32 protein-coding genes are annotated in these 40,625 nt (G+C 50.8%); 25 read left to right on the plus strand and 7 right to left on the minus strand.

Going from position 1 to position 40,625, the window contains the following annotated elements; genetic code table 11:
* The first annotated feature begins 269 nt into the window (after positions 1-269).
* The 6 genes from ACE5LO_RS24820 to ACE5LO_RS24845 all read left to right on the plus strand — a co-directional run bounded on the left by ACE5LO_RS24820 (position 270) and on the right by ACE5LO_RS24845 (position 11,710).
* Positions 270-1,430 (plus strand): response regulator, encoded by a 1,161-nt coding sequence (locus ACE5LO_RS24820; RefSeq protein WP_375522612.1) that lies wholly within the window; start codon positions 270-272, stop codon positions 1,428-1,430.
* Entirely contained in the window at positions 1,427-4,477 is a 3,051-nt protein-coding gene (locus tag ACE5LO_RS24825) for an ATP-binding protein (RefSeq protein WP_375522613.1), read from the plus strand. Before ACE5LO_RS24820 ends, ACE5LO_RS24825 begins: the two co-directional genes overlap by 4 nt.
* A gap of 463 nt (positions 4,478-4,940) precedes the next feature.
* Positions 4,941-6,731 (plus strand): InlB B-repeat-containing protein, encoded by a 1,791-nt coding sequence (locus ACE5LO_RS24830; RefSeq protein WP_375522614.1) that lies wholly within the window; start codon positions 4,941-4,943, stop codon positions 6,729-6,731.
* A gap of 4 nt (positions 6,732-6,735) precedes the next feature.
* Positions 6,736-7,131 (plus strand): cohesin domain-containing protein, encoded by a 396-nt coding sequence (locus ACE5LO_RS24835; RefSeq protein ID WP_375522615.1) that lies wholly within the window; start codon positions 6,736-6,738, stop codon positions 7,129-7,131.
* Positions 7,067-10,096 carry an S-layer homology domain-containing protein gene (locus ACE5LO_RS24840; protein ID WP_375522616.1) on the plus strand — a complete coding sequence of 1,010 codons (3,030 nt, stop codon included), beginning with the start codon at positions 7,067-7,069 and terminating at the stop codon, positions 10,094-10,096. The genes ACE5LO_RS24835 and ACE5LO_RS24840 overlap by 65 nt, the downstream gene beginning before the upstream one ends.
* A gap of 138 nt (positions 10,097-10,234) precedes the next feature.
* On the plus strand, positions 10,235-11,710 hold the full coding sequence (locus ACE5LO_RS24845; RefSeq protein WP_375522617.1) for a dockerin type I domain-containing protein: 1,476 nt from the start codon (positions 10,235-10,237) through the stop codon (positions 11,708-11,710).
* A gap of 221 nt (positions 11,711-11,931) precedes the next feature.
* Here the strand turns inward: ACE5LO_RS24845 and ACE5LO_RS24850 are convergent, their stop codons facing one another.
* On the minus strand, positions 11,932-12,501 hold the full coding sequence (locus ACE5LO_RS24850) for a TetR/AcrR family transcriptional regulator (protein ID WP_375522618.1): 570 nt from the start codon (positions 12,499-12,501) through the stop codon (positions 11,932-11,934).
* Between the two features lie 121 nt (positions 12,502-12,622).
* Between ACE5LO_RS24850 and ACE5LO_RS24855 the strand changes: the two genes are divergently transcribed.
* From ACE5LO_RS24855 to ACE5LO_RS24870, 4 genes are all read left to right on the plus strand, one after another.
* A complete protein-coding gene (locus tag ACE5LO_RS24855; protein ID WP_375522619.1) occupies positions 12,623-13,633 on the plus strand; it encodes an NADP-dependent oxidoreductase in 1,011 nt (336 codons plus the stop codon).
* Positions 13,634-13,773: 140 nt separating this feature from the next.
* Positions 13,774-14,073 carry a putative quinol monooxygenase gene (locus ACE5LO_RS24860; RefSeq protein WP_375522620.1) on the plus strand — a complete coding sequence of 100 codons (300 nt, stop codon included), beginning with the start codon at positions 13,774-13,776 and terminating at the stop codon, positions 14,071-14,073.
* 138 nt (positions 14,074-14,211) lie between these two features.
* Positions 14,212-14,502, plus strand: a complete 291-nt coding sequence (locus ACE5LO_RS24865; RefSeq protein ID WP_375522621.1) for a type II toxin-antitoxin system Phd/YefM family antitoxin — start codon at positions 14,212-14,214, stop codon at positions 14,500-14,502.
* The gene (locus ACE5LO_RS24870; protein ID WP_375522622.1) at positions 14,480-14,797 is read left to right on the plus strand and encodes a type II toxin-antitoxin system RelE/ParE family toxin; all 318 of its coding nucleotides are present in this window, start codon (positions 14,480-14,482) and stop codon (positions 14,795-14,797) included. Before ACE5LO_RS24865 ends, ACE5LO_RS24870 begins: the two co-directional genes overlap by 23 nt.
* A 174-nt stretch (positions 14,798-14,971) precedes the next feature.
* Here ACE5LO_RS24870 and ACE5LO_RS24875 read toward each other — a convergent pair whose 3' ends face one another.
* Both ACE5LO_RS24875 and ACE5LO_RS24880 read right to left on the minus strand, forming a co-directional pair.
* Entirely contained in the window at positions 14,972-15,370 is a 399-nt protein-coding gene (locus tag ACE5LO_RS24875) for a retropepsin-like aspartic protease (protein ID WP_375522623.1), read from the minus strand.
* A gap of 1 nt (position 15,371) precedes the next feature.
* Positions 15,372-15,614: a hypothetical protein gene (locus tag ACE5LO_RS24880; RefSeq protein WP_375522624.1), complete on the minus strand. Its 243-nt coding sequence runs from the start codon at positions 15,612-15,614 to the stop codon at positions 15,372-15,374.
* A gap of 289 nt (positions 15,615-15,903) precedes the next feature.
* Between ACE5LO_RS24880 and ACE5LO_RS24885 the strand changes: the two genes are divergently transcribed.
* From ACE5LO_RS24885 to ACE5LO_RS24905, 5 genes are all read left to right on the plus strand, one after another.
* Positions 15,904-16,479 (plus strand): Fic family protein, encoded by a 576-nt coding sequence (locus ACE5LO_RS24885; protein WP_375522625.1) that lies wholly within the window; start codon positions 15,904-15,906, stop codon positions 16,477-16,479.
* 474 nt (positions 16,480-16,953) lie between these two features.
* Positions 16,954-18,501, plus strand: coding sequence for a TIGR02677 family protein (locus tag ACE5LO_RS24890; RefSeq protein ID WP_375522626.1), 1,548 nt, complete (start codon positions 16,954-16,956; stop codon positions 18,499-18,501).
* Positions 18,502-19,695: a TIGR02678 family protein gene (locus ACE5LO_RS24895; protein WP_375522627.1), complete on the plus strand. Its 1,194-nt coding sequence runs from the start codon at positions 18,502-18,504 to the stop codon at positions 19,693-19,695.
* A gap of 53 nt (positions 19,696-19,748) precedes the next feature.
* Positions 19,749-23,966: a TIGR02680 family protein gene (locus ACE5LO_RS24900; protein WP_375522628.1), complete on the plus strand. Its 4,218-nt coding sequence runs from the start codon at positions 19,749-19,751 to the stop codon at positions 23,964-23,966.
* Positions 23,963-25,423: a TIGR02679 domain-containing protein gene (locus ACE5LO_RS24905; RefSeq protein WP_375522629.1), complete on the plus strand. Its 1,461-nt coding sequence runs from the start codon at positions 23,963-23,965 to the stop codon at positions 25,421-25,423. Before ACE5LO_RS24900 ends, ACE5LO_RS24905 begins: the two co-directional genes overlap by 4 nt.
* Before the next feature lie 277 nt (positions 25,424-25,700).
* On the opposite strand, the gene ACE5LO_RS24910 is transcribed toward ACE5LO_RS24905, so the two are convergent.
* Positions 25,701-26,687: a hypothetical protein gene (locus ACE5LO_RS24910; protein WP_375522630.1), complete on the minus strand. Its 987-nt coding sequence runs from the start codon at positions 26,685-26,687 to the stop codon at positions 25,701-25,703.
* Positions 26,684-27,178, minus strand: coding sequence for an RNA polymerase sigma factor (locus ACE5LO_RS24915; protein ID WP_375522631.1), 495 nt, complete (start codon positions 27,176-27,178; stop codon positions 26,684-26,686). The genes ACE5LO_RS24910 and ACE5LO_RS24915 overlap by 4 nt, the downstream gene beginning before the upstream one ends.
* A 173-nt stretch (positions 27,179-27,351) precedes the next feature.
* Between ACE5LO_RS24915 and ACE5LO_RS24920 the strand changes: the two genes are divergently transcribed.
* The 5 genes from ACE5LO_RS24920 to ACE5LO_RS24940 all read left to right on the plus strand — a co-directional run bounded on the left by ACE5LO_RS24920 (position 27,352) and on the right by ACE5LO_RS24940 (position 32,484).
* Entirely contained in the window at positions 27,352-27,723 is a 372-nt protein-coding gene (locus tag ACE5LO_RS24920; protein WP_375522632.1) for a DUF1304 domain-containing protein, read from the plus strand.
* Between the two features lie 326 nt (positions 27,724-28,049).
* Positions 28,050-28,733 (plus strand): response regulator transcription factor, encoded by a 684-nt coding sequence (locus tag ACE5LO_RS24925; RefSeq protein ID WP_375522633.1) that lies wholly within the window; start codon positions 28,050-28,052, stop codon positions 28,731-28,733.
* Positions 28,730-30,268 carry a sensor histidine kinase gene (locus tag ACE5LO_RS24930; RefSeq protein WP_375522634.1) on the plus strand — a complete coding sequence of 513 codons (1,539 nt, stop codon included), beginning with the start codon at positions 28,730-28,732 and terminating at the stop codon, positions 30,266-30,268. Before ACE5LO_RS24925 ends, ACE5LO_RS24930 begins: the two co-directional genes overlap by 4 nt.
* Before the next feature lie 249 nt (positions 30,269-30,517).
* Positions 30,518-31,735 (plus strand): WD40 repeat domain-containing protein, encoded by a 1,218-nt coding sequence (locus ACE5LO_RS24935; protein WP_375522635.1) that lies wholly within the window; start codon positions 30,518-30,520, stop codon positions 31,733-31,735.
* A 29-nt stretch (positions 31,736-31,764) separates the two neighbouring features.
* Positions 31,765-32,484, plus strand: a complete 720-nt coding sequence (locus tag ACE5LO_RS24940; protein WP_375522636.1) for a stalk domain-containing protein — start codon at positions 31,765-31,767, stop codon at positions 32,482-32,484.
* A gap of 157 nt (positions 32,485-32,641) precedes the next feature.
* Here the strand turns inward: ACE5LO_RS24940 and ACE5LO_RS24945 are convergent, their stop codons facing one another.
* The gene (locus ACE5LO_RS24945) at positions 32,642-34,009 is read right to left on the minus strand and encodes a hypothetical protein (protein ID WP_375522637.1); all 1,368 of its coding nucleotides are present in this window, start codon (positions 34,007-34,009) and stop codon (positions 32,642-32,644) included.
* Between the two features lie 124 nt (positions 34,010-34,133).
* Here ACE5LO_RS24945 and ACE5LO_RS24950 point away from each other — a divergent pair, with 124 nt between their 5' ends.
* Entirely contained in the window at positions 34,134-35,006 is an 873-nt protein-coding gene (locus tag ACE5LO_RS24950; protein ID WP_375522641.1) for a PhzF family protein, read from the plus strand.
* A 105-nt stretch (positions 35,007-35,111) separates the two neighbouring features.
* Here the strand turns inward: ACE5LO_RS24950 and sstT are convergent, their stop codons facing one another.
* Positions 35,112-36,341, minus strand: coding sequence for a serine/threonine transporter SstT (gene sstT / locus ACE5LO_RS24955; protein ID WP_375522638.1), 1,230 nt, complete (start codon positions 36,339-36,341; stop codon positions 35,112-35,114).
* Positions 36,342-36,718: 377 nt separating this feature from the next.
* On the opposite strand from sstT, the gene ACE5LO_RS24960 reads away from it, so the two are divergent.
* The 4 genes from ACE5LO_RS24960 (at position 36,719) to ACE5LO_RS24975 (ending at position 40,384) form a co-directional block, all read left to right on the plus strand.
* The gene (locus tag ACE5LO_RS24960) at positions 36,719-38,950 is read left to right on the plus strand and encodes a stalk domain-containing protein (RefSeq protein WP_375522639.1); all 2,232 of its coding nucleotides are present in this window, start codon (positions 36,719-36,721) and stop codon (positions 38,948-38,950) included.
* 144 nt (positions 38,951-39,094) lie between these two features.
* A complete protein-coding gene (locus ACE5LO_RS24965; RefSeq protein ID WP_375356898.1) occupies positions 39,095-39,514 on the plus strand; it encodes a hypothetical protein in 420 nt (139 codons plus the stop codon).
* A gap of 17 nt (positions 39,515-39,531) precedes the next feature.
* On the plus strand, positions 39,532-39,876 hold the full coding sequence (locus ACE5LO_RS24970; RefSeq protein ID WP_375356899.1) for a hypothetical protein: 345 nt from the start codon (positions 39,532-39,534) through the stop codon (positions 39,874-39,876).
* 274 nt (positions 39,877-40,150) lie between these two features.
* Positions 40,151-40,384, plus strand: coding sequence for a hypothetical protein (locus ACE5LO_RS24975; protein WP_375522640.1), 234 nt, complete (start codon positions 40,151-40,153; stop codon positions 40,382-40,384).
* Positions 40,385-40,625: the final 241 nt, after the last annotated feature.

Raw genomic sequence — 40,625 nt, forward strand, 5'->3', positions numbered from 1 at the left:
CCGCCGTATACCGAACGGTACGTACGGTGGTGTGGAAGGTCGGCTATCCAACTAATGGATAGCCTCCTATCCGATTTCTTCTCAAGGTTGTCGCTAGGTGCACAACTTGCAACAGCGGTTTGTAATGTTGATCCGGTTTGCGGGTTTCCATTTTTAATATGAAAAAATATATGCTGACACCCGATATAAGAACGTATACGGTACACGTGGAATCGGTAATTTTGCCGGAAATATGGTTTATTTATAAGGTGTTAAGGAGACAAGTCCAAATGATTCGTGTGATGCTTATTGATGATGAAGAAGATGCGCTGGATTTGTTGGAAATTTTGCTCGGACAGATAGGGAATGTGCAGGTTGTTGGAAGGCATATTAATCCGGCTCAGGCGATTGAAGCCTTGGGCCAATCTCCTGTCGATGCGGTGTTCCTGGATCATCAGATGCCGGGCATGAACGGAATGGATGCGGCGAGAGCAATCAGGCGTATGATTCCGCAAATGCCGATCATTTTTACAACAGCTTATGCGGAATACGCGGTTGAAGCGTTTGAAATTCAATCGATCGATTATCTGCTGAAGCCCTTTACGATGGACAGGTTGCAGAACGCGGTCGCCCGCATTCAACAATCTATATCCCACGCCGCATTTCAAGCTAGCCGGAACGAGAGCCCTTCACCTGCCATTCAATGTTTGGGAGGATTCCAAATTCAGCTCATGGGTAACGGGAACAGGGTATTGTCCTGGAAAACGAAGAAGGAAAAGGAGCTTTGCGCGTATCTGATTCATTATGCAGGAAAATCCTCGAGTACCGCGTCGATCCTGGAGGCGATCTGGCCGGGGTACGATCTGAACAAGGCGAAGACGTATTTGTACACATGCTTGTCCTATTTAAGGAGAAGCCTGACAGAAAATCATATTCCGATCCGTATACATAAGGCCGATCAGGGCTTCATGGCGGAATGGGACGGGATGACCATTGATGTGCATGAATTTGAGGAATTGATAGGCACATGGCTGGGCAGCACGTGGGGCAAAGAGAAGATGGACGTGCGGCAATACGACCATATGAACCTGATGTATAAAGGTGAATATATGGAGGCTTGTGACTTCAGATGGGCGGAAGCGAGGCAGATGGAGATCACAACGGGTTATATCCGTGCCCTTCGCCAATGGCACGCGCATTTTCGCCGACAGGGCCAGGCTGCGCTGGCAGTGGATAGTCTGCAGCGCATTCTGGCTATCCTTCCCGATTCAGAGCAGGATGGACGTGAGCTGATCCGGCTGCATCTGGAGGTGGGCCATCGCCATGAGGCGTATCGTATCGGCTTGCAACTGGAAGAAGCGGTGCGCCATCAGTTGGGGTCTGAGCTGGAGGAAGAGACGTCACGGCTAATCCAGCAAATGAAAGGCAAGACGCAGTGGCAAGCACCATGAGAAAAAAAGCTGCGGCGGCGCTTATCACGCTATCTATGTTAATTGCAACCTACGGGATTTTGCTTACTTATTTCTCCTTACATAAGAAGCAGGCGCCCATCGCGGTGAGCGGAGCGGTGGATCTGACTTCCTGGGAATTCGCAGAGGATGGCGTCATCCCGCTGGACGGTGAGTGGGAGCTGTATTCGGACAAGCTGTTAACCCATCGGGATGTCTCTGCTGACGCTGATGAAGAATTAAAACCTGTGATAATTCGGGTACCGGGATCATGGTCAAAGCTGATGCCTGTGAATGGCGCGGCGACCTATCGCTTGCGCATCAAAATCGACGATGCAGACGCAGCTGCGGTGTATGGGTTGAAAACGGCGTCTATCCCCATATCCAATCGTCTGATCGTCAATGGCCGAGAGGCCGGATCAAGTGGAAGCCCGGCTGAGAAGCAGCATTATACAGCCTTGAACAAGCCTTATGTCAGCTACTTTATGCTGCAGCCAGGCTGGAATGAGATTTTGCTTCAGGTGGCCAACTATGAGTTTCGCGCAAGCAGCGGAATCATCGAATCTATAATCTTAGGCCAAGCCGGGCAAATTGTCATGCTGCGTGATCGGGCAACGGCTCATGATTGGATCACGTTAACGGCCTTTCTGATTATGGGGTTGTACTTTATCGGATTATATTCACAGCGCAGAAATGATCGTTCGCTTGTCGTATTTGGCATGGTGTGCGTGTGTATCGCTTTATTCACAAGCGTTAGCGGCGAAAGAGTATTGTTCGAGGTGGTGGGTCAGCTGCCGTTCTGGCTGTATTTTCGTATCCAGGCGGTGTCGGCGGTTGGTGTTGGCTTTGGATTCTTCCTTTATGTCCATACCGCCTTCCGGCCCTACTGCTTCAAATGGCTCGTCCGAGGCAGCCTTATCTTCGGTGTCATGCTTGTTCTGCTGAATGTTGGGTTCCCGACCCAGCTCTCGACAGGATCGTTTCGCCCATTGACCACGTACTACGTCACTTTCTCGTTGCTGTACGCCACGTATGTATTTGTATTGGCGGCTCTCCATAAAGTCGCGGGCAGCCGGTATTTGGCCGTGGCGGCAATGGCCCTGAATGTAACGGCGCTTAAGCAGAATATGAACATCTACTTCGGAGTACCGATCTATGGACTTCCTCCGGTCGAGCCTTTTCTTGTGCTGCTGATGCTGGCCTTGCTGATGTCGCTGCGGTTCTCGAACGCTTTTCACAAAATCGAAGAGCTGTCCGGGCAACTGCTGCAAGCGGACAAATTGAAGGATGATTTTCTGGCGCGAACCTCGCATGAGTTCAAGACGCCGCTTCATGTCGTCATGAATATTTCACGATCCATGCTGAATGATGCTGCTCAGCCGCCAACTGCCGAGCAGCGGGAAAAGCTGCAGTTGATGACCGACATAACGAGGAGGCTTTCGCAGCTGGTATACGATATTCTGGACTTGTCCAAGCTGAGGCAGGGCGAGCTGCGGATCGCTCCGGCGCCGATCGATGTTCGTTCGGTGGCGGAGATGCAGGTACGCTTCTATTCCTACCTGGCTGCCGAACGCCATATTCAACTGGTGAACCTTGTCTCTGCGCATTTGCCTTCTGTGCTGGCGGATGAGAACCGGCTGAGTCAAGTCATCGGTAATTTGCTGGATAATGCGATCAAGCACACCGAGAACGGGAGTATCATCGTAACGGGGACTGAACGAGGCGGCAAGCTCGAAATTGCGGTGCAGGATTCAGGAAGAGGCATCGAACCGCAAGACCTTGCGCTTATCTTTGAACCGTTCAAATCACTTGGCGGGGCTCAGCGAAACGGCTTTGGATTAGGTCTGTCTATCGCCAGGCAATTGGTAGAGCTGCAACAGGGTACGCTTACGGCCTCTTCCATACCCGGGGTTGGCTCGACATTTACGATTACGCTGCCCGCCGTGGATCAGAGCAGTGAAGCGGCCTTGCCCCCGCCTAATACCGAGGTCTCGCCCAAGCCAATGGAATATTCCTTCGTTACACCTTATTATGCGAATCGCGACGGCAAGCACACCGTGCTCATCGCCGATGATCAATACGAGAATCTGAGGGTGTTGATTGACGCACTTCAAGTCCTCGACTATCGTGTGATCGCAGTCAGGAACGGGTACGAGGCGCTGGAGCAGATCCAGCAGGCGGGCAAGATTGATCTTGCCATTCTTGATCTGATGATGCCGGGCATGTCGGGTTATGAGGTGTGCCAGGAAATTCGCGAACGATACTCGCTGCTGGAGCTGCCCGTACTGATGGTGACGGCGGCTATTCAACCGCAGGACAAGGTGGCAGCCTTCCAGGCAGGGGCGAACGATTACTTGGCGAAGCCATTTGATCTTGAGGAGCTCAAGGCAAGAATCGGCAGCCTGCTGGCCATGAAGGAGTCACTCAGCCGGGCGGTCCATCTGGAGGTGGCGTTTCTGCAATCGCAGATCAAGCCGCATTTTCTGTTCAATGTGTTGAATAGTATCATAGCATCAAGCTACACGGATGTGGAACGTGCGCGGAATATGATTGTCGATCTGGCCGATTACCTGCGTGGCAGCTTTCGGTTCAGCAATACGGAGGCGAGAATCGCCTTCACAGAGGAGTTTCATCTTATCCAAACATATGTCAGTATTGAGCAAGCTCGCTTTAAAGATCGTATCCGTTTTGAATTCGACATCGCGGAGCCGGCATTTGACCTGCGAATTCCGCCGCTGCTGCTGCAGCCGCTGGTAGAGAATGCGATTCGGCACGGCATCGGAGACCGTCTTGAGGGCGGCACAGTCACTTTAACAGCTAATGAGTCGGAAGGGCAGTGGCGATTTGTCGTGGCCGACGACGGCGTTGGAATTGCGCCGGAGCGGTTGAAAACCCTGCTCGAACGAGCCGGGACAGATGAGCCGCGAGGGGTCGGTTTATTGAATATTAACAAGCGGTTGACCTATGAATATGGCGTCTCGCTGGAGCTGGAGAGCGAGCCGGGACATGGAACGAAGGTCACCGTCCGCATCCCTGATTCACCGCTCTAACAACGCCTGAGCTCTCTGACACTGAAGTCGCCCAGGTTTCCTTAATTCCCCTGACGTTCAAGCTGTTTAGTTGCTCTGGACTGCTTGCTCCTCTGGAATTGATCTGGTCATATGGAACGAATATGCTCCTTTGGAGATATTTTGAGTTAAATGGCATAAGTTATAGGGTATAACAGGCTCTCATCGCTGGATGATGGGGCCTGTTTTTTTTGTGTTTTATAAGAAAATTTCTGCTGAATAAGGGTGTTGTTCGTGTAACTTCGGTTTTATGCATCTTGGTAACAGCCTGCTGCTGTAGAGGTATGTCGTTTTTAAGGTTTTTTTAAGGTGTGATTTTTTATTCTAGGTTGTAGGACATGGGACTAAAGTATTAAGCGTTGTGAAAATTGCAGATTCGGAGGAGCGAGAGGAGATTGAATATGACTGATACTTCCATGGATCAACAGAAGGAAGGAAGAGAGGAATGAACAGAAGAGCAAACTTAAAAATTCTATTAGTTTGTGTACTGATGCTTGGCTATATGTCCGGATTCCAGACATGGAAGGCAGACCGCGCCTATGCAGCGTCTGGGAAATGGACGACGGTAGGCCGCGCAGGCTTCTCGGGCGGATATATGAATAACCCCAAGCTGGCGGTGGAGAATGGGACGCCCTATGTGACTTTTCAGGATTCAACCAACAACGGCAGATTAAATGTCATGAAGTACACGAATACGGATGGCTGGAAGTCACTTGACGACACCGGGCTCACACAGCAGATCGCCTACACTACCCCGATCCTGGTCCGTAACGGGGTGCCCTATATTGTCTATCCTGATTCGGCACATGATGGCAGGGCAACCGTCATGATGTATAGCGAGGGGAACGGGTGGACACCTGTCGGGAATCCGGATTCCTTACCGCCAATGGGCTATTCTCCTGCGCTCGCAATAGATCAGAACGGCACATTTTATATCGCTTTTACAAACAATTTCAAGGTGTTCGTTATGAAGCTTGATCAGGCTGATGGCAATTGGAAGTTCGTGGGCAGCACCATATACGCTGAAGACGGCGCTTCGGATATATTTTTGGAGGTGGATAATGGTATTCCCTATCTCGCCTATCAATTTAATTTTAACGGCTACAAGACTGTCGTCATGAAATATACGGAAACCACGAACTGGAAGCAATTAGGATCAGAGAATTTTAACAACAATGGCAATGACCTGCCTTCATTTGCAGTGTATAATGGCCAGCCTTACCTCGCTTACGGGGACAAAAATCATGGACTCAAGGCAACCGTCATTACATATCATGAGCCGGATGGCTGGGTCCCTGTAGGGAATGAGGGCTTTACACCCGGCTTTGCTCATTTCATATCACTGGCTTTTGATGAGGAGGGCACGCCTTTTGTGGCTTTCCGTGACAATGCCAATTCTGCAAAAGCTACTGTGATGAAATACAACAAGGATGGCGTATGGGAATGGGTGGGGGATGCGGGATTTTCAGAAGGGCTGATCAATGAAACCTCGCTTGCGATAGATCAGGGTACTCCTTACCTTGCTTATCAGGATAGTCTATACGGTCAAAAAATAACGGTGATGAAATTTGGCAAAGCCAGCAAGGTGTCCTACGACGGCAATGGCGCATCCGCTGGCAGCGCGCCCGTGGACAGTCATTGGTATGATGATCAGGCCAACGTGACGGTAGTAGGCAATACAGGGAACCTGGAGAGACCTGGCTATGCCTTTGCCGGCTGGAACACTGCTGCAGATGGCAGCGGGACGGATTATACGGGAGGAGACACCTTTACGATCGGGAATTCCAATATCACGCTGTATGCGAAGTGGACATCTTCGAACGTGGTGGTGAGCTATACGCCAGGTGAACACGGAAAGATTAGCGCAGCGAGCGAGACGGTTGCGATTGGCGGTCATCCGGCTGCGGTACCAAGCGTTACGCCGGACAGCGGCTACCGCTTCACGGGCTGGAGCAGCGATGGGGGCGTGACGCTGCTGAAGAGCGACAGGCTGACAACTACCGTCATTACCGAGCCGGTCACGTATACGGCGTATTTCGCCCGCATTGTCAAGGGAGATATTAACGGCGAAGGTGGCGTGACTTCAGCGGACGCGCTGCTGCTATTGAGCTATCTGAAGGATGGCAGCGGTGGGTTCGGACCGGCCGAACTGGAGGCGGCGGACATCAATGGCGATGGTGTTCTGGATCAAAATGATGTCAGGGCAATTTTAGCAATGGTCACGGGAAAGGGATGAAAGAATGTATAAATATGCGATGAAGAAGCAAGCAGCCGGCTGGAGAAGACTGATGTCGATATTGCTGGTGGTCAGTATGGTGTTGTCGATCAGTCCGGTTGTCCAAGCCGATACCTCACCTGTGGATTCAGTTGAGGTGACGGATGCGGGGGGTTATCCGGGAGATATGGCGAGTGTGGCGGTGTATGTCACACCTGATATCTTGATTTATCAATACAATATTTCACTCAGCTATGATGCACAGGTCCTGGAGCTGGTGTCAGCGGCGAAGGATTTAAATGTAACGGATCAGGATAGCTACACCGTAGATTACAGGCACTGCGGGAACTGTCCAGTTGAATGCGATCATTCCGTATTCATATGTATCCGAAAAAACCAAGGTAGCTACGCTCCACTTTAAAATCAAGGCCGGCGCACAGCCTGGAAATTCAACAGTGAGTCTCACCCGGCATGAGCTCTATGAGGAAGAGGAGCCTGCAGCCTCCTCCTACGGCATAGATGGCACCATTACCGTCAAGGCTCCGCAATATACCGTGACCTTCGACTCGCAAGGCGGAAGTGCGGTGGCCAGCGTCGGGGGCTTGACCAGCGGCACTGCAATTAGCGAGCCGGCTGCGCCGAAGAGGGCGGGCTACCGCTTCGCGGGCTGGTACATGGACCCGGAAGGGACTGCTGCATGGGATTTCTCTTCAACAGTGGTCACGGCGAATACGACGTTATATGCCAAATGGCTGCGGCATGCCGCAGTAATCAGCATTGGCAGCGTGCCAGGGGCTCCGGGAGCGACGGTACAGGTGCCGGTTACGGCAGCCAGCGCGACGGATGGTATCGGCTCCTACGGAATGCAGATTGATTTTGATCCCGCAGCGCTGGAAGTGACGGATATCGTGAATGAAGCGGGCGATTATTTCGACTCCAACTACAATAATACAGCAGGCTGGCTGAGGACGGCCTGGGCGGACAGTGACGGAGGAGATACGCCGATTGCGGCAGGAGACAAGCTGTTCACGGTGACCTTCCTCATCAAGAGTGGAGCGGCAACGGGAGACAAGGAGCTGACCGTACAGACGGCTGATCTGAATTATTTTTCTGTAACAGATCCGTCTGCGGTTGAGATGGACAAGACTCTTACGCCAGGGAAAGTTACAATCAGCCCGGGAGCAGTCGTCCACAGTGTCAGCGTAAGTCCTTCCAATATTAATGTGCAACCCGGGGGGAGCGAGCAGTTCACAGCTACGGTCGATGCATCAGGGGGCGCGGTTGAGACGGTGACCTGGTCCATCAGCGACACGAGCGGCAAGGTATCCATAGACAATACAGGCTATGTCACCGTGGCAACAGATGCGGCTCCGGGAGTGTATACCATTACAGCCATTTCAACGGCGGATACCAGCAAGCAAGGCACAGCAACATTCGTGGTCCTGCCGACGATTCCTGATCCAGGCGAGCCTGGTGTGCCTGATGCTCCTCAAGGGCTGACAGCAAACGGAGGAGACGGGCGGGTGGACTTGAACTGGAATACGGTAACGGGAGCGACCTATTACAACATCTATATGTCCACGAATGCCGGCTCCTTCAGTGACTCCCACGTTGCCAGTGTGACGGATTCGACCTATCGCGTGCAAGGTCTGACCAACGGTACGACCTACTACTTTATCGTGAAGGCGGGCAATTCATTAGGCTTGAGTGGCGCCTCGAAGCAAGCCGCCGCAACACCGGACACCGCAGCTTCTGCGACCGTTCCGGGAGCGCCCGTGAATGTGACAGCCGTTGCGGGGAATGGGCGGGCTACGGTCAGCTTCACAGCGCCAAGCGATAACGGCGGCAGCGCGATTACCGGATATGAGGTGACGGCTGAGCCGGGAGGCGCGGTAGCGGCGGGAACGTCCAGCCCAATCGTCGTGACGGGATTAAGCAACGGTACAAGCTACACCTTTACTGTGAAGGCGATTAATGAGGTAGGTGCCTCTGCTGCCTCTGCCGCATCCAACGCCGTTGTGCCAAGAGCCTCTTCCAGCGGTGGTAACAGCAGTGGCGGCAACAGCAGTGGCAGCAGTTCAGGCGGTGGCAGCGGTCTGCCTTCAGCCACAACGGCTACGACACCTCAGACCACCAGTGGTGTGAACATTCTGGTGAACGGCAAGGTTGAACAGGCGGGGACGTCTGCCACAAGTGAGCGAGGCAGCCAGAAGGTGATCACCATTTATGTGGACCAGCAAAAGCTGGAGGAGAAGCTGGCGGCTGAAGGTCAAGGCGCTGTGGTCACGATTCCGGTCAGCGGAGCATCCGATGTGGTCATTGGCGAATTGAACGGGCAAATGGTGAAAAGCATGGAGAGCAAGCAAGCGGTTGTGGAGCTCAAGACAGACCAAGCGACCTACAGGCTCCCAGCACAGCAAATTCAAATTGACGCGATCGCGGACAAGGTGGGCAAATCGGTCGCTCTGGAAGATATCAAGGTGCGCATCGAGATTGCTGCAGCGACAACGGATAAGCTCCAGGTGGTGGAGAGCGCTGCTGCGAACGGCTCGTTCACTCTTGCCGTGCCGCCGCTTGATTTTACGATCAGCGCCGTATACGGAGATACCACGGTTGAAGTGTCGAAGTTCAACGACTATGTAGAGCGCAGCATTGTGCTGCCGAGCGGAGTCGATCCGAACAAGATTACGACTGGTGTCGTGGTTGACCCGGCCGGAGCTGTTCGACATGTACCGACCAAGGTCGTGAAGCTTGGCGAGACCTACTACGCGCAAATCAACAGCCTGACGAACAGCACGTATGCCGTAGTATGGAATCCGGCAGCGTTCCAGGATGTGTCGGCTCATTGGTCGAAGGCGGCTGTGAACGACATGGGGTCGCGGATGGTCATTGAAGGAACGGGCCGCGGCCAGTTCAGCCCGGACCGCGATATCACTCGTGCGGAGTTCGCCGCCATTCTGGTGCGGGGATTGGGGCTGGCACCGGAGCAAGGAGAACCCGTCTTCCAGGACGTGAAGTCATCGGCTTGGTACAGCCAGGCGGTCAACACGGCTTATGCCTACCAGTTGATCGGCGGATATGATGACGGAACCTTCCGTCCGAATGACAAGATTACACGCGAGCAGGCGATGGTGATGCTCGCCCAAGCGATGAAGACGACCGGACTGAAGGACAAGCAGTCGGCTGCATCTGCAGCCGCTGTACTCCGCTCCTTCCAGGATGCGTCAGAGGTGGCCGCATGGGCGCAAAGCGGGGTAGCGGACAGCGTGCAGGCTGGTATCGTATCCGGTCGCAGCGCTACTGCACTGGCGCCGAAGCAGCACATGACCCGTGCAGAGGTAGCGGCGATTATTCATAGGCTGCTGCAGCAATCCGGGTTGATTTGAGTAAGGAGGCTGTCTCAAAAGGTGATGTACACAGGGGCGTTATTCGTCCCTGTGTTGTTTTTGCAAAGAGGGGATTCATACACATGCACAAACGGCGTGTATTGCTTTCAAATTCCAGAGAGGAGAATGAAGAGAATTATGCTCAGAAAAGCAGGAAGATTCACTCTATATCTGGCACTGATCTTGATCGTGCTCAATAGCTTTTTATCTCCCAAGATTGAGGTGCAGGCAGATAATTCAACAGCGTCGCCGCAGTATAAATACAAGCTGCTCAAAGGCGGTTTGGGTACTGCAATGAAGCTCTATTACAATGACGGAACCTTTTATTACAAGTCGCAGTTGTTTGGCAGAAATCTTGCGCACCAATCGGCGGATTTAAAAACATGGACTAAAATCATTGGCTCAGATACCTTTGGTTCAAGCACAACATTTAACTTGCATTCACTCTCCTTCATTGGTGGCAGAGTCTATGCGACAGGTTATACTCAGACTGATGATATGCTGAATTACACCAATTCTTCATTTTTGGGCTACATGAATAGTACATCTAATAACAGTTCTAGTTGGACACAATCCTCTTTTCCCACTGGCAGCTTGCTGCTGGGGCCCATTGCTACCGACGGAAGCCATTATGTGATAGGGATTGGTAACAGCAATGTTATTTACCAGCAATCTTCCTCCTCCAATGGAATTGAGGAGAAAGTATGGACCAGTAGCAGTAATATCACCAATGGCTCTCGTTTTGAAAATGCAGTATATGATGGTGTTAACAATAGATTCATATTAGCTGATGATACAGGAAATGTGGTTTACAGTACGGATGGTGGGAATGTATGGAGAAAGCTGGCGCTGGATTCCGCGTCAGCCATATCCGATCTTGTGCAGGTTGGAGGAACAACTTATATTTCCGGAGTAAATGGTGTATGGAAGTTGAAAGGGACTACGGTAACCAGATTGTTGCCCTCCGGCAGCAATTACCGTGCTGTAGCTGTTGATGAAAAAAATAATGTGTATAGTTTGCGCATGGATGGAACGGTGTTTATGTCATCTGATGACGGGGCAACCTGGTCAACCATCGTTGTCGCAGACAGCGAGAATACTTCTACTTATTTTGGCGCAATGGCATATGGCAATGGAAAGCTGCTTGTCGGCGGTAATAATGGCCTTTACCAAGTAGTTGTCAGTACCCCTGAGGTAAAGGTGAGCTATATGTCTGGCGGCCACGGGACGATTAGCGTCGATAGCGAGATGGTGGAGGTCGGAGGCTTCCCGGTCGCGGTGCCGAATGTCGCGCCGGATAGCGGCTACCGCTTCACGGGCTGGAGCAGCGATGGAGGTGTGACGCAGCTGAGCAGCGAAAAGCTGAGGGCAACCGTTGTTACGGAGGCGACCACCTATACGGCGTACTACAGGCAGATCGTCAAGGGAGATATCAATGGCAAGGATGGTGTGTCCCCGGCGGATGCGCTTTTGCTGAAGAAGTATCTGAGGGGCGAGGATATTGGATTCGAATTCGGGCCAGCGGAGCTGGAGGCGGCGGACGTCAATAGTGACGGAGTCGTGAATGAAGCAGATGTGCAGGCGATTTTGGCGATGTTCACAGGAAAGAGATAAGCGGTTCAAAGGAGAGGACAGGGCATCAAAGGATAGCAGGAGCCGTTTGCGGAGCGCCGCCATCGGCTCCTGTTCCATCATCAGTTGTGCGGCCGCATCCATCAATGTATTGGTCTCCACTCGATACATCGCCTCGACCCGTGCGTTGCGCGTCGGGAAGTGGCGGTAGAGAGTGCCGCTGCCGACCCCCGCCACGCGTGCGACCTGCTCTAGGATAGCAGTTACGCCCTGAAATCGCTGCTCTTTTGATTCGTCAAAATCGCGCCCGCGATAATACTGAAGAGATACTCAGCTCGTGGTGCGGACGAGGGCTGGTTGCTGAGCCAGGCAAGCGCAGCAGCTAGCGAGAACAGGTCATCACCATCCATGTCGGTACGCGCCAGACCCTCGGCCTGAGCGCGAGTGAGAAGCCGCGTGCCTGCCGTGCGCATCGTGATGCATGAAGCGTGGAGTGCGGACTCCGGATCTTCCTTGGCTGCCATCATCACATCCACAACACCTTGATAGTTGCCCGTGAATGCAACGATGTCGCGTAGCCACGACACGAGTGCATCAGCAGGTGAACTCGCAGTTTCGAGCTCACGTGCCTTTGTCGTAAACTCGTCGAAGCTTGCGCGGAGCAAAGCTTCGAGCAGTGCCTCTCTCGTCGGGAAATGACGATACAATGTGCCAAGCCCGACACCAGCCCTGCGAGCGATTTCGCGCAGCGATGCATCGGTGCCGTGTTCGGTTACAACGACGCTCGCGACTGCGAGGATATGATCATAGTTTTTCTTCGCGTCGGCTCGCATATGTTTCCTCCTTGACAAACGGAGCTGTGCTCCGTATATTTATAAACGGAACAGTGATCCGATTATGTGGAGCACTGCTCTAGTTAGAATAACACATCTGCGTGAAAGGAGAAAACGATAAATGTCTACAAACACAATGAAGGCGATTCGGCAGCACGAATTTGGCGGACCTGAGGTACTGCGTTACGAGGAGGCACCGCTTCCCGAACTGAAACCGGGTGAGGTGCTTGTCCGTGTGCACGCGGTTGGCATCAATCCCCCTGACTGGTACCTGCGCGACGGGTATAAGTCGCTTCCACCTGAGTGGCAGCCGCACGTACCCTTTCCTGTCATTCTGGGGTCGGACGTATCGGGCGTCGTCGAGGCGGTAGCCACGGATGTGCAGGGCTTCTCCGTCGGTGATGAAGTGTTCGGCATGGTTCGCTTTCCGAGCATGGGGGAGAGCGCTGCTTATGCGGAGTACGTCGCCGCGCCAGCGTCAGACCTTGCACTCAAGCCAGCTGGCATCGATCACGTACAAGCTGCAGCGGCGCCGATGGCAGGCCTCACCGCGTGGCAGTTCCTGATTGAGCTGGGGCACAATGAACCGAACCCGCTTCAACCGGAGATGCATCGCCCGGTGCCACTTAACGGCAAGACGGTGCTCGTTAACGGTGCCGCGGGCGGCGTGGGGCACTTAGCCGTGCAACTGGCTAAATGGAAGGGGGCGCATGTCATCGCGGTGGCATCAGGCAAGCATGAGTCGTTCCTGCGCGAGCTCGGTGCCGATGAATTCATCGACTACACCAAGAGCTCCCCCGAGGACGTCGTGCATGACGTTGATCTCGTCCTCGATACCCTCGGTGGTCCTACCACCGGTCGTTTCTTGCGCACGCTCAACCGTGGCGGCGCTTTGTTCCCGGTGTTCTTAGGCTTTTCCAACGCCGAGGAGGCCGCGAAGCTGGGCGTCACGGTCTCGATGACCCAGGTACGCTCGAACGGCTTGCAGCTGGCGGAATTCGGGCGCTTGCTTGATGCCGGGACGGTTCGTGTCGCCATCGACAGCACGTTTCCACTTGCCGATGCTCGCAAGGCGCACGAACGAGCCGCCCATGGGCATATCCAAGGCAAGATCGTGCTTACTGTCGTGTGAGGACGACAGCTCGAATGATCATCGCACTTCTCGTGGAACGTTGCAAAACCTTGCGACGTTCCACGAGCCGATGAGCGAGGACCACGAATGAGCTTTGAAGAAGTTTTCCAATTTAATCAAACAAAAAAGGATGAACAAGAATGATTGTACTCATAGGTTACCTTCATCTGAATCCGTCTGATGTGAATGAGTTCACTGCAGATGTTCAGGCTGTTGCTTCGAGCACGAGAGCTGAAAAGGGGTGCCTCTTTTATGCCGTTGCCTGGGAAGATGCGCGCGCTGGACGCATGCTGATCGTCGAGCGGTGGCAAGATCAAGAATCACTGACGGCCCATCTTGAAGCGCAGAAGACGGCGCCGTTTTTACAGAAGTGGGGAAACAGGATGGAAATCGACGTTCTAAAATACGATGCCTCGAATGAACGCTCGTTCATGGAGTAAAAGAGGTTTGTCGCTTACTCTCAAAGACTATTTATCCGAAAATATAAACCCAACTTGGGAATACTGAAGTACATTGAATGCATAGCACAAAATGGGTATAATAAGATTAAAATATGGCTATGCAAGGGGTTGGGCATAATGATAATTAAGCCGTCGGCCAGTATTCGGCAAAACTATAATGAAATCGCTGATTTATGTAAAACTTCCGGGGAGCCGGTTTACTTGACGAAGAACGGTGAAGGAGATCTCGTAGTGATGGACCTGGAAGCATTCTCCCGCCGTGAGAAGATGCTGAAGCTGCGTGAAGAATTGCTGGCTGTTCAAGAGGATCGCATAGCGGGACGCGCTGGCATAACGCTGGACGAACTGGATACGTATTTGGATGGCATTATTGATGAGGCCGAGCATGGAAAAAGCACCTCAATATAAGGTAGTCGTTTCCGATCGAGCCCGTCAAATGCTGGCGAGTCATATACGCTTTCTTGCCGAGAAGAGCCCTGAAGCTGCACGCAATACGAAGAACGAATTGCTTCAGCCGATGCGCTCATTGGCACGGATGCCGGAACGCTATCCTTTTCTGGATGCAGAGTTCATAACTCCAAACAAGTATCACAAGATGTTTGTGGAGAAATGGTATCTGGTGTTGTATCAGATACAGGATGAGATGGTGTATGTGGATCACATTGTAGATTGCAGGCAGGATTATCGCTGGTTGGTACGATAGCAACTCTATAAATCGGGAGAAGGCGCTGAGCGAATCAGCGTCTATTTTGCTGTTCCAGGAGCCCCCCTTCCAAAGTGCCTGGAACACATCGGCTCGACTTCGAAAATCACTCGCTAATTTCCGTATAGTTTTTTGTGTGTGAGAAAGTAGGGCGTTAGCGTGTCATGCCCTTGATTAATCGTGGTGTGAAAATGTCGGATGCATCTCCATCCGGTGCAGGTTAATGATCATGTTGCCTCTTTTAAGAATATCCAAACCGATGAGGCCGTTAATGTGATCAATATTTTCGTGAAGAACGCCAAAATCAATGAAAGGATTATTCATGATAAAGCCCCCAAGTTGGACTTGTTCGATTTGTTTACGGAATGAGTATTCTTCACCGCCGATTCCAAAGCTGCGCACAAGTCTATCTCCATTTTCATAATGAATTCCAATTTGCGCTACGATATCAGAAGAGAGAAGGGTGTGCGCCGCTCCAGTATCAATGACTAAGCGATCGATTGTCAGGTTATGTCCTTTATAGCGGATGGTTATGGAGGTCTGCAGCAAATCATCAATATATTTTATTTGCATATTAACGACTCCTATAAAGGGCGGATTTTCTCAACTCGATTGCAATTTTTTCTTGACCCGTATGGTAGACAATATTGTTGTTTTTGCATTTTAAGAGCTCCTTGGTAGCTTCAGTGGGGTCCTGAATGGCTCGCACAAGAGCAACCTCGTCAACGTATTGAATGTTATCTTCCAAATGGGAATCAAGGATTTCAAGTAGGACGTATTGGTCGGGATAAATCGTACGAACCTCTTGCCATTGCATTATGGTCACATCCTCTAGAAATTTTCCGTTCAAGCATACATGATCCATTATACCTACCATTTGAACGAAATGCACTTTTAAGCTTGATAATCTCGGAGAACGTTAGAATTAAGTTCAGGGCGGTTGGCAAAATCCATCACGCGGACAACGGCAACGTAAAGAAGGGCAACTTTGGTCTCTTTGTTCTTGCATATTTTGTAATAGAGAATGCTATAATAATAACAGCAAGTCAGAAGAATTTGAGCTTTAAGATGCATGGATCGTTCAGAGATGATTAGGAGAAATGCGAATGGGACACCAAATCTTATTGGATCTTTTGCAAGAAGAAATGAAGATGGGACTTAAGGGTGGTCTGTATCATCAGACCCAAATTAAGCTTGCCTATAACTCTAATCGGATTGAAGGCAGTCGTCTATCAGAGGAGCAGACCCGATATATTTTTGAAACCAATACGATTAATATAGAGCCTGAAGAAACAGCGAGTGTTGACGATATTGTTGAGACGGTAAACCACTTCTCCTGCTTCGACTATATGTTGACTCATGCACGGGAAAATTTGTCCGAAGAAATGATCACGGAGTTTCACCGTATTTTAAAAAGAAGCACCTCCGATGAAAGAAAAGAATGGTTCCGGGTTGGTGACTATAAGACCAGGCCCAATGTGGTAGGAGACATGAAAACCACTGCTCCGGGAGAAGTGGCGAGAGCTATGACCAAACTGTTGGCCTCGTACCACCAAAAACCAAGCATATCACTGGGAGATATTGTAGACTTCCATCATGAGTTTGAGAGTATTCATCCTTTTCAGGATGGCAATGGTCGTGTAAGCAGGATCATTATGTTCAAAGAGTGTCTGAAAAAATAATATACTTCCATTTATCATTGACCATGAGCATAGGTTATTTTATTACCGTGGACTTCAGGAATACCGTTTGGAAAAAGGATATTTGATGGATACCTGTCTGTCGGCACAGGATAGATATGAAACGAAGGTTGCTTATTTCTTTCCGGAATTGAAGCATGAATCAGAGTCTCATCCGGGTATAGACCAGTCGCTGTAGAACACTGTTGGCTGTGGCTAGCCGAGGAATAGGTTGATTGCATATTTTATTAGCGTGACCCGGCCGTAGACGTAACGTCTACGGCTATTCATCGATGGAATTTTCGACAAAGCTGTACCATGCATTTTCGATACATATCTTTAATTCATAAAACAACGACAAATTGCAACATAAACCACCATAATCCGTGTTGCTAGTGCTTACCGCTTGTCTAAGCATAGCAGTGGCCTATATGATAGAAGTATTCACCTACAAATCCGAACGGAGGAAGAGCAGTCATGGATTTGATCAAGGGGCTTTCGGAGCAGTCGCTGCGAAGTATACCTGAAATGAAGTATGTTACGGTAGACAATGTCGTGCGTTATCGGGCGATTATGCGTTTTTTCTATCAGGAATATAAAAGGTTAAGGTACTGGCTCAGGCCGGAGGATGTATATGCAGCGCTGGTGACATGGAAGGTATGGCCGGACTATACGCTCGATATGTGTCAGCATGATTTGGATCAGCTGGTAGAGTGGCAGAACGTAGCTGCACGCCACGATGGCGGCCGTTCGACGACGCTTGAGGAGTATTTGAAGAAGAAAATGCAATATTCGTTGCGTCCCTACTCCATCGAAATTGAAAGACTGCTGGAAACACTGGAGAAAGTTACAGGTTTCGGGGGCTCGCTTGAGGCATCCTTGTTTGATACGATCGCGGAAAAATTGTTCGAAATCCGCCGTGAAGGGGGCGAAATGGCTCCTGAGGCAGCGCTTGAGCTGTGGAACGAGTTATATCGGTCCTTTGTCAGCTTGCATGAGAATGCGGCCGATTATATTGCCAGCCTGCAGACCGCCCGTGCGGAAGAGATGATGGTGGCGGAAGCGTTTCTGATCTTTAAGGAGAAGTTAACCGATTATTTGCAAAATTTTGTGCAGGCGCTTCAACGTAGTGCTTATAAAATTGAAGGAAATCTGCTGCAGCTGAATGATACGCTGCGGGAGCTGTTTTTGGAACGTGTGGCGGACGGGGAGTTGAACAAGCCGCGTGTCGAGGACGTGCCGGACAAGGAAGCGCTGCTGGAAGAGCTTCGTCAGGGCTGGCTGAATATCCGGCGCTGGTTCCTGGGAGAAGGGAACATGCCGAGTGAATTGACACTGCTGGAGCGGGCGACGAAGGATGCGATTGCCCGTATTGTGCGCAGCGCGATTCGCATTCAGGAACGCAAGCGCTCCGGCTTGAGCCGGAAGAAGGAGCTGGAGCATCTGGCTCGCTGGTTTGCTGATGCAGAGTCGATGGACGATGCACACCGTCTGGCTGCTTTTGCCTTCGGCTTATTCCCGACCCGGCACCTGCAGGGAGAAGACTTGCGCGATTCAGATCGGGCAGACATGTCCTCATGGGAGGAACGGCCGATGGTGTGCACGCTGCGCTCACGCAGCCGCAAGCGGGGAGAGCGTCACCAATCCGAGCCTGTCAAAGATAATGAGGAGCGGAAGCAGCGCGAGAAGGAAGCCTTCCGGCTGCGGCAAGCAGAAGAATGGGCCATGATTGAATCCATGCTGCAGAAGGGCAGTGTCAGCATTTCGGAGCTGGGTGAGATATCGGCCAAAGAACGGCTGCGGCTGCTGCAATGGATCGGAAGATGTATCACGGCAGGGACATCGCATTCTTTTGTGACGCCAGAGGGGGTCCGCATTCAAATGAGCAACCCCAGAACTTTGGAACGCACGGTGTTACAAGCGGAAGACGGAGAACTGGAGATCGCCAACTATGAGCTTCATTTCACACTTATGGAGACAGGGCAAGAGGCGGCTGCAACCAGGGAAGAAAGGGAGGACACCTAGATGGCTGCCGGAGCGGTGAAAAGAGCGAGCAGAAGAGAGCGGAATGCGGAGTTTATGCAGGAGCGCAAGCGGGCTTGTATGCATGCGTTGTTGAATCGGCCGTGGATCACGAAGGAGCATGACCCGGATTTGTATTTTTTGATCAGGGATCATTACAAGGAATTGCGGGACTGGTTTATGGATAAAGCGGGTTTTCCGCTCATTTTGACGAGAACGATTGCCAAGCTGGACAAGACACCGGTAAAGGCTTTTCCATGGATGGGGTTCGCGGAGTTTCGGGAGCGGCGGGACTATATATTTTTTACCTATGGACTCTGGTATTTGGAAGGCAAGACGGAGCTGGATCAGTTTTTGCTGACAGATATTGTGGAGGAAATTCGCGAGCAGATGCTGGGTGCGGGTATGGATGCGGATTGGCGGAATTATTATGACCGCTTGTCGATGGCCAGAGCGTTGAAAAAGCTTCGTTCCCTGGGCGTGCTGTACAGTGTGGACGGAGATGAAAGCAATTGGGCGCAGGACGGGGAACGTAATGTGCTGTATGAATGCTCGCCGACGGCGAGGTATGTGCTGCGGCGGTTTCCGCGTGATTTGACGGAATGTTCACGGCTCGAGGAGCTGGAAGATCCGATTCCGTATGCGGATACACAGGATGGCCAGTCGATGCGATGGAGACATCGCGTGTACCGACGGCTGCTGCTGGAGCCGGTGGTCGCGGATCGGCATTGGGATGAGGACGATTTGAATTATGTGCTCTGGCAAAGAAGGACGATTATTGATCAATTGGAAAAAACGTTGGGCTGGGCGGGCAGACGGTACCGGGAAGGGCTCATTTTTTTTCATCCGGAGCTGACCAGTGAAGCTGATCTGTTTCCAACGTTGTCGTTTGCATCGGATGTGGCGGTGCTGGTTGCTGGCGAGATACGCAAGCAATTAACGGACGAAAACGGACTGAGCACAGAGGATAATGGAAGTGTCAGAATGACGAGGGCTGAGCTGGAGACGCTGCTGTATCGGTTACAGTCCAGTCATAAAGAGTACTGGAGCAAGGAATACCGGGAATCTGCTTCGCAGGATTTGGCGCAATTGTGTATGAAGCATCTGGCGGAGTGGGGGCTTGGAGAGTGGGAGAACGAAAACAGCTTTCTGATCTCTCCTGTCCTGGGGAGATGGGAAGCGGTGTACGATCTGTAGGAATTACGAATTACTAGGTAGGGAAATTTGGAGATATTCAGGGAGGGAACCAAATGCAGGAGTCGGTGACAAGCCGCCCGGAGAATGGGGAACCAACAAGCAGTGTGGCTACAGGTATACAAATGGCGGACGGAGCGAAGCGGGAGAACCGGGGCCATGAGACGAACCGCTGGAAAATGAACCGTGTAGGTATTCTGAATTTCTGGTATTACGATGAGGAAGAGTTTCAGTTGGAGGACGGCCGCCTTATTCTGCGCGGGTCCAACGGCTCCGGGAAATCGGTGACGATGCAAAGCTTTCTGCCGCTTGTGCTGGATGGCGACAAACGTGCGCACAGGCTTGATCCGTTTGGCTCCCGTGACCGCCGGATTGAATATTATTTGCTGGGTGAGGATGACAACGGCAAAGGCAAAACCGATTCGACAGGGTACTTATGGATGGAATTTCAGCATAGTGCCACCGGTGCTTACAAAACGATCGGGATCGGTCTGAGAGCGCGCAGAAATGCGGCGCAGGTGCAGTTTTGGGGTTTTGTGCTTGAGGACGGACGGCGGGTTGGCCGGGATTTCTGGCTGTATGACCGTCATCAATGGCTGGAGGAGGGTGTACGTCTGCCGCTTGACCGCAAAGAGCTGGAGGCGAAAATTTCTTCCGGCGGACAGGTTGTGTTGGATCAGAAATCTTATCAGGATCTGGTGAACAAACAGATCTTCGGTTTTGCGGATGTTGAGGCGTTTCAGGATTTGCTGCAATTAATGATTCAACTGCGCAGTCCGAAGCTGTCCAAGGATTTTAAACCGACCGCGATATACGATATTCTGCACCAGGCGCTGCCGCCGCTGATGGAGGATGAGCTGAGACCGTTGTCGGAAGTGCTGGAGGATATGGACCAGATGACCGACCGGCTGGACGAGATTCGGCGGCATCATGGCGAGCTGGTGAAGCTGCAGGAAAGATACGATCTTTATAATAAGCACGTACTGTTCGGGAAGTCGGAGGACATGCTGGATGCGTACGCTACTTATGAAGAGACGGCAGCGAGGGTGAAGGCGTCTGCTTCGGCTCTGGAGCAGGCGGAGCAGGAGAAAGCACTTGCGGAACAGGAACGGGGCAATGTGCAGAACAGGCTGCAGGAAATCACGGTTGAGCGTGAGGTGCTGGGGACACATGAGGCGATCGGCAAGCAGAAGGAATATGAAGCAGCCGCCAAAGCGCTTGAGGATACGGAAAAACAGTTGGAGCGATCAAAAGATAAAGCTTTAAAAGCCCGCATGAAAAAAGAGAGGCTGGAGCGGGAGGGCGAGGATACCGCTTACAAGAGAGACACCGCTGAGCAAGAGCAGCAGGACATGTTGAATGACCTGGAAGCGATGGCAGGCGATATGGAGTTCATGGAACATACGGTATATCACCGCTACTGGTCACAGGGGGTACCGGAGGACGAGCGGTGGCGCGAGGCCTGGCGCGGCGATATCCGGTTGCACCGGGGACGGCTGGAGGCGGCCTTGGCCAAAGCTGTCCAGGAACGGGAAGCAGGCGTGATGGCCAAAGAGCGGGAATTGGAGCTGGGTGAAGCCAGCCGGGTCCGGGATGAAGCAGAGCGTGAACGCGGGGACTGTGAGAAACGACTGGATGAGGCAAAGGAACAATTGAAGGATGAGATTTTGGCCTGGCGGGATGGCTTGTCACAGCTTCAATATGATGATGAGGCGGTGCGGGAGTCGTTTGTGGCGATCCGGGAATACGGCACGGAGAACACTTCAATGGAGGCGATGCGTGCGCCATTACTGCAGCGTTATGCAGCAGGACGCGACTCTATCGTGGAAAAGCGGCTCGGAGTGGAAAAGCAGCGGGATACGCTGCTTGCACAGCGGGAGCAATTGCAAGAGGAGAAACAGGGCTGGGAGCAAAGCCGCGAGCCCGAGCCTGCCCGGAGTGAAGCGAGGGCTAAATACCGGAGCGGGCAAGCACAAGCCGGCGCTCCCCTTTATGCGGTGTGTGACTTCCGTTCCGACGTGGATGATATAACACGTGCAAAAGTGGAGCAAGCGCTCGAACGGGCCGGCTTGCTGGATGCCTGGATTTCACCGGACGGGCGCTTGGGGCAATGCGGCAGCGATGAGGAAGAGACATGGCTCTTGCCTAATCCGCTTGAGTTTGGTTATACACTTGCCGATATACTGACTGCGAATCTGGCAGAAGACAGTGGTCTAGAAACGGAAACGGTTGAAGCTGTACTGAAAAGTTTTCTGTGGGACGAAGACGGGGGACTGCTAGGTGAACAGGATTGGAGCAGCGTTGTGGCGGCAGACGGCTCATATCGTCTGGGACCGCTTGCTGGCAAGACGAGTGTCAAGCCACGTGCCGAGTTCATCGGCAAGGAAACACGCAAGCGTACCCGCCTGCTGGAGATAACGAGATTGACGGAGGCTATTGCGGCGGTTGATGTTGAACTGGCAGCGGTGGAACAGCAGCTTGCAAGGCTGCGGGAAGCCGAAGGGCTGCTGGCGGCTGAAAGAGACTGCTATCCGAACGGGCAGGCGCTTGCGGGCAGGCTGCGGGAACTGCAGGAGACCGAGTATCGCTTGAAGGCTGCGCTATCACAGGAGGAACGGGCGCTTGAGCGATACAAGGCCAAGTCGGAGGAGTGGCGCATGCTGCAGCGCGAGCTTGTTGATTTGACCGCAGGCTGGTCGAGGCTGAAGAGGGAGAAAGAACTGGCGGATGCAGTAAACATCGTCAGGGACTATGAAGCCGTGATATCAGAGATCTATTCTGCATGGCGCCGCTACAGGGACGCTAATATAGCCTGGAATCGGCTGCAGGGAGAACTCGAATCGGTAGAGATGGAGCTGGAAGACGAAGAAGCGTTGACGGATGAGCTGGATGAACGGAGAAGAGACGAGCGGGCCAAGACAGAAATGCTGCGGCGCCTTATTGAAGAGCTGGGTCTGGCGGATATTGCGCGGCAATTGGAGGAGCTGCGGAACGAGTATAATGTGCTGCAGCAGCGTTTGAAGGAACAGGAAAAACGGCTGGATGAAGCGAAGGATAAGGCTTCCCGTGCTGAAGCGCAGCTTGTTTTGCTGAATGAGCAGGCTGAGCAATTGCGAAGCAAGCTGCAGATTGTGTTGGATCAGTTGATGAAGGAGCTGCGCCGGGGACTGGTAGCGGAATGGAGCGATGAGGCTCATGCGCTGCCGGAACAGGCGGATGCGGCTAAAGTCCAGGGCATAGCCAAGGATATTCGCCGCAGGTATGAATCTTTGTTTGCGGGCCGCAATAGCGAGAATATTACGAACCGGCTGCTGGAGCAGTTCACCACCGCAAGAATGCTGCTTACCGAGTATGTGCTGCAGACCGAGCTGGATGAGGATACGGGACGAATTTTGGTGCTGTCCATGCGCAATCCTTACCAGCCTTTGCAGCCGCAGGTGCTGATTAACGAGCTGGCAGAGCAGGAAGAAGAGCAGAGCGCGTTGCTGACAAAGCGGGATCGAGAGTTGTATGAGGAAATTATTTTGCGAAGTGTAGGCAAAGCCATCCGGCAAAGAATTCATCGTGCCGAACAGTGGGTACGGGAAATGAACAGGCTTATGGAGGAACGTGATACCTCCAGCGGGCTGCAGTTGAAGCTGGAGTGGCAGCCAAAGCCTGCGGCGGGAGAGCAGCAGTTGGATGTGCACGATCTGGTTGAATTGTTGAAAAGGGATTCGCACCGGCTGCGCGAGGATCAGATTGAAGCGATGATTCAGCATTTTCGTGTAAAAGTGGCGGGAGCCAAGCAATCAGCCCAGGAGGAGCAGGAGTCTCTGCGTGAGCACCTGTACCGGGCGCTGGATTACCGGAATTGGTTCCAATTTGAATTGAAATACAAGAAAGGCATGCAAGCGGGTTATCGTCCGTTGACAGATGCGCGTTTTAACGTATTAAGCGGTGGTGAAAAAGCGATGGCCATGTATATCCCGCTGTTTGCGGCTACATGGTCCCGATACTCTGATGCACGGCAGGATGCGCCACGTCTGATTTCCCTTGATGAAGCCTTTGCCGGTGTGGATGAGGAAAACATGAGAGACATGTTTAAGCTGCTGACGGATATGGGCTTTGATTACATGATGACCTCTCAAGTGCTGTGGGGATGCTATGATACGGTTCCGCGGCTGGCCATTTATGAGATTTACCGGCCCAAGGATGTGGATTTTGTGACCTTGTTCCGTTACCGCTGGAACGGTAAACGGAAAGAATATGTGGAGGATCGTCAAGAGCCATGAGCAGTGAGCAAATGGGGCAGTTCCATGATGACAGCAGCTCCGACAACAGGCTTGAGCAGGCGGATAGAGCCAGAGTTTATTTTTCGCGGCCAGGTTTTTCGATGATGCTGGAAGCGATCTGGAAACGGTATGCAAGTTTGGAGAAAGCAGCGGGGCATGCGGTCATTCGTAATGCCACCAGTGAGGAATGTGACGTGATCAATTCATTTATGGGATGGTTTAAGCAGCCGGGGACGGACATTCGTGTTCCGTTACAGGAGTTTGAACAGGAACTGATGAGCTCGCCTTTTCCGTTCAGCATTCCTGAGCTTCACACCGTGCTGGTCGGTACTCCTTTGTTAACGAATTCTGATCGCAAGCTGCTTGCCGAGCAAGATTGGCTGCTGCTGTTCTATAATATGGAACAGCAGCATGAGCGGCAAGGTGGGCAGCTTCCTGTGGTGCTGAAGGAGTGGCTGACCGGGTTGCAGAATGGGACGGCTGAAGGTTACAGGACCTTGCGTGATATGTGGCGGACTCAGGCAGAGGCCGCTGAACGGGAGTTATTGATTACCGTGCGGGCGTGGAGCTTGCTGCTTTCGCTGCAGCGTGACGATCAGCAGCTTCAAGTGAGTGTCAACAGTGCGGTTCGCCTGCCGGTGTTGGCTGCACAGGTTGCTGGTAATCCGCATGCATTGGATCGGAATATGCCGGCAGGACGACTTTTAGTTCAGGCATTGCTTTTTGCAGGAAAAGGGAGTCGGGCACATGTTGAACAAGAAACGGAAGAAGAAAGTGGTTCTGAAATTCTGTTCGGCATCGATAGCTTGTCGATAAGGGATATGTACCGTAAAGCCGGTATATTGGATGATGATATTTCGTCTTTGGTTCATGTGTATTATCCATGGGATCGGGGAGCTGCGGGGCCGCAGGTGATGACTTTAAGACAGGTGGATGTGGCTAAACAGTTGAGGCCCGTAAACGACATCTATGTTGTGGAAAATCCGGCGGTATTCTCAACTTTGGTTGATTTAACGGAAACGGAGGTGGCAGGGAGCGGGGCAACGGCATCTGATTGCGGGCAAGGTCCTCTCCTGTTATGCACTAGCGGTCCGGCAAGCGCCGCTGCACTACGTCTGCTTGACCGATATGTTGAAGAAGATTGGCAAGGGACAATCTATTATTCCGGTGACTTCGATATCAAGGGGGTCCAGATGGGAAATGTACTGGCTGCCAGATATGCGGCGTTTTTTGCACCATGGCATTTTAACGGGGAAAGCTATAAGAAATGCAACTGTAAAATTAATCAAGAAGGCGTTATGTTCACAAATGAGGAACGTGCAGCATTAATAAAGATGCAGCCAGCTTGGGACAAAGAGCTTTGTTTTTGGATGGCCGATACGGGACGGAAGTTGTTCCAGGAAGAATTCATCAATGAATTAATTCGGGATTGGAGCGATGATGTTGAAGCCAGATGAAATCTTGCAGCATGAAAACAAAATTTTTGCCAAGTTGAAAGAAGCTGAATTCGAAGTATGAAGGGTTGTTTGCTAAAGGAAAGGTACATTGTTCCTGTTATTATTGCCGGGTTAAGACGAGGTATCTGGGGCCGCCCAAATCTGATCTTATACGGATGGAACAGATGGACGGCCTGTATGGCTTGGAATAGCCATTCCCAACTTTATGATAGCTCGGCCGTAGATTGACGTCTACGGCTATTTTTATTCGGACTTTTCGATCAGCGCTACCAGCCCGTCACAGATTCATACTCTTCCAAAGCGCCTGAAACGCACCGGACTCGACCTCGAAAAAAACCGGGTCATTGCCATAGCGCACCAGCCCCTGGCCGAACAGCGTCAGTTCTACTCGCGTATGGTCCTCAAGCTTCAGGTAGATGATTTTGCGGTTCTCGTCATCGTAGATTCCTTGATCGATCAATGGGTCAGCCGCCAACGGTTTGGCATCCTGAAGGGCTGCCAAGAAACCAGCGAGCGACTCGTCATTAGCCAGTGGTGCATACTGCTTCAGGCCGTTGTTCCAGCTCTCGAAGCTTTCCCACTCGGCCGAGGCGATCCGGCCTTCCAGATGCAGCTTGCCAAGCAGATCGGCTCCGCTGCTCACAGTGATGCCATTGGTATGCTCGAACAGCTCGGCATAGACTTGGCCGTCGATCTCGGTGTAGGACATGATGCGGAAGCTCGAATCATATCCTTTTACGGCATAGATGTCCGTTTCGCCGATGTTGGAGGCCAGCTCGGTGTACTTGTCATTTCCACTCAGTTCATCAATGCCGCCTGTTGTCCGTCCGAGCTTGTCACCGCGCAGTGCGGTGGCATCGGCTGCGTCAATGCGGGTTGCCGCCTGGGTATAAATATTGCCTTGATAGACGACCAGGGGGACCATACTCGTTTTGACACCGGAGCTCTTATCCGGCAGCTCCAGCTTGGGAATGACGACACTGTCGGGTGAGCTTGCGGCAGGTGTATTCGGAGTCACCTTGGCCACCTCGGTGCCCGGCGATGTCGGAGCGCTCCCTTGCTTCCAGAAGCTGGACGCCGTCACACCGATACCGGCAGCGAGTACGATACTGGCAGCGATATAGACCGTTTTGCGCGGATGCTTCCGTTCTTGCCCTTGCTGCAGCTCCTGCAGCCTGTTTTCCATTCGTTTTTTCATCGCTTCATTTGTTGTCATCGTATCCACCGCTTTCTTATATTTGGTCCGGAATTGCTCTTCATTCATTGCGGTTCTGCTCCTTCCAGATTCAGTTTTAACAGCTGTCGTCCCCGTTGGAGTCTCATCTTCACCGCAGACTCGCTGATGCGCAAGATATTGCTGATCTCTTGAACCCGATAGTCCTCGTAATAATACAGATGAATGACCGTCTTATACTTTACGGGCAGTGCCATCACAAGCTGAAGCAGTTCCCAATCCTCGGAAGCGTCAGCCGTAACCGGCTCAGCTCCTTCCAGTTTGATCTCCCGCTTGCGCCAGCCCCTGCCCAGCATAGTTTTGCAATGATTGGTGATCACCCGGATCAACCAGGCTTTTTGATGCTCGGCATCCTTGAACTCAGGTGCTTTTTCCATTAGTTTGATGAAGGTATCTTGAATGGCTTCTTTCGCATCCTCGCGGCTGCCCAGATGAACCATGGCAATCCGGAACAGCATGCTGGCGTAAGTTTCATAGCTCTTCATCACATGATTTCCCGGCCGGGTCATGGATCGCTGCATGGTTGTTTCTGCCTCCTTTACCGATAACACAGTTATGGACGGCAATCGGTCACATTTTGTTAAGCTATAAATAAGCATATTTAATGGACGGGGTGGTAATTTTTCAGGAAGTGGTTATTATAGTATTACGATTATGTTGCAAACACCTTTAAAGTAGAGGAAGTGGGAGTCCATTGGCGTGGATTAGTTCTATATTTGTAGCGATTGTTGCCATTGAACATATTTATATCCTGATTTTGGAGATGTTCTTGTGGACGAAACCGAGAGCAAGGAAGGTGTTTGGAACGAGCCGCCAGTTTGCGGAGGAGACAAAAGCCCTCGCAGCAAACCAGGGGCTGTACAACGGTTTTTTGGCCGTTGGGCTGCTATGGGGACTCGTACATCCCAATGGTGGGTTCGGTATCCAAATTCAGATATTCTTTCTGCTTTGTGTTCTCGTTGCTGCCATTTACGGCAGTGTGACGGCGAAGAGATCCATCCTGATTACGCAAGGCCTTCCGGCATGTATAGCGTTTGTATTTGTACTTATTCATGTTCTGCAATGACCGTTGAACTGAAAAAGAATAATGTCATTCTTGATGCCATCGCACCAGCAAACGGGTTAGTCAGCCAACAAATGAATAAGCTTGTTGATAGTACAAATGGCAAGCTGTACATAAAACAAAAACGGGCTGTCCCCAAAGTCATTGAAGACGACTTGGGACAGCCTCCTTTTTTTGCAAGCAGCAGCAAAGGACATCTGGACTCCCATCGCGGGAGTAACAGTTGCTTTTCATTTCAAGGGATAGCAAAATAGAAAACAGAAAATAGCTCAACATCTAATTTTAGGCTTGGTTATTGAGATTTCCCATATGAGCAAAGGAGTCTTTGCATGACAAAGGTACTTGTAGTGGATGATGAAGCAAGCATTTCCGGCGCGGTGGCTTATGCGCTGCGGCGGGAGGGTTATATTGTAGAGACAGCGGCGGACGGGCAGGAAGCGCTGGACCATGTCGAAACGTTCAAGCCAGAGGTCATGGTGCTTGATGTGATGATGCCGCGTTTGAGCGGTTACGACGTGTGCCGCAAGCTGGAAGGGCGGCCGCAGAGGCCAGCAATTTTGCTGTTGACGGTCAAGAACGATATCGTTGACAAAGTGCTGGGCCTGGAGCTCGGGGCGGACGATTACATGATCAAGCCGTTTGATATGCGGGAGATCATTGCCCGGGTCAAAGCCTTGTCTCGCCGCAGACCGCACACGTCCGTGGAGGCGCAGGAGTTGGTTCAGCTTGCCGGTTTGTCGATCAATCTGCCAAACCGTACGGTTCACGCGGAAGGATCCGTGATCGAGCTGACGCCCAAGGAGTTTGATTTGCTGGCACTGCTCGCGCGGAGCCCGGAACGGGTCTTCTCGCGGGAGTCGCTGCTTGAACAGGTGTGGGACATGGACTTTGCCGGCGGAACGCGAACAGTGGATATCCATGTCCAGCGGCTGCGCAAGAAGCTGGGCAAATGGCAAAACGTGATTCAAACCGTGTACGGCATCGGTTATAAAAGCACGGAGTCGCAGCCATGAGACGGCGGCCCTGGCGGTTGGGCCTCAAGTGGAAGGCCGCCGTAATGCTGGCTCTACTGCTGGCGGCCGTGATCATGGTGCTCAGCTTCCTCGTGCTTGCCGGCATCCGGGACGATCAGCGCGACCGGCTGGAGCAAACGCTGGCGCGGGAGGCAGAGGCTGCCAATTTAAGGATTCGCCAGGAGGCGATGACGAGCGGTTCGCTTTCCCCGGACGATTTTATGGAGCGAAGCGGCCAGCGGCTTGCCGTCGATCTTGGTGCGCAAAGTGGTCTGCCTGTCACGCTGTATAAGCCGGACGGCACGCTTGCCGGCACCTCGCTGCCGTTTCAGCCGAAGGCGGGCGTGAAGGACGCGCTCGCCCATACGGCACAAGGGCAATCGGCCTATATTACGGAAGGGGACCGGATGCTGTATTTGGCGCCACTTTACAATGCCGATGATCGGCAGGTGGGCACGATTCAGCTTCACGTTTCGCTGGCTGAGCAGCATGCTTTTTACGCACGGATACAGCGCTTGTTTTGGGTTACCGGTGTTTTGGTGCTGGCGGCGGGTTTCCTGCTCGGCTTCCTCTATGTATGGCGGCAGGCCCATGTCATTGGCAGGCTGAACCAGGCTGCCCAGCGCATCGGAGAAGGGCAGTATCTGTCCGAACCCATTGTGCGCCGGGCTGATGAGCTGGGCGAGCTGGCGCAGGGCATTTATGAGATGAGCGGGAGAATCTCCTCGTCTCTTACCCAGTTGACGGAAGAAAAAAGCAAGCTGCTGGAGGCCGTTGTCCGCCTGCAGGAGCTGGAACAGCAGCAGAAACAGTTTATCGGCAATATCAGCCATGAGCTCAAAACGCCGCTAACCTCCATTCTCGCCTATGCTGACCTGCTGGACATGTACCGGGATGACCCCGTGCTCCTGGATGAAGCGGGCAAGCAAATCGGCAAGGAGGCGGAGCGGCTGTACGGGCTCGTGGAGAAGGCGTTGAAGCTTTCCTCCATGGACGTATACGAGTTCGAGACGCATGCGATATCCGTCAGCCTGCTGCCGCTGCTTCAGGAGGCGGCGGCCCGCCTGCAGGCGAAGGCGGAGAGGTATGGGATTGAGCTCGTCACGACGCTGAAGCAAGGCTCCGTGTGGGCCGATCCGGATAACCTCATGCACATAGTGCTGAATCTGCTGGATAATGCGATTAAATATAACAAGCCGGGCGGGAAGGTGCTGTTATCTAATGAGGCAATTCAGGATCGGGGTGGACAAGGCTGGATGAACATCACGTTCCGGGATACCGGCATCGGGATTCCGGAGGAGGCGAGGGCCCAAATCTTTGATCCTTTTTATACCGTCAGCAGCGACCGCTCCAGAGCCCATGGTGGCACGGGACTCGGTCTGCCGCTCGTGAAGGGTCTGGCGGAGAAGCAGGGCGGAACGGTCGAGCTTGCAGGCTCCGGGCCGGAGGGTTCGGTGTTTGTCATTACTCTCCCCCTGCGGCAGCCGGAACGCCTGGAGATTATTTCCGCCAGAAATGGTCCAGACTTGGAATAAGGTCTGATTGAATTTACAAGTTTCCGGGTTCCCCGCAATGGTTCTGAATGGGCTCCGGTGCAAGCCCCCACGTTGTGGGGCTTTTTACATTGAAGACGTGAATGTTACAAGAACGTTACAAGTCGGATATGTTTTCGGGATATTCCTTTTCTATACTAAGGTCAACAGGGGATGCTGAAGCAGACGAAGTCAATGAAGCAGGCCGCTTGAGACTGTGCCCCTGTGGCGGCGCTGGAGGTGCCTATATTAATGAAACAAAATGCTGGAATGTACGGCATCAAGCTCTTTGCGGCCGTGCTATTGTCACTGGCCCTGACGGCCTGCCAATCGTCCGGCGACCGGCTTACAGTGGTCAACCCTGATGTCAGCCGAACCGGAACGCAGACAGATCAGAGCCCGGATCCTGCTCCGGGCGGTGAACGGAAGCTGACTGTCGTCAAGACGCCGGAACAGCAGGTTGACCGGGAGCTCACAGTCGCCCGCACGCACCGGATTGAGGCTGCAAGCATTCAATCCTGGCTGTCGGAGGACGAGGTCAGCATTGAAACGACCAAGCTGGTGAAGGCGGGAACCGCGACGGAGGAGCCTAAATATGAGTACACGTCTTCCATCGTGAATATCAACACCGGCCAGAGCAGGAAAAATACCGGGGAGGGAGGGCAGCAGGTGAAAGGATATATGCTCGTCAAAGAAACCATTTCACCGGACGGCAGCTACAGCTTCATTCAGAAATGGAAGGACAAATATATCGCGGACAATTTCGTGAAAAATCTCCAAACAGGCCAGACGATTCAGATCAAGGGCGACAATTACCTGGAGCGGGGCGGTTGGCTGAATGCGGACACGTATATTCTGGCCGCAGGCTCCATGAGCGGGCGCGGGGAAATTCGCCAAATCTCGGCTGCGGACGGGAAGGTGACGGCTGTAACGCTAGATGACCCGGATGCCGAGATGTTCGGGCAGTTTGGAGCCAGCCATGGCCGGATTTATTATACCGACGATCAGCATGTGCTGAAGGTGTTCGAACCAGGGCAAGCGAAGCCGGTCAGCCTGATTCAGGATGTCTGGAGCTTCGAAATTTCGCCTGACAGCCAATATATCGCAGTGTCCACGGTCACGCAATCCGGCGAGTTTAAAGGAAGCAAGCTGCTGATTTACGATGCCGCCGGGAGCCTTCAAGGCTCGCTGATCGGCAAGGGTGACCTGATTTCCTATATCTCGTGGTCCCCGGATTCCGCGAAGCTGGCGTTTGACGTCTATACAGAGGATAAAACGGGCATGAACGGGGTGTATATTTTCGACACCCGCTCAGGCCGAGTATTACCGCTCGCGCAGTATTATGCCGCCGGTGATCCGATGCCTCATCCCGTGTACCCGTTCAGCTGGAGTCCATCCGGCAACCGGCTGGGGTTCACGCTGGATGACCCGAAATCGCTGCTCGTCACGCACGTTATTGATTTTAAATAAACGCATTTGAACAGAGAGGAACGAATCCCATGAACAATATGAAAAAATCGATTATCACCCTCGCCGTAGCTGGCATGACGTTAACAGGCGCAGCCGGAGTGTATGCAGGCACGCAATTGCAAAAAATCACCGCTTATCTCAATCACCAGATCGGCATTCAGGTAAATGGGGAAGCTTATTCCCTGGCGGACCGGCAAGGCACCCCGTTAACACCAATCACCTATAATGGTACGACATATTTGCCGGTGCGGGCGATTGGCGACGTACTTGATGTGCCGATCAGCTATGACGCCAGCAAGCAACAGGTGCAGATTGGCGGTGGGAAAGGCGGAGATAACGACGGAGACAATGGCGCCAATGTGGGCCTGGCTGCGGTGAATTTTACTCAAGCTCAGTTGAAGGGGATCACCAAGGCATATGCGAAATTTGAATCCTTTGAAACACCTTATGCTCCGGCACAAATGGTCAAAGGAGATGCCTTCAATAAGGTTGGTGCCTCAGAGGATGGAGTAAATCTGCTCTTTAAGCATATGACGGTAAACGTATCGCCGCGTGACTATGCCTACCTGTATGATGGCAAGACGGTCAAGCTGTCGAACGGGGTTAAAGCCAAATGGTATACGCCGGATAAAACGCCAATGTTAAGCTTTGCGCTGGATGATCGTTTTGTTACCCTGAGCTCGCCGGACCATACATTGAACCAGACACAGCTCGAACAAGTGGCCGTAACCGTGGCCAAGCTGAAATAGTACACGTATCCAAAATATAAAGACGGGAATAAGAGAGCAGAATCGGAAAGTCTGCCGGAGCATATGCAAGCTCCAGCAGACTTCCGGCTTTATGACGAAATTTGGTCACGTTTGGTGGTCTGAACCTGTGGGTCCTTCTTCGGCTCCTGTTCGTTTATTAAAGCATTTCCAACTCATCCAGAAATGCGGGACGTCTATTATATTGGGTCTTTAACTGCGCAATGATCGCTGCCTGATTTTCTTGGCCAAAGATTTTTTTATAACGTTTAAGCATGCTGCATGTGCTCCGGTACTGCTTTCGGTTGGCAGCTGCTGCGGCATCTTTATAGATTTGATTGCTGTAAATCTGTTCAACTTCCTCACAATACTCCGCTGATAGTCGTGAAGCGTACTCTTCGATTACGTAAGGATTCGCCTTTACATAAGCCAGCATTTCTGCCAGATCATTTTTCTCCGAAATCAGTCTAAGATAGACATCTCTGGTTCTCCACTTGTCCGTCTCTTTCAATTCTGGAAGGATGCTCCGGTAAAGATCTTCCTTGTCCCCCTCGAACAGGGACTCCAGCTCATGATAATAAGCGTAATCCCCATCCAACAAAAGTTCTTTTGCCAGTTTTTCCTGTTCATTCCTTGAAGAAAGCTTTTTGTAGGCTGCATATTTGGCACCCTTCCACTTGGTGACCCGACCGGGAAGCTTATGATCCTGCCGTTCTCCTTCTTCAGCCAATTCGAGAGCACGTTGGTAATTTCCGTGCTCTATGTTTTCCTCAATAGCCCATGCTCTGAAAAAAGTGAAATGAAGATGCTTCTGCACAAAGCTTTCCGCTTCCTCTATGGAGCCGTATTCCTGAATAAGCTGGAACAGAATTTTGAGCAGCGCTTCCATTGTAGATTGTCCGAAGTCTTGATTGGCATTGGAGGCGATTTGCTTCTCAATCGTCACCCTGAGTGTTTCTCTGAGCTGCTTCGTATCCGCGATTCCCGCACAAATACTGAGCAGTTCAATCCGGAAATCATCCCATCCATCGAAAACACGGTTCTCACTCATATGGAGAAGTCGGTTAAAAATGTGCTCATGGACAGAAGCATCCTGCTCGTCCATGTTATTGGCGATCACGCCGATTTGCTCCAATGTTACGCCCACCAGCATGCCGATATTGCCGTTCGAATCATCCGCATACTGGAATGCCTCAATACCTTCCTCCAGCACCAGCAGGGCGATTTCCAGTTCCAATAGGGCATCCGCTGTTTTGTCGGCATCCTGCAACACGGCGAGTAGTTCCGTTGTAAAATTGTGAGTTTCTCTATAAGGAATGAGGCCCTCGCGTCCGGTATACTTTTTCACAATAGAGTCAATTAACTTTTGGCATGATTTAAGCTGCTTCGAATGGTTACCTTTGGTGTATTTCACCAGCAGTCCGTTTCTAAACACTTTATCCTGCTCTGCGACCTGGGCGATGATATGAATCAGCTCTTCTTGGGACAAAGATTGCAATAGGTCTTCTATTTCGTGATTTTTCGACATTGACATTCACGCTCCAAAACAATTTTATATTGTTAATAGTATACTAGACTTCTGCCTGACTAAACCCATAATTGAAAAGAGAATGCAACGAAGAAACATATTAGGTATGAGATGGGGGATTCAAGTGAATGTTCAAGTCTATACATTAAACGCTTTTGCAAAAGGAGAACAGGGTGGGAATCCGGCCGGGATTGTTCTGAACGCCGATTCGATGTCTACAGAAGAGATGCAGCAGGTGGCGCGTATCGTTGGCTTTTCGGAGACGGCTTTCGTGGAAAAGTCGCAGTATGCTGATTTTAAAGTCCGCTACTTTACTCCTAACGATGAAGTTGATTTGTGTGGACATGCTACGATTGCAACCTTTTATCTGATGATGTCCCGAAAATGGATCAGCACCGGAACGTATACTTTGGAGACAAAAGCCGGAATATTAGAGGTGGCTGTAAAAGAAGATGGCAGCGTGTTTCTTGCCCAGGCTCTGCCGCAATTTTATGAGGAACTCGATCGGCAAACCGTTGCCGATTCCTTACGGATTAGTCCAAATGAATTGTTTTCTGATTTGCCCATCCAAATTGTTTCTACAGGCTTGCGGGATATTTTGATTCCTGTCCGGAGCATGGATGTTCTGGAACAAATTTACCCTGATTTTGATCAAATTAAAGACATCAGCAAAAAATATAATGTCATCGGTTATCATCTATTCACTTTGGATACGCCAACTGATGCCATTGCCCGCTGCAGAAACTTTGCTCCTTTGTATGATATTCCAGAAGAGAGTGCCACGGGGACCTCTAATGGAGCGCTAACCTGCTACTTATATAAACACGGAAAAATTACATCGGCTCAAGCTGCTCAGCTCATTTTTGAACAGGGCTATACGATGAATTCCCCTTCAGAAATTCGGGCAAATCTGTCGGTGAACGAAGCAGGGAACATAATGAAGATAGAAGTCGGAGGCACGGCCTCTAACATACAGGTTCGAGAAGTAAAGATCTAAGAGATGAACTATACTAGAAGTCGCGAGCTGGAGAAAAAATAAGCAGCCGTTTCCCGCCGAAAAGCCAGGAAACGGCTGCTGTATCAAAGTGTCTATTCGGCTGTATTATGCCTCCACCGCATATTGCTTGCCTTCTTTACGCTTCTTCGCGTATTCGGCGGTTGCAGTAAACAGGACGTCGGAGGAGGAATTCAGCGCTGTTTCAAAAGAGTCCTGCAGGACCCCGATGATGAATCCTACGCCAACCACCTGGATCGCAATCTCGTTCGGGATACCGAACAGGCTGCATGCCAGCGGAATGAGTAAAAGTGAACCGCCAGCCACACCTGAAGCGCCAGCCGCAGATATAGCGGATACTACGGAAAGAATGAGCGCCGTGCCAAAATCTACTTCAATACCCAGCGTATGCACCGTTGCGAGCGTTAAGACAGAAATCGTCACTGCCGCGCCTGCCATATTGATCGTAGCCCCCAATGGAATGGATACTGCATACGTGTCCGGGTCCAGCTTCAGCTTTTCGCATAATTTCATGTTGATAGGAATGTTTGCTGCTGAACTTCGTGTGAAAAAGGCGGTAATCCCGCTTTCTTTCAGGCAACTGAACACAAGCGGATAAGGATTTCTGCGAATAGTCAGGTAGACGATAAGCGGATTAACTACAAGCGCTATAAACAGCATACATCCAATGAGTATAAGCAGCAATTTGCCGTAATCGAGCAAGGAGGACAGCCCGTTGGTTGTAATGGAATCAAAAACAAGCCCCATGATACCCAGCGGTGCAAAATGGATGACCCACTTGACGATGTGGGATACAGCGTCTGAAAAGTTAACAAGCAAGGTTTTTGTGCTGTCATGGGCATTTCTTAACACAACACCAAGCACGACCGCCCAAGCCAGAATACCGATATAATTGCCAGTCATCAGGGCATTTACCGGATTATCCACCACATTAAACAGCAAAGCTTTAAGCACTTCTACAATTCCGTCAGGTGGAGTCAGGTCTTCAGAACCCTTGACGAGCGATAAGGTTACTGGGAATATAAAGCTTGCAATTACGGCGATCAGTCCCGCCAGAAATGTGCTCAAACCATAAAGGACAAGGATCGATTTCATATTCGTTTGCTGGCCTTTTTTGTGATGCGAGATGGCGGACATGACGATGAGCAGAACCAGCAGGGGCGCAACCGCCTTTAAGGCGGATACAAACAGAGAACCAAAAATGCTGATGCCTGTTGCCTGAGGAACGCTTAAAGCCAGAATGATCCCCACTATAATCCCCACTAGTATTCGTTTGACCAAGCTCACTTGGTTCCACTTGAGCAGCAATGATTTCATGATTTCCCTCCGATACAAAATTATGAAATAAAACTTGGCCCAGCGCCATTTCGTAACAAGGCAAGTTAGTTAGATGTTAGTTTACCATGAAAAATATCGATTGTGTATAATTTCATAAATTCTCGGAATTTCCCTGTGTTAAATTTTGCACGACCCGGTAACCGTTTTTTTGAATTGTAATACAATTGGAAAGGGATTAGATACGAAAGACTTATATGTGAAAGATCGATTAAATAGGTCTATATACCTCTATAACGGAATTTTTTAGTATAAAAGTATTGTTTTTTGTGGTAAAGTAGGTTGTCGGCTGTGATTTCCACATTCAGGAATGAACTGCAGATCATAGACTTATCAAATGAAAACGGAGTGAAGAGGTTATGAAGTACAGGAAAATGCTGATTTGGTTCATTCTTGCGATTTTCTTGGTGGGCAGTCTGGAGCTTCCCGCAGGAATTGCAAAAGCTGAAGTGGCTACATTAGTCACGAAAAAAATGAAGGATTATCTGGAATTCCCCGATACACATGAAATGATGGAAGGCGACTTCATGATCTATGTCCTTCCGGATGGCGATGGACAGTCGCGTGTCTTTAAATTCGAGACGAACAATAGAATTACGCCCGAAAACAAGCTTCGTTTGTATAACAACGGAACCGAAGTTGATCCAACGAAGTTTAAAGTTGACTATACCAACTACACCATAACGCTGGATGAAGCACCCTACTCCGGAGCGGAGCTTTATTTTACATACTTGATTTTTCCAAATTTTGAATGGAAAACATCTCTCTCAAACGTAGAACATATCGGAATTTTCCTTGGTAAGTGGGAGGGTTCAACACGAGTCTTTCATTTAGCGACAAACCATGTTTTGAATTCGAGTGAAAATGTCGTTTTAGAGATAGGTAGTTTTACAAAAGTTCCTGCATCCAGTTTTACTTTTAATCACAAAACGGGCACCATAACGATATCGGAAAAATACGATGCCCTGGTACCTGGCTCGAAAATTTACTTTTACTTCCCTGTTAGCTCTATTATCAGTACGCAAACGCCTGCAGGGGAAGTAGAAGAAATTCCAACGCCCACAGAAGAAACGGGAGGCCCCCAAGAGCCTGTCGATCAAACAGGGAATACCGGTGAAGGAGAAAATCAAGGGTCTACGGATGAAACAGAGGATACTCCGGCATCTGACGTTGAAGTAGAGGAAACGGATACATTTGTTGACGAACAAGACGATCCTCAGACATCTCCCGATGAAACAACGGAGGATACTGCACCTGCTGAATCTGAATCTCCTGAGCATGAGGAAGAAGTAGAATTTAACGTGCCTGTTGGTGAGAAATACCCGGGCCGTATTACGCTCAAGTCGAATTTTACGTTTACCGTCAGTATTAAAGCTTCGGCGTTCCGGCCGACCTACATTTCCTATCTGATCATCAAGAATGCAAAAGGCAATGTAGTGAAACGAATCCGAATCAACACAAGCTCATCTACAACCTATTCCATGAAACAGCTTGGACTGCCTTCAGGCGGATATTACTTTTATTTGAAAACGATCAACCAGTCAGGCGGCCTGGCGGCATCCATTCCGCAATTTGTGCCCATCAACAACGAATCCTCACTGATTCAAGTGCTTATTGAAGGGCAGAGACAAGCTTATGTGCAGCCGCCTGTTAAAGTAAAGGGAAGTGTGCTTGTTCCGTTCCGGGCTCTTTTTGAAGCGCTTGGTGCAAAGGTCAAGTGGGACGGTGCCACCAAAACGATCACGGCAACCAAAGGCGGGACCACCCTTAAACTAACGATTGGCTCCAAGGTCGCATACGTAAACGGCAAGGCTATTAAATTAAGTGCAGCACCACAACTGATCAATGGTGTAACGATGGTGCCAATTCGATTCATTGGCGAGGCGTTTGGCGGAATGGTAGAGTGGAACAATGCTTATAGCTCGGTGATTATTTTCCAAAATGAACCTTCCATTCCTACAACAGAGGAAAGCGAGCGGGCAGAAGAAACGGATTCGTCCGGTTCCTCACCTATTTTCGAGAACATATCACAAAGCATTAACAGCTCCTCCGATATTGTGTTTGTCATTGATGTAACAGGCAGTATGGGAGAGGCGCTGGATTATGTAAAAGAAACGGTGAAAAGCTTTGCCGCTTCAGTGCCGTCTGGCTCCAATTTTGCCATCGTTGCTTACCGGGATATTAATCATGTGACTTCTTCTCATAAAGATCTGCAGTTTTTTGAGTTCACGGGTGACAAAAATGTGCTGAGGGCTAACCTGGCGGCACTGAAGGATTCCGGCGGCGGGGATACGGCAGAATCCGGCCTGGAAGCCATTCATATGGCGGTGGACAAGCTGTCGGGCAACAAGAATGCCAAAAGAATTATTTTTGTAACAGATGCCCCTGTTCACGACAAAGGCACCTCCCGAGGAAAAAGCAGCTATTCCATTGAGCAGATTACAGATGAACTGAAAAAGGAAAATGTTGCTCTTGATGCCATCGCTCCAACAAGCGGAGCTGCCTACAAACAAATGACTCGGCTTGTTGATGCCGGCAAGGGCAAGCTGTACGATATTGAGGATGCTTCCGTGTTGCAGATCAAAAAGTAAGCTTTTGTACTGCCTACATCAATATGGCTTATTTCAAGCTCAAAAGAAAAAGGAATATTTTGCTGGTTGTCATTGAAGAGTGTAAGGTTCTCCCTTATAATCAAAGCGTGGTCCTAGAATTTGTAATCAATGGGGGAAGAGACAATGTTAGTAGGTAAAGGCGCAGTACGTGAAATGTCGAACGATATCGACAAAGTTGTAAGAGAGATTGACCAGATTACTCAGTCCAAAATTGACCGTGTGTCCGATAAAATTGATTCTGAGCTGAATTCTTGTGGTCGTGAGTTAACGAATGCAGCGACTACATTGTCTCAAATCAAGCCTCTTATCGATCGACTGGTTGCGCAAGTTGGACAAAATGCACCAGATCATGTGCAAGTTCTTGTAACATCTATCGCACAGGAAGTCATGTCCAAAGTGATTGCTGCAAGCGGAAACATTGATGAGGTTCAGAAGAATATTAAGGATGTCGACAAATTAACCAACGAAATCGACAGCTTGACTGATGAAATTGACAAGCTGACCAATAAAATCGACGAAATCACCGACAAATATCAGAAATAATAAGGAGGCCTGTCTTCATGAGTGACTATACACCGCCTGTAGGACAGCCCAATTATATATCCGGATGGGGAAACAATCAGGCGAAAGAAACAGCTTCCAAGATTGATCACATCGCGGATAAAGCCAAATTTGGCATCGAAATGCTGGGATCGGGTCTGATCGGCATTGATGCCATTGAGAAAGAGTTAATTGAACTCTCGCATGCTCCCAACCCGCCTACTCAAGAACAAATCAGAGCGATTGCTCATCGTCTTGATGCTCACCAGAAGCAGTTTCAACAAGCTCTGGACCGCATCAAAGATATGATGACAGATATCGACAGGGAGACAGATTCGATCCAAAAGCCGCGTACAAGCTGGTAAACAAAAAAAGCCGTGAATCATGCGTTTAATGGTTCCCGGCTTTTTCCGTTCATCTACAGCTAGATAACACCCAGCATTCATGTGGAAAAGCATTTTATAGATCCATGAAATTCACCGTTCGAATATCCTAGTGGCCCCTTCCTTGCGGAGCCAGCTGCTCTTCTGCTAAGAAAATGATGGCTTAAGTCAATGAGTGCTTTCTTTACAGTGTTCTTGAAAAGAATTTGTGCGTGTTATAATGGGTTTAGTATTAAAATATCGGAGGGATACATGAATGCTCCCACAAAAAATTGACCGTCAAACAGCCAACGCTATTAAATCTTTACTTCAGAAACATAATATAAATTTTGCTCGTGTGCTCATTGATCTAGATAAGCAAACTGTAGTAGCCCAAGAGGAAGATTATTCTGTCGATGATCTTCTTGAGGCAGCAGGGAGCTTGTCACCAGAACGAGGTATGGAGATTCTTGAGGAAGTTAACCAAGCACGTGGAGAATGGAATTCATAACCGCGCATGGACACACGCGACTTTAGTCGTGTGAGGAATTGTGCTCGGCATAAGGGCTACCACTGGTAGCTCGAAAGCCGAGAGGTCCATGCTTCCTCCTTTCGTCATGAGAATTTAACATGGTGTGCTATATTGAATGTAGTGAAAAGAGGTGAATCCGATATCCACCATTACAGCAAAAATCCAAATCGATGTCCCGCATGAACATAAGGAGATGCTCATCAAGACCATCCATACCTAC

Source organism: Paenibacillus medicaginis (assembly GCF_042138635.1).
GTDB classification, from domain to species: domain Bacteria; phylum Bacillota; class Bacilli; order Paenibacillales; family Paenibacillaceae; genus Paenibacillus; species Paenibacillus medicaginis.

What these genes read in the sequence shown, in the direction of transcription:
- ACE5LO_RS24910 (WP_375522630.1), bottom strand. Translation starts at nt 26,687, where the DNA reads ATGAATGAAGAGCAATTCCGGACCAAATATAAGAAAGCGGTGGATACG.
- ACE5LO_RS24900 (WP_375522628.1), top strand. Translation starts at nt 19,749, where the DNA reads ATGCAGGAGTCGGTGACAAGCCGCCCGGAGAATGGGGAACCAACAAGC.
- ACE5LO_RS24940 (WP_375522636.1), top strand. Translation starts at nt 31,765, where the DNA reads ATGAACAATATGAAAAAATCGATTATCACCCTCGCCGTAGCTGGCATG.
- ACE5LO_RS24965 (WP_375356898.1), top strand. Translation starts at nt 39,095, where the DNA reads ATGTTAGTAGGTAAAGGCGCAGTACGTGAAATGTCGAACGATATCGAC.
- ACE5LO_RS24870 (WP_375522622.1), top strand. Translation starts at nt 14,480, where the DNA reads ATGGAAAAAGCACCTCAATATAAGGTAGTCGTTTCCGATCGAGCCCGT.
- ACE5LO_RS24825 (WP_375522613.1), top strand. Translation starts at nt 1,427, where the DNA reads ATGAGAAAAAAAGCTGCGGCGGCGCTTATCACGCTATCTATGTTAATT.
- ACE5LO_RS24845 (WP_375522617.1), top strand. Translation starts at nt 10,235, where the DNA reads ATGCTCAGAAAAGCAGGAAGATTCACTCTATATCTGGCACTGATCTTG.
- ACE5LO_RS24850 (WP_375522618.1), bottom strand. Translation starts at nt 12,501, where the DNA reads ATGCGAGCCGACGCGAAGAAAAACTATGATCATATCCTCGCAGTCGCG.
- ACE5LO_RS24945 (WP_375522637.1), bottom strand. Translation starts at nt 34,009, where the DNA reads ATGTCGAAAAATCACGAAATAGAAGACCTATTGCAATCTTTGTCCCAA.
- ACE5LO_RS24925 (WP_375522633.1), top strand. Translation starts at nt 28,050, where the DNA reads ATGACAAAGGTACTTGTAGTGGATGATGAAGCAAGCATTTCCGGCGCG.
- sstT (WP_375522638.1), bottom strand. Translation starts at nt 36,341, where the DNA reads ATGAAATCATTGCTGCTCAAGTGGAACCAAGTGAGCTTGGTCAAACGA.
- ACE5LO_RS24880 (WP_375522624.1), bottom strand. Translation starts at nt 15,614, where the DNA reads ATGCAATGGCAAGAGGTTCGTACGATTTATCCCGACCAATACGTCCTA.
- ACE5LO_RS24935 (WP_375522635.1), top strand. Translation starts at nt 30,518, where the DNA reads ATGAAACAAAATGCTGGAATGTACGGCATCAAGCTCTTTGCGGCCGTG.
- ACE5LO_RS24875 (WP_375522623.1), bottom strand. Translation starts at nt 15,370, where the DNA reads ATGCAAATAAAATATATTGATGATTTGCTGCAGACCTCCATAACCATC.
- ACE5LO_RS24915 (WP_375522631.1), bottom strand. Translation starts at nt 27,178, where the DNA reads ATGCAGCGATCCATGACCCGGCCGGGAAATCATGTGATGAAGAGCTAT.
- ACE5LO_RS24835 (WP_375522615.1), top strand. Translation starts at nt 6,736, where the DNA reads ATGTATAAATATGCGATGAAGAAGCAAGCAGCCGGCTGGAGAAGACTG.
- ACE5LO_RS24960 (WP_375522639.1), top strand. Translation starts at nt 36,719, where the DNA reads ATGAAGTACAGGAAAATGCTGATTTGGTTCATTCTTGCGATTTTCTTG.
- ACE5LO_RS24895 (WP_375522627.1), top strand. Translation starts at nt 18,502, where the DNA reads ATGGCTGCCGGAGCGGTGAAAAGAGCGAGCAGAAGAGAGCGGAATGCG.
- ACE5LO_RS24905 (WP_375522629.1), top strand. Translation starts at nt 23,963, where the DNA reads ATGAGCAGTGAGCAAATGGGGCAGTTCCATGATGACAGCAGCTCCGAC.
- ACE5LO_RS24890 (WP_375522626.1), top strand. Translation starts at nt 16,954, where the DNA reads ATGGATTTGATCAAGGGGCTTTCGGAGCAGTCGCTGCGAAGTATACCT.
- ACE5LO_RS24970 (WP_375356899.1), top strand. Translation starts at nt 39,532, where the DNA reads ATGAGTGACTATACACCGCCTGTAGGACAGCCCAATTATATATCCGGA.
- ACE5LO_RS24865 (WP_375522621.1), top strand. Translation starts at nt 14,212, where the DNA reads ATGATAATTAAGCCGTCGGCCAGTATTCGGCAAAACTATAATGAAATC.
- ACE5LO_RS24930 (WP_375522634.1), top strand. Translation starts at nt 28,730, where the DNA reads ATGAGACGGCGGCCCTGGCGGTTGGGCCTCAAGTGGAAGGCCGCCGTA.
- ACE5LO_RS24860 (WP_375522620.1), top strand. Translation starts at nt 13,774, where the DNA reads ATGATTGTACTCATAGGTTACCTTCATCTGAATCCGTCTGATGTGAAT.
- ACE5LO_RS24975 (WP_375522640.1), top strand. Translation starts at nt 40,151, where the DNA reads ATGCTCCCACAAAAAATTGACCGTCAAACAGCCAACGCTATTAAATCT.
- ACE5LO_RS24830 (WP_375522614.1), top strand. Translation starts at nt 4,941, where the DNA reads ATGAACAGAAGAGCAAACTTAAAAATTCTATTAGTTTGTGTACTGATG.
- ACE5LO_RS24855 (WP_375522619.1), top strand. Translation starts at nt 12,623, where the DNA reads ATGTCTACAAACACAATGAAGGCGATTCGGCAGCACGAATTTGGCGGA.
- ACE5LO_RS24820 (WP_375522612.1), top strand. Translation starts at nt 270, where the DNA reads ATGATTCGTGTGATGCTTATTGATGATGAAGAAGATGCGCTGGATTTG.
- ACE5LO_RS24885 (WP_375522625.1), top strand. Translation starts at nt 15,904, where the DNA reads ATGGGACACCAAATCTTATTGGATCTTTTGCAAGAAGAAATGAAGATG.